Origin of the sequence: Methylobacter sp. BlB1 (genome assembly GCF_015476545.1) — a bacterium.
Lineage (GTDB): Bacteria > Pseudomonadota > Gammaproteobacteria > Methylococcales > Methylomonadaceae > Methylobacter.
The window spans coordinates 1-43,094 of record NZ_JADMKV010000037.1; the positions used below are offsets into that span (position 1 = coordinate 1).

At 57.0% G+C, this 43,094-nt stretch carries 39 protein-coding genes and 1 pseudogene; 33 read left to right on the forward strand and 7 right to left on the reverse strand.

Annotated features, from left to right (window positions below; genetic code table 11):
* Positions 1 to 175, reverse strand: a pseudogene (locus IT781_RS13985) (carbonic anhydrase); the annotation flags it as partial.
* A 180-nt stretch (positions 176 to 355) separates the two neighbouring features.
* On the opposite strand from IT781_RS13985, the gene IT781_RS13990 reads away from it, so the two are divergent.
* The 3 genes from IT781_RS13990 to IT781_RS14000 all read left to right on the forward strand — a co-directional run bounded on the left by IT781_RS13990 (position 356) and on the right by IT781_RS14000 (position 3,405).
* Positions 356 to 1,291 (forward strand): LysR family transcriptional regulator, encoded by a 936-nt coding sequence (locus IT781_RS13990; RefSeq protein ID WP_194970786.1) that lies wholly within the window; start codon positions 356 to 358, stop codon positions 1,289 to 1,291.
* 18 nt (positions 1,292 to 1,309) lie between these two features.
* Positions 1,310 to 1,912 carry a TetR/AcrR family transcriptional regulator gene (locus tag IT781_RS13995; protein ID WP_194970787.1) on the forward strand — a complete coding sequence of 201 codons (603 nt, stop codon included), beginning with the start codon at positions 1,310 to 1,312 and terminating at the stop codon, positions 1,910 to 1,912.
* A 164-nt stretch (positions 1,913 to 2,076) separates the two neighbouring features.
* Entirely contained in the window at positions 2,077 to 3,405 is a 1,329-nt protein-coding gene (locus IT781_RS14000) for an MFS transporter (protein WP_194970788.1), read from the forward strand.
* A 15-nt stretch (positions 3,406 to 3,420) separates the two neighbouring features.
* On the opposite strand, the gene lplT is transcribed toward IT781_RS14000, so the two are convergent.
* Both lplT and IT781_RS14010 read right to left on the reverse strand, forming a co-directional pair.
* Positions 3,421 to 4,593, reverse strand: a complete 1,173-nt coding sequence (gene lplT, locus IT781_RS14005; RefSeq protein WP_194970789.1) for a lysophospholipid transporter LplT — start codon at positions 4,591 to 4,593, stop codon at positions 3,421 to 3,423.
* On the reverse strand, positions 4,590 to 6,773 hold the full coding sequence (locus IT781_RS14010; RefSeq protein ID WP_194970790.1) for an AMP-binding protein: 2,184 nt from the start codon (positions 6,771 to 6,773) through the stop codon (positions 4,590 to 4,592). Before IT781_RS14010 ends, lplT begins: the two co-directional genes overlap by 4 nt.
* A gap of 232 nt (positions 6,774 to 7,005) precedes the next feature.
* Here IT781_RS14010 and IT781_RS14015 point away from each other — a divergent pair, with 232 nt between their 5' ends.
* From IT781_RS14015 to IT781_RS14030, 4 genes are all read left to right on the forward strand, one after another.
* Positions 7,006 to 7,521 (forward strand): RcnB family protein, encoded by a 516-nt coding sequence (locus tag IT781_RS14015; RefSeq protein ID WP_194970791.1) that lies wholly within the window; start codon positions 7,006 to 7,008, stop codon positions 7,519 to 7,521.
* 115 nt (positions 7,522 to 7,636) lie between these two features.
* On the forward strand, positions 7,637 to 8,719 hold the full coding sequence (locus IT781_RS14020) for a GGDEF domain-containing protein (protein ID WP_194970792.1): 1,083 nt from the start codon (positions 7,637 to 7,639) through the stop codon (positions 8,717 to 8,719).
* A gap of 145 nt (positions 8,720 to 8,864) precedes the next feature.
* On the forward strand, positions 8,865 to 12,317 hold the full coding sequence (locus tag IT781_RS14025; protein WP_194970793.1) for an SbcC/MukB-like Walker B domain-containing protein: 3,453 nt from the start codon (positions 8,865 to 8,867) through the stop codon (positions 12,315 to 12,317).
* A gap of 327 nt (positions 12,318 to 12,644) precedes the next feature.
* Positions 12,645 to 13,742, forward strand: coding sequence for a TIGR00266 family protein (locus IT781_RS14030; RefSeq protein ID WP_194970794.1), 1,098 nt, complete (start codon positions 12,645 to 12,647; stop codon positions 13,740 to 13,742).
* A 204-nt stretch (positions 13,743 to 13,946) separates the two neighbouring features.
* Here the strand turns inward: IT781_RS14030 and IT781_RS14035 are convergent, their stop codons facing one another.
* Entirely contained in the window at positions 13,947 to 14,903 is a 957-nt protein-coding gene (locus tag IT781_RS14035; protein ID WP_194970795.1) for a PQQ-dependent catabolism-associated beta-propeller protein, read from the reverse strand.
* 133 nt (positions 14,904 to 15,036) lie between these two features.
* Here IT781_RS14035 and IT781_RS14040 point away from each other — a divergent pair, with 133 nt between their 5' ends.
* The 11 genes from IT781_RS14040 (at position 15,037) to IT781_RS14090 (ending at position 27,067) form a co-directional block, all read left to right on the forward strand.
* Positions 15,037 to 16,362, forward strand: a complete 1,326-nt coding sequence (locus IT781_RS14040) for a histidine kinase (RefSeq protein ID WP_194970796.1) — start codon at positions 15,037 to 15,039, stop codon at positions 16,360 to 16,362.
* Positions 16,359 to 17,003, forward strand: a complete 645-nt coding sequence (locus IT781_RS14045; protein ID WP_194970797.1) for a response regulator transcription factor — start codon at positions 16,359 to 16,361, stop codon at positions 17,001 to 17,003. The genes IT781_RS14040 and IT781_RS14045 overlap by 4 nt, the downstream gene beginning before the upstream one ends.
* A gap of 141 nt (positions 17,004 to 17,144) precedes the next feature.
* The gene (locus IT781_RS14050; protein WP_194970798.1) at positions 17,145 to 18,500 is read left to right on the forward strand and encodes a (Fe-S)-binding protein; all 1,356 of its coding nucleotides are present in this window, start codon (positions 17,145 to 17,147) and stop codon (positions 18,498 to 18,500) included.
* A gap of 15 nt (positions 18,501 to 18,515) precedes the next feature.
* Positions 18,516 to 20,066, forward strand: a complete 1,551-nt coding sequence (locus tag IT781_RS14055) for a protein adenylyltransferase SelO (protein ID WP_194970799.1) — start codon at positions 18,516 to 18,518, stop codon at positions 20,064 to 20,066.
* Entirely contained in the window at positions 20,050 to 21,768 is a 1,719-nt protein-coding gene (locus IT781_RS14060) for an ATP-binding protein (RefSeq protein ID WP_194970800.1), read from the forward strand. Before IT781_RS14055 ends, IT781_RS14060 begins: the two co-directional genes overlap by 17 nt.
* Before the next feature lie 110 nt (positions 21,769 to 21,878).
* Positions 21,879 to 22,409 carry an SRPBCC family protein gene (locus IT781_RS14065; RefSeq protein ID WP_194970801.1) on the forward strand — a complete coding sequence of 177 codons (531 nt, stop codon included), beginning with the start codon at positions 21,879 to 21,881 and terminating at the stop codon, positions 22,407 to 22,409.
* A gap of 402 nt (positions 22,410 to 22,811) precedes the next feature.
* Positions 22,812 to 24,632: a DUF3450 family protein gene (locus IT781_RS14070; protein WP_194970802.1), complete on the forward strand. Its 1,821-nt coding sequence runs from the start codon at positions 22,812 to 22,814 to the stop codon at positions 24,630 to 24,632.
* A 6-nt stretch (positions 24,633 to 24,638) separates the two neighbouring features.
* The gene (locus tag IT781_RS14075) at positions 24,639 to 25,163 is read left to right on the forward strand and encodes a MotA/TolQ/ExbB proton channel family protein (protein ID WP_194970803.1); all 525 of its coding nucleotides are present in this window, start codon (positions 24,639 to 24,641) and stop codon (positions 25,161 to 25,163) included.
* Positions 25,160 to 25,594 (forward strand): biopolymer transporter ExbD, encoded by a 435-nt coding sequence (locus IT781_RS14080; RefSeq protein ID WP_194970804.1) that lies wholly within the window; start codon positions 25,160 to 25,162, stop codon positions 25,592 to 25,594. The genes IT781_RS14075 and IT781_RS14080 overlap by 4 nt, the downstream gene beginning before the upstream one ends.
* Entirely contained in the window at positions 25,591 to 26,421 is an 831-nt protein-coding gene (locus IT781_RS14085; RefSeq protein WP_194970805.1) for an energy transducer TonB, read from the forward strand. The genes IT781_RS14080 and IT781_RS14085 overlap by 4 nt, the downstream gene beginning before the upstream one ends.
* A 112-nt stretch (positions 26,422 to 26,533) precedes the next feature.
* On the forward strand, positions 26,534 to 27,067 hold the full coding sequence (locus IT781_RS14090; RefSeq protein WP_194970806.1) for a PepSY domain-containing protein: 534 nt from the start codon (positions 26,534 to 26,536) through the stop codon (positions 27,065 to 27,067).
* 217 nt (positions 27,068 to 27,284) lie between these two features.
* Here IT781_RS14090 and IT781_RS14095 read toward each other — a convergent pair whose 3' ends face one another.
* Together IT781_RS14095 and IT781_RS14100 are read right to left on the reverse strand one after the other, a co-directional pair.
* A complete protein-coding gene (locus IT781_RS14095) occupies positions 27,285 to 27,461 on the reverse strand; it encodes a hypothetical protein (protein ID WP_194970807.1) in 177 nt (58 codons plus the stop codon).
* A 248-nt stretch (positions 27,462 to 27,709) separates the two neighbouring features.
* The gene (locus IT781_RS14100) at positions 27,710 to 27,856 is read right to left on the reverse strand and encodes a hypothetical protein (RefSeq protein WP_194970808.1); all 147 of its coding nucleotides are present in this window, start codon (positions 27,854 to 27,856) and stop codon (positions 27,710 to 27,712) included.
* A gap of 301 nt (positions 27,857 to 28,157) precedes the next feature.
* On the opposite strand from IT781_RS14100, the gene IT781_RS14105 reads away from it, so the two are divergent.
* The 15 genes from IT781_RS14105 (at position 28,158) to IT781_RS14175 (ending at position 42,034) form a co-directional block, all read left to right on the forward strand.
* Positions 28,158 to 28,433: a hypothetical protein gene (locus IT781_RS14105; protein ID WP_194970809.1), complete on the forward strand. Its 276-nt coding sequence runs from the start codon at positions 28,158 to 28,160 to the stop codon at positions 28,431 to 28,433.
* Positions 28,434 to 28,495: 62 nt separating this feature from the next.
* Positions 28,496 to 30,259 carry a type II secretion system protein GspD gene (locus IT781_RS14110; protein WP_194970810.1) on the forward strand — a complete coding sequence of 588 codons (1,764 nt, stop codon included), beginning with the start codon at positions 28,496 to 28,498 and terminating at the stop codon, positions 30,257 to 30,259.
* Positions 30,256 to 30,699, forward strand: a complete 444-nt coding sequence (locus tag IT781_RS14115; protein ID WP_194970811.1) for a tetratricopeptide repeat protein — start codon at positions 30,256 to 30,258, stop codon at positions 30,697 to 30,699. Before IT781_RS14110 ends, IT781_RS14115 begins: the two co-directional genes overlap by 4 nt.
* Positions 30,700 to 30,843: 144 nt before the next feature.
* Positions 30,844 to 31,041, forward strand: coding sequence for a hypothetical protein (locus tag IT781_RS14120; RefSeq protein ID WP_194970812.1), 198 nt, complete (start codon positions 30,844 to 30,846; stop codon positions 31,039 to 31,041).
* A gap of 161 nt (positions 31,042 to 31,202) precedes the next feature.
* Complete coding sequence (locus IT781_RS14125; protein WP_194970813.1) at positions 31,203 to 32,279, forward strand: type II secretion system protein; 1,077 nt, start codon at positions 31,203 to 31,205, stop codon at positions 32,277 to 32,279.
* 379 nt (positions 32,280 to 32,658) lie between these two features.
* Positions 32,659 to 33,282, forward strand: a complete 624-nt coding sequence (locus IT781_RS14130) for a prepilin-type N-terminal cleavage/methylation domain-containing protein (RefSeq protein WP_194970814.1) — start codon at positions 32,659 to 32,661, stop codon at positions 33,280 to 33,282.
* A gap of 5 nt (positions 33,283 to 33,287) precedes the next feature.
* Positions 33,288 to 34,289, forward strand: a complete 1,002-nt coding sequence (locus tag IT781_RS14135; RefSeq protein WP_194970815.1) for a prepilin-type N-terminal cleavage/methylation domain-containing protein — start codon at positions 33,288 to 33,290, stop codon at positions 34,287 to 34,289.
* Complete coding sequence (locus tag IT781_RS14140) at positions 34,286 to 34,450, forward strand: hypothetical protein (protein WP_194970816.1); 165 nt, start codon at positions 34,286 to 34,288, stop codon at positions 34,448 to 34,450. Before IT781_RS14135 ends, IT781_RS14140 begins: the two co-directional genes overlap by 4 nt.
* Positions 34,447 to 36,237 carry a hypothetical protein gene (locus tag IT781_RS14145; protein ID WP_194970817.1) on the forward strand — a complete coding sequence of 597 codons (1,791 nt, stop codon included), beginning with the start codon at positions 34,447 to 34,449 and terminating at the stop codon, positions 36,235 to 36,237. The genes IT781_RS14140 and IT781_RS14145 overlap by 4 nt, the downstream gene beginning before the upstream one ends.
* On the forward strand, positions 36,234 to 36,956 hold the full coding sequence (locus IT781_RS14150) for a hypothetical protein (protein WP_194970818.1): 723 nt from the start codon (positions 36,234 to 36,236) through the stop codon (positions 36,954 to 36,956). Before IT781_RS14145 ends, IT781_RS14150 begins: the two co-directional genes overlap by 4 nt.
* A gap of 10 nt (positions 36,957 to 36,966) precedes the next feature.
* Complete coding sequence (locus tag IT781_RS14155) at positions 36,967 to 38,619, forward strand: GspE/PulE family protein (RefSeq protein WP_194970819.1); 1,653 nt, start codon at positions 36,967 to 36,969, stop codon at positions 38,617 to 38,619.
* 1 nt (position 38,620) lies between these two features.
* Positions 38,621 to 39,847 (forward strand): type II secretion system F family protein, encoded by a 1,227-nt coding sequence (locus tag IT781_RS14160; RefSeq protein WP_194970820.1) that lies wholly within the window; start codon positions 38,621 to 38,623, stop codon positions 39,845 to 39,847.
* 160 nt (positions 39,848 to 40,007) lie between these two features.
* Positions 40,008 to 40,463, forward strand: a complete 456-nt coding sequence (locus IT781_RS14165) for a hypothetical protein (protein ID WP_194970821.1) — start codon at positions 40,008 to 40,010, stop codon at positions 40,461 to 40,463.
* Between the two features lie 241 nt (positions 40,464 to 40,704).
* Complete coding sequence (locus tag IT781_RS14170; protein ID WP_194970822.1) at positions 40,705 to 41,616, forward strand: lipid kinase; 912 nt, start codon at positions 40,705 to 40,707, stop codon at positions 41,614 to 41,616.
* Positions 41,603 to 42,034 (forward strand): DUF2383 domain-containing protein, encoded by a 432-nt coding sequence (locus IT781_RS14175; protein WP_194970823.1) that lies wholly within the window; start codon positions 41,603 to 41,605, stop codon positions 42,032 to 42,034. The genes IT781_RS14170 and IT781_RS14175 overlap by 14 nt, the downstream gene beginning before the upstream one ends.
* Positions 42,035 to 42,100: 66 nt before the next feature.
* Here the strand turns inward: IT781_RS14175 and IT781_RS14180 are convergent, their stop codons facing one another.
* Positions 42,101 to 42,877, reverse strand: a complete 777-nt coding sequence (locus IT781_RS14180) for an ATP-binding protein (RefSeq protein WP_194970824.1) — start codon at positions 42,875 to 42,877, stop codon at positions 42,101 to 42,103.
* Positions 42,878 to 43,094: the final 217 nt, after the last annotated feature.

The window sequence follows — 43,094 nt, forward strand, 5'->3', positions numbered from 1 at the left end:
TGACATGCGCATCGCCTTCGGAAAGCCCGGCATATTTGGCCGGGTCCAGGCGTGCGTCCATGCAGGTCAGGATCGCGAAGTGACGGCCCGGCGGCATCGGCAGATCGCCTTTGTCGCCAAAATTATTCACATACTCTCTGTTCGCTGACAGCACTTCATTCAGAATTTTGCTCATGATTTCCTCTCATCATTATTATCGGCTATAAAAAAACCGTTGAGCCTTAACATGATGTTGCATGTATAAGACTCAACGGCTCTAAACTATCTCCGTTTTGAAGTCTATTCCAATAAACCCGTGTTTTAAATAGAGATAAAAATTTATACAATATAAACTCATAGTTTATAATTGAAATTCATGGATAAATTAAACAACATTCAAGTTTTCTGCCGCATCGTAGAATTGGGCACATTCGCCGCTGTCGCGCGCGAAATGAATCTCTCGGCCATGATGATCAGCAAATACATGGCTCAGTTGGAGGAGTCTTTAGGTGTGGCTTTGCTGAACAGGACCACGCGTCAGTTGAGCTTGACGGAAGCCGGCGAAATCTATTATTACCGCAGCAAGCAATTGCTCGAGGATTTCTCGGAACTGGACGATTACACCGCACAACTGGGGCGGCAGGTGAAAGGCACATTGAAGATCAGCGCGCCGATTGATTTTGGCGGCATTTATATGGTGCCTGCCATTGATGCCTATCAGCGCGAACATCCGGGCGTTAGAATTCAGATGACTTTGCATAATAGCCGCGTCAATTTGAGCGAAGGCAGTTTTGACCTGTCCATTTTGGTTACCGATAGCTTGGATCCGGGCGTCGTAGCCCGGAAAATAGCCGAAACGCGCCTGTGTACATATGCCTCGCCCGCCTATCTGGTTGAGCACGGCGAGCCTGAACAGATTGATGCGCTGCACTCACACTGTTGCCTGCATTATATCGACACGCCGCACAAAGATTATTGGGTGTTTAATATTGATGAGGATGAGGTTAAAATCAAAACCAACTGGCATTTCGCTTCCAACAACGGCAGGGCCTTATGCCAGGCGGCGGCTTTAGGTATGGGCATCACGCAGGCGCCGGAAATATCGGTCGCGAATTATTTGGCGCACGGCCAGCTGGTAGAGATCCTGCAAGCGTATCGCATGCCTTCACTGGCTGTCTATGCCACTTATTTGCAAAGGCGCTTTTTGCCGGCCAAGCTTACGACGTTTGTCGATTTTTTGATTAAATACTTTGCCGAAAATAACAACTACAACGACGACAAGCTTAATACAAGGGAAAAGACTACAACTTAATATAGGGAACAGTTAACTATGGCAAGACGAAGCGAACACAGTCTGGAAGAAATCAAGGAAATGGTTCTGAAGGCCGCCGAGAATATAGTGATCGAGGAAGGCTACGAGGCGTTGACCGTGCGCAAAATCGCGTTGGAGATAGGTTATACGGTAGGCAGTATTTACATGGTATTCGCCAATATGGCCGATCTGGGTTTGCACATTAAAGGGCGAACGCTTGACGACATTGCCGCGCATCTGGAAGTGGTTGATGATGACCCGGCGGAACAGTGCATAGAAGTGCTGGCCAAGGCTTATCTGCGCTATGCGAGCCAAAACTATAACCGCTGGCGCATGATTTTCCAGCAGCGCTTGCCGGAGCAGGCAGAGATTCCGGACTGGTACCAGGCAAAAATCGATCAGGTTTTCAGGGAGATGGAAGCACAGTTCGCCCGACTGACACCGCAATGCGACGAAGCGCAACGAAAGCGTGCGGCCCGTGCATTATGGGGCGGGATTCACGGCATTTGCGAGCTGTCGCTGACCGGCAGAATGGATCTGGTCGGCGTTCATGATGTGGAAGAGAGTGTCGTGTTGCTGGTCAGGAACTTTATCCGCGGCTGGGTGGCGCAGGCGCATTAACTGGCAACCCTGTAGGGGCGAATCCATTCGCCCCTACCCAATGCTGCTCGTCAAAATACAGAGAAGTTATTTCTCTTATCCTTAATTATTTCTTCGCGTTCTTCGTGACCTTCGTGGTAAAAATTCCTTGGTTTGCACAGCATTAACCTTATGGTCACACTTATATGAACAATAACCAAAAACAGCCCTCAACCGATCAGAACAATCATGCCATAGATTATGCAGGGCGCAGGGAATTGCTGGCCTGGGCGTTGTTTGACTTTGCCAATTCCGGCTATACCACGGTCGTGTTGACGACAATATTCAGCACTTATTTCGTCGGGGTAGTTGCCGGCGACCTGCCCGGTTCAGCCACATTGCTATGGTCTCTGTCTGTCGGCATCGCCAATTTTGTGGTTATGTTCAGCGGGCCGGTCATTGGCGCGATTGCCGATGACCGGGCCAGCAAGAAACGCTTTCTGCTGATTTCCACGTTGGGCTGCATCCTATCGACGGCCTTGCTGGCGCTAGTCGGGCCTGGCGATATTTTGCCGGCCATGCTGCTGGTCACCGTTTCGGCCATCATGTTTTCCAGCGGCGAGAATCTGATCGCGGCGTTCTTGCCGGAGATTGTGCCGGAGCCGAACATGGGCAGAATGTCCGGTTACGGCTGGAGCCTGGGGTATTTCGGCGGCTTGCTGACGCTGGGGATTTGCCTGGCCTACATCACCTGGGCCAAACAGCGAGGTATATCGGAAGCCCAGTCCGTGCCCGCAACGATGCTGATCACGGCCGGCATCTTCGCGTTGACGGCGATGCCCACTTTTCTATGGTTGCGAGAGCGCGCGGCGCCAGCGGCTCATGACCACAGCCTGTCCATGCTGGCTGTCGGCTTCAGACGCTTGGGGCATACGTTTAAAGAGGCGACCCGCTTTCGCGATTTGTTCCGTTTTCTGATCACGCTGGGCGTGTACCAGTCCGGCGTCAGTACGGTCGTGGTGCTGGCCGCCATTTATGCGCAGGAGGTCATGGGATTTGACACGCAGGCATTGATTATCCTGATCATGGTGGTCAATGTGACGGCGGCGGTCGGCGCGTTTATCTGCGGGCATCTGCAGGACCGCATAGGCTCGGTGCCGACCCTGGCCATAACGCTGCTGGTCTGGATCGCGGCCGTGGCCGCGGCGTTATTGGCACGCCAGCCCGCGCATATGTGGATAATCGGCAATATGATCGGCCTAGCCATGGGCGCAAGCCAGGCTGTCGGGCGGGCTTTGGTCAGCAAATTCTCGCCGAGCGGGCGCAGCGGCGAGTTCCTGGGCTTGTGGGGCGTCATGAACCGGCTGTCGGCTATCGCGGGGCCTTTGAGCTATGGCCTGATCAATTACTGGAGCGGCGGCGACCACCGGCTGTCGCTGGTATCGACCTTGCTGTTCTTTATTGCCGGCCTGCTGCTGCTCGCTAGAGTCAACGAGCAGCGCGGCAAAGCCGCCGCTCTTGATGCGAGCCGGTAGCACTCGCCGGATCGATCAGCCGGGCTGCTGTAGCGGCTGACGCTTGGGCAGGCGCAGCGATACCAGAAACGTGGCCATGAAAAACAGCGAGCCCAGCGTCAGCATGGAAGCCACCGGATCGGCGTTCAGAGAGGCCGCATAGGTATAGCCGCCCACCGCGGCCAGCATGGACAGGTTTTGAAAGAATCCCTGCAGGGCCACGGCGCTGCCGCTGCCGATGCTTTGCTGTCCCAGCTCCTGCAGGGCGGCGTTGATGGGCACGATGAACATGCCGCCCATGATGCCGATAGAAAGCAGTGCGAAACGCGCCGGCCAGAGGCTGTCGGCCAGGCTCAGATCGAAAATAAACAGCGCCATCAAATAAGCCGGGATTCTGACGCGGTGCAGGTGTTCCAGCGGAATCAATCTCGGCACCAAAGCAGAGCCCAGGACGATGCCGATGGCGAGGAACAAGGTCAGCTCGGCGATTTCGGTCGCATTCTTCGACATTAAAACCAGCGGCGCCCAAGCCACGAGAATGACTCTCAGCGTTGCCGCCGCGGCCCAGAACATGGACGCGCCGATAATGGCGAAGCGCGAGCGCGGCGTCGTGAAGAATTGGCCTATCTGGCGGCTGAATTCGACCATTCCGGAGCCGGCATCGGTTTTGTTGCTGACGCGGACCGGCAAAGACAGCGTGACCAAGGCGGACGCGATAAACAGCACAATAGTGCCCGCGAGCGCCCAGATGATCGAGTAATCGGCCACACGGGCGCCGATCACCATGCCCAGCAAAATCGCCAGAATCGTTGAGCCTTCGATCCAGCTATTGGCCTTGACCAGAAATTCATGGCCCGCCAGCTCGGGCAGAATGCCGTATTTGGCCGGGCTGTAAACGGCTGCGCCCATGCCGACCACGCAGTAAGCCAGCAGAGGTTCCACATGCAGCAGCAACAGGCCGGCGCCGGCCGCCTTGATCAGGTTGGCGATAATCAGCACCTTGGTTTTGGCGTGATTGTCGGCAAATCCGCCTGCCCAAGGCGCAAGCAGCACGAACGCGACCAGAAACACGCTTTGCAGGGCCGGCACATACCAGCTGGGCAGATGGGAAGATTGCATGACCATGGCGATGACTGTAAACAAAATGGCGTTATCGGCCAAAGCGGACAGAAACTGCGCAATCAGCAGCGGATAGATGTTTCGGTTCATGACACTTTGTTGGTTGCGGGATCAGGCTTGGCGACGGGCATGAGCTTTGCGGCGGCAAGCTCTGTCGCCGCCGGATAATTGATTTTGCCGGACGCCATGACCGGCACCGCATTGACCACGAGAATTTTCTTTGGCAGGGCAATGTGCGCGACGCCTTCCGCGACAGCAGCCAGATCATGGATATGGGCATTCTTATGCGTCGTCAGCAGGATGACCTGTTCGCCCTTTTTGGCATCGGGCAGGCTCACGGCGGCATGGTGCTCTTCGGGCCAGGCTTTGGACGCCAGTTGTTCCACCGCGGTCAAGGAAACCATTTCACCGCTGACTTTGGCAAACCGCTTGACACGGCCGCGGATGCTGATGAAGCCGTCCTCGTCGACCTGCACGATATCGCCGGTGTCGTACCAGCCTTGGCCGTAAATGGATTCAGGCGGCACCAGCCGGCCTGGATTGTCGGCCAGCAGATAGCCCAGCATGATGTTAGGTCCCTTGACATGCAATTGCCCTGCATCCTCGATGCCCGGTATCGGTTCCAGCCGGTACTCCATGTCGGGCATGAAGCGGCCGACCGTGCCGGCTTTGTAATCCATCGGCGTATTGACCGATGTGACCGGCGCCGTTTCGGTCGCGCCATAGCCTTCCAGAATGCGGATGCCGAATTTGTCGGCCCAGATCTGGCGCGTGCTTTCATGCAATTTTTCGGCGCCGGCTACGACATAGCGCATGTTGTAGAAGTCGTAGGGGTGGGCTTTTTTCGCGTAGGCCGCAAAAAACGTATTCGTGCCGAACATGATGGTCGCGTTGATCTCGTAAGCGATTTCAGGGATGACTGCGTAATGCAGCGGCGTCGGATAGAAGAACGCCTTCATGCCGCTCAGAATCGGCAGCAGCGTGCCGACGGTAAAGCCGAACGAGTGAAACATGGGCAGGAAATTGAGTACGACATCCTGCGCATTGAAGTTGATGCGTGCTTCCAGTTGTTTATGATTGCCCAGAATATTGACATGGGACAGCACGACCCCCTTGGGCGTGCCTTCCGAGCCGGATGTGAACAGCACCACGGCCGGGCTGTCAGGGCTGTAACGATTATGCTGATACCATAAGTTGGCCGTTTTGCTTTGCACCAAGGCCTTGAATTTGTCCAAAGACGTAATTTGCGCAGCCAGATCTTCCAGATAGACCAGCTTGACCACTTTCTGCAACTGCTCGGCTTCATCGCTTAAACGGGCCATCTCTATAAAGCGGCGCGACGTTAACACGGTCTTGACGAGCGCCGTCCGGCAGGCTGACACCATGCCGGCCGAGCCGGTGGAAAAATTCAGCATGGCGGGCACGCGGCCGTGCAATTGCAAACCTAGGATCACAAACAGCGTTTTAGTCGAATTGGGCAGGAAAACGCCGACATTTTCGCCGGCTTCGGTGATTTTTTGCAGTGCATCGCCGATCGCAATCGTGCGCGTGATCACGCTGTCATAGGATAACGGGATGCGCTCCAGGTCTTCGACAACCTTATGTTTGCCGCCGTGTATCTTGCGCGCCTCCAGCAAGGCGGCGAAAATGGTTTGCCGGTAATGGCTGGTGGCGAACATCATATCGGTCATCATGTCAGCCAAGGCATGTCCGCTGTGCTTGCGGCGGGTTTTGCCCCGCATGTCTTCGGGTGCGGAAATCTTGGTCGGCGGCAGAATCTGAATTGTGATCTTGGGAAACAGGCGCAAGCGCACGATATTGCGCAAGCGCGAGAAGTGCGTATATTCGGCGCCATCGATGCGGATCGGCAAAATGGTCGCGCCCGATTTGTCGGCGACCATGCCGGTGCCGTCGTAAATCTTCATCAGGGAACCGGTTACCGTAATGCGGCCTTCCGGGAATATGACGGTGCGGGTATCATGCTGCAGATGGTGAATGACATCCTTCAGCGACATGGGATGCGTCGGGTCCATCGGGAAAACGCGCGACAGGCTTAGAAAAGGCCTTAGCCACCAGCGCTGGGAAATATGCGTATTGATTGCAAAAGTGATGTCGTCGGGCAGGAAAACGCCCAGCAGCAGCGGGTCCAGAAAGGACGTATGGTTGGATATGATCAGGACGCGGTTCCCGGCCTGTTTATAGTTTTCCAGGCCTTTGACTTCAACCTTATAGATCAAAGTCAGCAGCCAGCGTAAAATTTTTTTCAGCATAATATTCCTCCTTGCACCATCTTAGCAGACATTGAGAGATGTCTTGATGACGTAATTCTAAATTGTAATTGAACAATGTTCAATTAAATATTTACACGCTTTTTACTGTCGCTTGACAATTCTCTTTTTAATCCTGCTCAAAGCATAAAAAAGCTCGGCAAGGAAAAAATAATGACAAGATGACAATTAACATCTAAGTTTAATACGTCATTGACTTTTGTAGAGATAAACCATGCAACGAAATACCTCACGAGTCGGTCATGCGCTGGCTCTCATCATCGCCGGCCTGTTTGCCTTCGGATCGGCGCACGCGGACAAGCCGACACGATTCAGCGATCACCCTGATGGTAAGAACAGGCAGAAAGACAAGCATGACCGTTATGTGAATCAGCGGCCGGATCATAACGCGAGGGCAGGGGGCAGCATGGGGAGAAACGATTATTTTCTCGACCGGCACAGAACCGCTATCCATGATTATTACATTCAACAGTCCCGTTCCGGGCATTGTCCGCCAGGGCTGGCCAACAAGCGGAACGGCTGCCTGCCGCCCGGCCAGGCCAAAAAGTGGCAGATCGGCCGGCAGCTTCCTAGGGACGTGATTTTTTATGATTTACCGCCTTCGCTCGTTCAGTCCTTGGGGCCTGCGCCGAGAGGCTACCGCTATGTGCGCGTGGCGTCCGACATTCTGCTGATAACGATAGGAACAGGCATGATCGTGGATGCCATACAGGATTTGGGCAGGATGTAACTGTAACCCTGCGCAAATCCGGGGCGGTTTTAATCGCCCGGCCAAGGCCGTCTGTCAGGTTTATCAACTTTAACAAGCAAATGTTGTCGCAGTAATTATTTATCCGTAAAGACGAATGAAGCAGGCCGACAAAACTCTGCTGGAGCAGATGGCGATCACTGAATCGGACGCCGAGCGCCGCAAGTCATTGTTATCGTTCAGCGCGGCCGATGCCGCATGGCTGGCCCGTTGCCGGCCGGTCATCGAGACGAAAATAGATGCCCTGGTAGACGAATTTTACGAAATTCAGATCCGCATACCTGAAGTTGCGCAGATGATCGACGGCGCCGATACCTTGGCGCGCCTGCGCGGTATGCAGCGCCGCTATGTCCTCGACCTGTTCGGCGGCTCGTACGGCCTGGATTATATAAGCGACCGGTTAGGCATAGGGCTGGCCCATAAACGCATCGGCGTCGAACCCAAATTCTATCTTTCGGCCATCCACACGCTTAAAGGCCTTTTGGCCAGACTGATAAACGAAGCGCTTCCGGACGCCGGCGCTCGCCAGGCCACGCTGGCGGCGCTCGATAAATTATTGCTATTCGATATAACGCTCGTGTTTGAAACTTACATCGGCAGCCTGGTTTCGGAAGTCAAAGCCGAAAAAGACAAATCCCTGACTTACGCGCGGACACTGGAGATCAAGGTCATGGAGCGAACGCAGCAACTGGAGAGGTTGGCGCGCACAGATCCGCTCACAGGGTTGTTGAATACGCGCTTTCTTACTGAAACGCTTGAGAAAACCCTCCATAGAGCCCAGCGCCATTCCGACCCCGTGACGTTCGTGTACTTTGATATTGACGATTTCAAGAAAATCAATGATATCGAAGGTCATCAGCGCGGTGATGACGTGCTGCGCATGATAGGCGATGTCTTCAGAAAAATATCGCGTGCCGAAGACTGTTGCTTCCGCTATGGCGGCGATGAATTCTGCATCATTCTGACTAACTGCACCGAATCGCAGGCCAGCGAAATCTATATGCAGCGCTTCAATGACGCTCTCAGGCAATACCGGCAGGATGTCACCTTAAGCATTGGCATCTTCCAGACAGGCCCCGATCATTATGATGATCCCGAAACCGTCATCCGCTGCGCCGACCATAGAATGTACGAGGCGAAAAGAGCCTTCAAGTCGGCCCGGCAGTCATCGGATGCCTGATTCGAAGCCTTGCCGCACGCGTTCGACTGACAGGCCTCAGCGCCGGTTATAAAAGACAAAGTCTGAACAGGAAAATATTGCCTGACAGCGCTATAATGCAGGGATTAAAAAAATCTTAATCCTTGCCGGGCAGAGTCGTCAGTGCATGAAAATACTCAATATCCATTTTAAAAATATCAAATCATTAGAAGGCGAGAACCGGATCGACTTTGATCAGGCGCCGTTTGATACCGGTGTTTTCGCCATTACCGGCCCTAATGGTTCAGGCAAATCCGCCATTCTCGACGCGATCACGCTGGCTTTATACGGTGAGACGTTCCGCTTTGAACGCCCGGCCCGGCATGTCATGACCAAGCATACGGCCGACTGTTTTTCCGTGATCGAATTTTCGCTGGGCGCTGACCGATACCGGTCAAGCTGGCATGTCGAGCGCGAAGGCGGCCGCCCCGATGCGGAACTGGCGCCGCCGGTCATGACGCTGACCCGCCTCGGCGAAAACGAGGAACGGCTGGCCGATACCCCGCATTCGGTCTGTGCCTTGATTACCGAAATCACCGGCATGAATTTCCGCAATTTCACGCGCTCGATCATGCTGGCGCAAGGCGATTTCGCCGCCTTCCTGAACGCACTCGATACCGAGCGCATGGATATCCTCGAGAAAATCATCAGCAGCGATATCTACGCCGATTACCGGAAAAATGTCATTGACAAGGCCGAGAGCGCGCAAAGACAACTGGACCTGTTAAGACAGGATCTGGCGATAGTGCAAATCATGCCGCCTGAAAAACGGGAAGCGTGCGAGCATGATTTGATCGACTTTAGCGAGCAGTACGCCGAATTGCGCGCCGATCACAACCAATTGAAGCAACAGCAGGCCGCGCAAAGACGCATAGCGGCGCTGAAAACCGAAATCGCCGATCAGGAAAAACAACTGCAGGATGCCCGAAAACAGGCCGAAAGCCAGCAGGAAAGCCTGGCCAAACTGGCCACCGCCCAGGACGCGCTGCTCTTTCAGGACGATGCCACGGCCATTGCCGACAAAAATCAGGCGGTTCAGCAGGACAAAGCCGCGCTGGCCGCCTACCGCAACGAACTGAAACAGCTGGAGGCCATGTTCGCTGCCTCGAATATCGACAGGAACGCCCCGGTCGATCTGGCCAATAAATCCGTTGCCGAGCAGAAGGAGGCCATCGACAGCACCAAGGCGCAGATCGAACTGCTCAATATGGATCGGCAGTCGGAAATGGGTTTGCGCCAGGCTTTGGGAGCCCAGATCGAGGAAAAGAAAGCCGTGCTGGAGACCGTCAATGCATGGCTGGACGAGCATGCCGCCGATGAAGCCTTGCTGTCCGACTTCCCTGAAACCGGGCGTCTGAAAAAGCTTAGGACAGAGCTGGTCGAGTTAAGGGAAAAACAGAAGTCCTTCGCCAAATGGACCAAGAACACGACCGCTTCGCTGAAAAACAACAAGTCTGCGATCGAACAGGGCACCAAAAAACAGGCCGAGCTAAAAGACCAGATAAATGAAGAAGAGCAGGAACTGGTATCGCTGGCGGAAGGCCACAATCCGGATGAAATTGAAGAGCTGCGCCTGGAACAGCAGGAGCGCGTCAAGGCATTCGATGAATTGAACAGCCTTGCGCGCGCGCATCAGAAACTGAATGATGCGGGCTTGGGTTTTTTCGGCAGCCTGTTGGGTAGAGCGGAGCCGGAATACGATATCGACGCCTTGAACCGCGATCTGGAACAGACCCAACAGGAAATAAGCCGCGAGGAAAATATCAAACGCGCATTGGAAGAGTCGGTCGTCCGCGAAGCCCTGCTGAAAAAAATGGAAGCGGACCGGCAGCATCTGGTGGAAGGCAAGCCCTGCCCGTTGTGCGGATCTTTGACGCACCCGTATGTCAGACGCCCCCCGGCCGTATCCAATTCCCAACAGGCGTTAACCGATCAGCGCGCAAAACTGCAGGTGCTGACGGCGAAGGTCGGCAGGCTGACGCAGCAAATCAAGGCCGCGCAACGGCAGGTCGAGAAGAGAGAGGCGACCGATAAGCAGTTGGCGCAGATCAAATCGCAATGGACGATGTTGTGCAATCGGCTCAATGTCGCCAGCAGCGAACTGGATATCGACAACACCAAGCTGATGAAGCAGCTGCTGCAGGCCGAAATCGATGAACTGAAAGAAATAGGCACGCTGGCCTCGCGATACCGAAGCAAGCAGGACAGTATCGAAAAGCTGAAATCATCGCTGGCCAAGAACGAAGCCGCGCTCGAACGGCTCAAGGACGGTACCGAGAAACTGGATGCCGAATGGCAGGGACGTCCGCAGGACCAGATCGACACGGAAGCGGCGCTGATCAAATATCAGCAGGAAGAAAAAGAGCTGGTCGCCAAAATGACCGAACAGCTGGCCCGGCTCGGAGAAAAACTGCCGGCCAGCGGCAAGGAGGACGCCCTGTTCGACCGGCTCAACAGCCGCCGCCAGGATTATCAGGGCTATGTCTTCCGTCGCAGATCCTTGACCGAGGAGATGGATTCGCTGGCCGAAAAAGAGGCTGCCGCCCGGGCCAAGATACAGGAAGACAATGACAAGCTCGAAGTATACGGCCGCCGCCTACAGCAGGAAGAAACCGTCGGCCTGCATCTGGCTTTGATCGAGAAGCAGAAGATGATTGCCGATAAGGAACGGCAAATCGCGCAACAGGAAGCCGAGCTTGCCGGTCTGCGGCAGGCGCTGCTGCAAAAACTGCAGGGCACGCAGTTCACGAGCCTGCAGGCGCTTGAGTCCACGCTTGACCTGATGCAGCATCAGCCGGAGCTGGAGCGGCAATTGGCCGCGCTGGAGAAGGACATCGAAACCATGGCGGTACAGCTGGAGCAGCAGAAAGCCCTGCTGCAGGCCGAGCTGGCCCAGGCAGACATGGCGTTAAGCAGGGAAGAAATAGAGGTTCAATTAAGAAGCCTGGCCGAAAAAATGGACATTGCGCAGATGGAAGTACAGCGTCTGGAAAGAACGCTGAAAGAGCAGGCTCAGCAGAAGCAACGGCATGATGCGATTCTGGCTCAGCTCCAGGATCAGGAAGCGATCGCCAGCCAATGCCTGGCGGAAGCCCAGCAGATTGCGGCCGAAAGCGGCGTGGAGTTCCGCCGCCGCGTGCAAAGGCAGGTCGCTGAAAAGCTGTTGGCGCAAACCAATGAAATACTCGAAAAAATCAGCGGCCGCTATTACATCCGGCAGGTGCCCAGCGAACAGGGGCTGGCGCTGGAAATCGAGGATACTTATCAGGCCAACGTCCGCCGCCTGCCCCGGACCTTGTCCGGCGGCGAGAGCTTCATCGTGAGCCTGGCGCTGGCCCTGGGACTTTCGGAACTGGCCAACAACGGCAGAGCCGTGGATTCGCTGTTCCTGGACGAAGGCTTCGGCAACCTCGATGCGGAAAACCTGTACACGGTCATCAGCACGCTGGAAAGCTTGCATACGCACGGAAAAGTCGTCGGCGTCATTTCCCATGTCGAAAGTGTGCAGAAACGCTTCAAGGCGCAGCTGCAAGTGGTCAGGAAGCCGAACGGCATGGGCGAACTGAGGAAAGCATCTTGATAACAGCCTGCTACGGACTTAAGCCGTAAAAGCCCGGCAGGCATCCATCATGCCGGGCCGACTCCCATGCCCCGCAGGCAACGAAAGCATTGCATCGATTAAAAGATGCAGTTAACGCGACGGTTATCTGAATCGGGTTTATCGCACCCGAAGGTGAGTTACTCTCTTTTGCGCCCTGTAGGCTATTTTCGCCGGAAGCGGCGCTGCTCGTCGCTTCACTCGCCGCCGGCACCCTGCCTGAACAGGAATGCCCGGCTGTATCAAAAAACCGGTTAGTCTATACTCATAGACTGTTTCTACATTTCATAATTAAGCTAGGCTCCCACAATGAATGAATGGTTTTTTTCTTTTAACAATACAGTCAGCGGCCCCTATACATTGGATTATGCAAAAGTTTTCGCCCGTGAACACCAAGGCGCTTATTGCTGGTGTTCGCGTTTTCCCGACTGGATTCCCATTTTCGAAGCGGCTGAAATCAGGCCGATGAAGAAAGACGGCGTCACGCCTTTTCCGCCGCCGCCTGCGCATATGATGTCGCCCAAACCGAAGGCATTGCCTGCCGGCGCTCAGCCGGTCAATGCGGCTAATACGCAACCGGATGTCCAATCTTCCGGCGGTTTTGGCCAACAGGCGGTCACGGACGGTATCGATTATAAAATCTACGGCCATGAAATGCAGTTTGTGGAAATCGAACTGGACCCGCAAGAGAGCGCAGTCGCCGAGGCCGGTGCGATGATGTACAAAAGCGCGGGAGTAAAAATGGAAACCATTTTCGGTGACGGTTCGGCCAATCAGCAATCCGGTATTATGGGGCTATTGCTGGGCGCGGGTAAGCGCCTGCTGACTAACGAAAGCCTGTTTGTTACCGTGTTCACGCAAAACGCACACGACAAAGGTAAGGTAGCGTTCGCAGCGCCTTTTCCAGGCACTATTCTTGCCTTGAATTTGAACGACTACGGCCAAAAACTGATTTGCCAGAAAGACAGTTTTTTGGCGGCCGCCAAAGGCGTGCAGATCGGCATTCATTTCCAGCGTCGTATTTTAACTGGCCTGTTTGGCGGTGAAGGTTTTGTCATGCAAAAACTGGAAGGTAATGGCTGGGTGTTTGTACATGCCGGCGGCTGCCTGCAAAAAATAGAACTGGCCGCCGGAGAAATGCTGCATGTCGATACCGGGTGTCTGGCGGCGATGACGGGCAGCATTGATTTTGACATTCAACAGGCCGGCGGCATTAAAACCATGCTGTTTGGCGGCGAAGGCTTGTTTTTTGCCAAGTTAACCGGTCCCGGCACCGTCTGGCTGCAAAGTCTGCCGTTCTCGCGCCTGGCGGGCAGGATGATGTCATCGGCGCCGCAAGGGGGCGGCAGACAACAAGGCGAAGGCTCCATTCTGGGAGGACTGGGGAATTTACTCGATGGGGACTGATGCGGCCACGTAGAGAGACCGGTCTTTAGCAACGCGCATGCGCAACCTCTTTAACCGTGCGGATGGGTTTCCGATGCAGGCGCGCGAACGGATTCGCACCGGCATCGAAAAACCCGATTCCAATAACTGTCGCGCTGGCGACGTTTTAACTCAGTCGATCTGAATTCAGCTTGCCGGGCAACCTGCATTAAGCGGATACAGCGTCTAAGGCTTGACCGCAACGCCCCACGGGTAAAGCCCGACCCCTACGGATTTGGTGACCTTATGGGCTTCCAGATCGATCAGGGAGATGTCATTGCTGACGCCGTTGGTCGTATAAAGCCGTTTCTGGTCCGGCGAGAACGCCAGATTCCAGACCCGCTGCCCCACCAGCAGATATTTCTCCGGTTCAAGGGTTTGGGCATTAACCACGGCGACCCGGTTGGCCGGTCCCAGGGCCACATAAGCCCACTGCCGCTTGCTGTCGATCACTACGCCGACCGGCTGAATCTTGTCGTCTGTGACGCCCGTGACGGCGAATTTGATTTGCTTGATGATTTTGCGCGACGCCGCATCGATCACTGTGACCGTGCCCGCCATTTCGGAAGTGACCCAGAGCTGCTGGCTGTCGGCGGTAAAGCTCAGCGCGCGGGGCCGGGGATCGACCAGCGTGTTGTCGACGACTTGAAGACTTTTCCTGTCGATCCAGTGCACCATGTTGGTGGCTTCCGAAGCGCTGGCGACCCACTTGCCGTCCGGGCTGACGGTAATGCCTTCCGGTTCGACGCCGACCGGAATTTCCTTGACGGCCTTGCGCTGCCCAATGTCGATGGCCGTCACCCGGCTGTCGTCTTCGTTGGAAACGTAGGCGAACTGGCTGTCGGGATCGAGCGCAAACGTTTCCGGGTCCTTGCCGGAGGGCAACTGCCCTTCCTCGGCAAAGGTTTCGCTGTTAATGATGCGGATCGTATTGTCATCGCTGGTGGCAATGTAAAGATGCCGATAATCCTTGCTGATGGCGATGCCGCGCGGACGCTGACCGACACTGACCGTTTTCAGCAGCTTGCCTTCAACCGGATCGACGACCGCAAGGGCGTTGTCTTTTTCCAGCGTCACAAAAACCGTTTCGGCATGAGCCATGCCGCCTGCTATCAGCAGGACAGCCGTTATAATATGTTTCATAAATACCCGTACGAAAAAACAGGCAACATATCATTGTTGTCAAGAAGATAAATAACGGCTGCAAAAAAAAGAATTTTTCCTATAGGAGGAGAGGAATCTGGATACCATAATTGAAAATTTAGGCGAGCCGAAGATGAGTTTACGCTACCAGATCAACATTAGAATTCTGCTTACCAGTATCGCAATCCTGATTTTAGGGGGAACCGTGACTGTCTGGCAGGCGCGTGCAGCTGTCAGCAGGGAAATCGATTCGTCGCTCAATCTGGCCGCCCAGCTTATCCAGCTCAATTTCCCGCAATCACAAAAGGCGGCGTTTGATGTCGATGCCTGGCTGCCCCGGTTCGTCTCGCTTAAGCAGACCCGCCATCTAAACATTCAATTGAAAAAGCCTGTCGGCGAGGTGGTCAGCTATACAGCCAAACAGAAAGGCGATGCCGATGCTTATACGCCGCCCCAATGGTTTATCCATCTGGTTTCGGCAGACTACCCGCAACTGGAGCAACAGCTGACTGCCGCTGACGGCGAACGGATCACGCTGATCATTCAGGCCGACCCGCTGGACGAAATCGTCGAAGTATGGGAGGAAAGCTGCTCATTTTTCATTTCCCTGCTGGTGATGACATTGATCACGTTTCTGGCCGTCAATCTGGCTTTCAACAAGGCCTTCAAGGCGATAGCCGTCATTGTCGATGCACTGAAAGCCATCGAACTGGGCCAGTACCAGCAGAAACTGCCTGATTTTTCCATTAAGGAATACGACCGCATTGCCAAGGCCATCAATCACATGACCCACGTGCTGGACGACACCCAAAAGGAAAACAGAGCCCTGACGCTGCACTCGCTGGAAATCCAGGAAGAGGAGCGCCAGCGTCTGTCGCAGGAATTGCATGACGAACTGGGGCAATCATTGACAGCGATTAAAGTCATGGCGGTCACGGCGAAAAGCAACAAAGCCGAAACCGAGCGGATTACCGATGCCATTACCGGTATTTGCGATCATCTGATCACGGTCGTGCGCTCCATGATGCGCAATCTGCATCCGTTGAGCCTGACCGAACTAGGCTTGAAGGCGACTCTGGAGGACCTGATCAATCAATGGGCAACCCGAAATCCCGAATTAAAGCTGAACCTGAGCTGTTCCGATGAAGTTGACGGACTGGAGCAGAAAATTACCATTCAGGCCTTCAGAATCGTGCAGGAGTGCATCACCAACATCGTCCGTCATGCGCAGGCCGAACAGGCTGTCATATGCCTTGAAATCGTGCCTCAGGCCGCTTCCGGCAGAGAACTGCGCCTGCAGGTGACCGATAACGGCAAGGGCTACGCGCCGGAACAGGTCAAAATGGGTTTCGGGCTGCTGGGCATGAGAGAAAGAATAAAAAGCCTGGGCGGTGAATTCCGCCTGCAAACCCGGCCTCAACAAGGTATGAACATCATCGCAACCATTCCCCTGAAATGAAAGAAAAAATAAAAGTTATTCTGGTGGACGACCACGCCGTCGTCAGGGCGGGCTTCCGCCTGCTGTTATCATCCGTGGACCACATAGACGTGGTAGCCGAGGCTGAGCGGGGCGAACAGGCCTGCCAGCTTTACCTGGACAAAAAGCCGGACGTCATCGTGCTGGATCTGTCGATGCCCGGCATCGGCGGGCTGGAGAGCATAAGGCGCATTCTGCTGCGCGATAGTGCGGCCAAAATACTGGTGTTCAGCGTTCATGACGAGGCGGTTTACGTCAACCGGGCGCTTGCCGCCGGAGCGAAAGGCTATATCACCAAGAACACCGCGCCGGCGATTCTGGTGGAAGCGATAGAGAAAATAGCCGCCGGTGAAACTTATATAGAACAGGGCTTAAGGGAAAGCCTGCCTGAGCGCAATAAGGATTCCGACTACCGGGCGCTGATCGATTCATTGTCCGCGCGGGAATTCGACGTCTTCCGGTTGCTGGCTAAAGGCCTGACCATGCATAAAATTTCCGATGAGCTATGCCTGGGCTATAAAACCGTGGCCAATTACGGCACGCAGATCAAAAGCAAACTCAAGGTGTCGACGACGGCCGAACTGGCGCATATCGCCATGGTGCTGGGCATCATGAAAAACTGAATCGTCCCGAAGGCTTGGCCGCTTGTAGGATTTCCTACATTGCCCTCCAGAGCCAATCCCCTATAAAACAAGCGTTTAGCTTAATTAAGGCGCTGGCATCCATTTTGCTCGTAGTCTGTTGTCATCAACTTCAGCGTCATCATGAAACTCTTTCTCGATTGGTCAGCTTATCAGGACGCCGGCATGGGGGACGCCTATGCCGACATTCCCAGGACCGGCGGCGACTTCGCCAAGGCAGTTGCCGTATGCATCGGCAGTCGCGCCTGCGAGCAAGCCGGCAAGGGCGTTATGTGTCCCAGCTTTCGCATCAGCGGCAGCCCCGGCCTATCAACCGGCGGCCGGGTCAAATTGCTGAAAGCGGCGCTTAACGGCGAGTTCGGCAGCGCACCGTTCGAGCATGATGAACTGGCCGAAGCGATGGACCTGTGCGTCAGCTGCAAAGGCTGCAAGCGCGAATGCGAGAACGAAGTGGATATGGCGCTGATTAAAGCCGAATTTCTGGCCCAGCGATTCAGTACCGCCGGCATACCGCTGCGCAACCGCCTGTTTGCGGCCGTGCCAAAACTGCTGGCCCGGTTTCCCCGGCTGGGCCGGCTGATGATCAGATGGCGCAACCGCCATAGGATGCTGGCGCAGTGCGGGGATCGATTACTGGGCATCAGCGCCGAAGTGAAACTGCCGGAACCCGTCGGACAGCCGTTTAACGCGGCATCCGTGCGGGACAAACTGAAAAATGACACCGGCATGCCGGAAGTCGTGCTGTTCGTCGATACCTTCAACCGCCATTTCAATCCGACCGTTGCCGAGGCGGCCGTCTCGGTGCTCACGGCTGCGGGCTACCGGGTTCATTTGCTGGATGAAGATGAGCATGCCGGTGCGGCAAAGCGGCCTTTATGCTGCGGGCGAACCTATTTCGCCAACGGCATGATCGACGAGGCCCGTCAGGAAGCGCATCGCTTGCTGCAGGCGCTGACGCCGCATCTTGAAGCGGATCGCTGGATCATCGGCCTGGAGCCATCCTGCATGCTCAGTCTGCGGGATGAATATCTGTGCATGGGCCTAGGCGAGCAGGCCAGGCAATTGGCAGCGAAAGTGTTATTGCTCGAAGAGTTTATCGCCAGGGAACAGACGGCCAAACGCTGGACCCTGGCGTTCAATGCGCTGGGCAAACAAAAATTGCTGATACATGGACACTGCCATCAGAAGGCGGTCGGCGCGACCAAGGCGATGCGCAAAGTGCTGAAGCTGATCCCTGAACTGGATAGCCGACAGATTGAATCATCGTGCTGCGGCATGGCGGGACAATTCGGCCTGGAGTCCGAACATGCCGGTTTCTCGCGCGAAATGGCAGAGCAGGGGCTTTATCCGGCCTTGCGGGCGGAGCCCGATGCGGCGGTTGTCGCCAACGGCTTTTCCTGCCGGCAGCAAATCCTGAACGGCGGCCATGCCAAGCCGCTGCATATTGCCGAGATCTTGTATGCTGCGCTCGGCCGATGACCGCGGGCTATGGCAGTGAACACGCTACAATGGGCCAGCCCCTGGCTGCACCGGCCGCCGTCATTCTGCCAGCGGGTTGAACCGACGCCAGTGGCCTCGCCTTATTTCGTGCATTGCAATGCACAGGCCGCGCGGCTGTTGGGGTTGAAGGCCGAACAATTAAGCAATGATGCGGCACTGCGCTGTTTTAGCGGCGACGAATTGTTGCCCGGCATGCATCCCGTTGCCACGGTTTACGCCGGGCATCAGTTCGGCATTTTTACCTCGCGGCTGGGCGACGGCCGCGCCATTACCCTGGGCGAGACGCGGGGCGCAAACCGGGAGACTTACGAAATCCAGCTGAAAGGCGCGGGTTTGACGCCTTATTCGCGGACACTGGACGGCCGCTACCCGCTTGGCGCCGCGATCCGGGAATACCTGGCCGGCGAGGCGCTGGCGGCGCTTGGCATTCCCAGCACGCGAGCGCTCTGCCTGCTGGGCAGCCGCACGGAAATACGGCGGGAACGCAGCGAGACCGCCGCCATTCTGGTCAGAATGGCCAGATCGCATATTCGTTTCGGTCATTTCGAATACTTTCATCACCGCGATGATGTCGATGACCTGCAGGAATTGTTTCTATTTGTTATCGAACACTATTTTCCCGAATTGCTCGATGAAGCGGCGGAAAAAAGGCCGCTGCGGTTCCTGGAAACGGTCATCGGGCGAACGGCCCGCTTGATTGCCGGCTGGCAAAGTGTGGGGTTCGTTCACGGGGTTATGAATACCGACAACATGGCCCTGAGCGGCGAAACGCTGGATCTGGGCCCGTTCGGTTTCATGGAAGCGTATGATCCCGGCTTTTCGCCGAATCCGGCCGACGACCAGAATCGCTATCAGTATGATCAGCAGCCCGACATCGGACGCTGGAACTGCCTGGCGCTGGCCCAGGCGTTTTCCTCGCTGTTGCCCTCGCCGACCATACCGGCCGGCTTGCTGCGCTTGTACCGACAAACCTACCAGCAGCATTATCTGCAAGCCATGCGGGCGAAACTGGGACTGCAGACGCAGCATCCCGGCGATGCCGGTCTGGTAAGCGGCCTGTTGTCGGCACTGGCCCGTTCCGGCGCCGACTATGCCTGCTTTTTCCGCAGCCTTGCCGGCTTTGAGCCAGGTCGAGGCTCATTCGATTTCCCGACATTTGCCGCCCCGCTGCAAAACTGGCTGGACAGCTATCAGGATCGGCTGAGACTGGAAAAAGCATCTGCGGACCAGCGCTTGGCACGCATGAACCGGGTCAATCCCTGCTATATCCCGCGCAGGCATTTTCTGGATCAAGCCGTACAAAAAGCCGAAAAAGGCGACTTCACTGAATTGGACAGACTATTGACGCTGCTGCAAAACCCGTATGAGGAGCAGACGGGCATGGATTTTTACAGCCAGCCACAGCAGAAGGCATCGGTCGTAGGCTGGGTTGTTAAACCCAGCATTGGAGCCGCCCATGCCGGGTTTCCGCTAAAGCTCCAACCCAGCCTACCAATTACAAACTCTCTATTAAAAGAGGCATCAGAAAATGAAATTGCAGATTGAAAGAAATTATGTTGATGCGATGGTGGCGGAATTTCCGGAACTGATGCCGCTTAAGGACCAACTGCGCTTCGGCAACAAGGCGGAAGTGCCTTTTAACCGGCTATCCAGTTCCGAGCTCGGCTATCTTAAGAATCTCTACCAGCAGGCCGGCTCTGACATGCGCAGCCAGGCGGCGATGATCGCCACACTGCAAAAAGCGCTCAATGACGACGGGCAGAAGTATTCGGCCGACGACCTGGAAAGGCTGGTGCCGGCGATTGCCGGTTATCTGGTTGAGGATGCGCTGCGCGGCTGGCTGTTCCGCGTCAGCGCATCCGGCAGAACCACGGCCTATCTGATCACCCGGCTTGACTATACGCCGCCTGGCGAAGAAGAGGCCGGCAGAATACTGATCGAGCTGAAAGCCAACTCGCGCGGCAAAATCGCCATCGAAAACCTGATCATTCGGCAAAAAGATATCGACGGTCAGTCGATCAGCGAGATCCTGGCCATGAAGGGCTATCTGAAGGAAACACAGGAGCTGATCGCGGCCTACGACGAATCCGCGGCGCGTTATTTCGACTGGCGGGCGCGCTACGGCGAACAATTCTCGGGCAAGGGCACGGGCATCTATGCCGAAGACCCGACCTCCAATCATCGAAGCAACGACTGGACCCGCAAGAATGTCGTCGTGCTGTCTTCCGGCGGCGGCAGCACCCGGCTGGTCAACGATGAAAATATTCTCGGCGATCGCGTGTTAACACTGGATGCGTCCGGGGATATTCTGGGCGGCTTTCTGCGCCGGGCCGGCAAAAGCGCGCGATACGACAGCAAGGTGGAACAGCAGGCGGAAGCCTCCAGGGCATCCATTCCCAAAGGACTGTTTACCGAACTGCCGGTGCACGGCTACATGCTGATGTTCCATCTGGAACTGCATCACCATGTCTGGGTGCATGTCGACAAACTGCAACCCTACCGCTACCAGCCCGAATTGAAGCAAAAGCTGATTCTGCCGCCCGAGCAGACCGATCTGATCGACATCCTGACCGCCGAGATGGACGTGCTGATGGATGACATCGTGGAAGGCAAATCCGGCGGCACGACGGTACTTTGCGCGGGCCCTGCCGGAGTCGGCAAGACGCTGACCGCCGAGGTTTACTCGGAAATCATTCAGCGCCCGCTGTACCGCGTGCATTCCGGCCAATTGGGCTTGAACGTCGCGGAAATGGAGAAGGCGCTCAAGGACACCCTGATCCGCGCGCAACGCTGGGGCGCCGTGATGCTGATTGACGAAGCCGATGTCTACATCCGCCGCCGCAACGACGATTTGTCTTCGAATGCCGTGGTCGGCGTATTTCTGCGCGTGCTGGAATATTTCAACGGCCTGCTGTTTCTGACCACCAACCGCATCGATGACATCGATGAAGCCATCATTTCCCGCTGCATCGCCCTGATCCGCTATTATCCGCCGCAACGGGCGGACCGGGTTAAAATCTGGCAAGTCATGACCGAGCAGTTCAACTTGCCCGTAGCCCCGGAACTGATCGAAGAACTGGCGGATGCTTTCCCTGATGCGACCGGCCGGGAAATCAAAGGACTGACCAAACTGGCCGCCAAGTTCTGCCAGCAAAAACGGGTGGCGGCGACCCTGGACGTGTTCAACCGCTGTTCGGTGTTCAGGGGCATGGACAAGCCGGCCAGGCGGGAAGATGTGCGTACCTGAGCGGTAGAGTCAAAAAAGGAATTGTCCCTGCCGGCATCGGGAAATTTGCACGATGCCTTTAAGGCGGATTCATCGATACTGTGCCCTTTTAAATAAGGCATAGTATTGATATGAAGTTCACACCCGCAGCATTAATCGCTTTTCTGTTATTTCCCGTAGCGTCCCTGGCCCACGGGCCGACGCCGCAAAAAGCCAAGGAGAGCGTGGTCATCAATGCCCCGGTCGATGCGGTCTGGGCCGCCATCAAGCAATTCGACGGCATTTCGAGCTGGCATCCCGACGTCAAGGAAAGTACCGGCGACGGCAAGCATGAATCCGGCGGCACGCGCACGATCACGCTGCAAAACGGCGGCCAGCTCGTGGAAGAGCTGGATTTCTACAGCGACAAGGATCACGAATACAGCTATCGCCTGAAAACCGAAAACGTGCAGGCGCTCCCGACCAGTTCCTACTCCATCGCGATGCAGTTGACTGCCGGCGAGACGGCCGACAGCAGCGTGGTCACGCTGAAAAGCCGTTTTTACCGCGGCGACACCAGCAACACGCCGCCCGAAAATCTCAGTGACGAAGCAGCCGTCAAGGCCATGGACGCGTTTTTCAAAAACGGCCTGAGCGGCCTTAAGCAAAAGCTGGAAAAGTAAGCCTTCCGGATTCTCCGGCAAGCGCCGGCCGACAGCCAGGCTTTATGCCGCGGCATAAAGCCCTGCCGATTATCGGGAAGTTTTAGCCGGAATTGATCCTTCCTAAGGCTTTGGCAATCAACGATTGCCTCGTGGGAGCGATGCCTACATCGCGACTTGCCGCGGTTTTTAGTCGCGATGTAGGCATCGCTCCCACAAAGTTTCAATTATGGATATCGAGAGGTGATTTCGAATCCAATCCTGAGTGCGATACGATGGGCCCGCCGCGCGGAATAACCGTTTGACGGCGCACGCAAGGAAACATCGCGTTCAGGAGCTTTTCCCATTGCTTTACCTGGGCGCCAATGCGATAGTTCGCATTAATTCAACATTCAAGCCGAGTTGCCTATTCCAATGCTTGTTATGTTTCATCTCCGCCAGATTCGACCAATTCTTGCCGCCTTTCTGCTGGTCTTTGCGCCGCTGCTGGCGCATGCAGTGCAGTCCCCGCACGCCGATGCCCAGGGAACAAGCCGGCCGGCACCGCCGCCTGCGGATGCCGCAGACAAGACACGTTTGCTCGAAACGCTCTCCCGGCTTGATCCGCAGCTTCACAGCCTCCTCGATGGCGCCGTCTCGGCCTTGCGGCAGAGCGTCGAAAACGGCCCGCCGTTCCTGATCGGGGAGCGGCGCGCGCGCATCGAGCGGCTGGAAAAACTGCTGAAAGACACTGAAGCGGATCTGGCGGAAAAATTCCGGCGCGTCATGGAAGCCTATCGGGTTGAGCTCAACTACACGAAGACTGTCGATGCGCAGCGGGATACGCTTAGGACAGGCGAAGAGGAGCGCCTGGTGGATTTTCTTAGCATCGGCCGTCTTGCGCTTTACTACCAGACCCTGGATGGCCACGAATCGGGCATCTGGCGCAGCGATCGATGGCAGCGACTTTCGGGCGAGGAAAACGAAGCCATCACGCAGGGGCTGCGCACGGCCCGCAAAATAGACCCGCCGCAGCTGGTCGTCCTGCCGCTGCCGGGAGGTAAACCCGGATCGGCTGCCCGAGCCGGTCAGGCCGCGCTCCCCGCACCGGCAGAGGCTGAAACTGCAAAACCGGCGCCGGACTCGCCAGCGGAGGCGGACGCTCAATTGACAGCAGCGCTGGCGGCCAAGGAAGGATTATTCATGAATATCAGGGAAAGCGCGGCGCAGCTCAAACCCTATTACCAGCAATCGCTGCTGGCGGGCGATGCCGGCAACCAGCGGAAACTGATCAGCCGGCTCGCCGATGACCGCCACATGCCTGCTGCAGACGAGCTGGCGCAGTTGTTCGCCAGCTTGCAGGCACAGCTCGATGCCTCGGGACGCATCTCGACTTTTCGGGCGCCGGTTTACGCTCCCGATGGACAGGCGTTCGAGAAAGAGGTGCTGCGGCTCGGCGGCTTCAGCTTCATCGCCGATGGGCGCTATCTGGTGTATGCGCCGGAAGTGGACAGGCTGGTCGAACTGCCGCGCCAGCCGGTCTCGCGCCTGCTCGAGCTGGCGCGGGATTTTCCGAAGGCCGATCCGAAATCGCTGGCGCCGGTGGCCCTCGACCCTTCCGGCGGCCAGATCCTGCAGTTGGTGGTGCAGGTCCCCAATTTGCGCGAACGCATCGACCAGGGCGGCATGGTCGGCTATTCGATTCTGGCGCTGGCCGCTCTTGCCTGTGCGCTCAGCGTTTACCGCTTCATTGAACTCACCCTGGTCGAAAACCGCATCCAGCGGCAGTTGCAGTCATCCGAACGCCGGCTGGACAACCCGTTGGGACGGGTGCTCGCCCGGCTCGACCAGGCCACAATGAACGACGAGGAGGCGCTCTACCTGACCGTGGAGGAAGCCTTGACCGGCGAGCAGGCTAAGCTGGGGCGGGCCCTGGCCTTCCTGAAACTGGTGGCCGCCATCGCGCCGATGCTGGGTCTGCTCGGGACGGTGACCGGCATGATCAAGACCTTCCAGGCCATTGCGCTGCACGGCTCGGCCGATCCGAAACTGATGTCGGGCGGCATTTCGGAAGCGCTGGTCACGACCGTCGAGGGACTGGTCACCGCCATCCCGATCCTGCTGTTGCACAGTTTGTTGACCAGCAAGCGCCAGGCGCTCGGCAGTCTGCTGGAGGCTCATGCGGCCGCCGCGCTGGCGCAGCGGTTCGAGCGCCGGCATGCCGTTACGGCGGCGGAGCGTCTTCCACATCACAAGGAGGGCTGACGGCGGATGAAAGAACGGGTCTTCGAGGCTTTCGTAATCTTCCTGCAGCAGTCCGAGCAGCACATCGAGGAACTGATGGCGCTGGGGGGGCCGGTGATGTGGCCGCTGGTGGCTGTCTCGGTATGGCTGTGGACGCTGATCCTGGAGCGCTACTGGTTCCTGCTTTACATTTTTCCCCCGTTCATTGAGCGTTGCCTGTCGGTCCGGCGTTCGTCTACTGAAGCGGAGATCAAGCTGGCTGAAGTCGGTCTGGCATTGCGCCGCCATCTGCGCCTGATCAAGACCCTCTCCGGCATTTTGCCGATGCTGGGCTTGTTGGGCACGGTGACCGGCATCGTCGAAACCTTCGACTTGATCCGCGTGTTCGGGAGCGCCGAGACGCATATCGTCGCGCGCGGTGTCTCGCAGGCCCTAATCACCACCCTGGCCGGCCTGGTGATGGGGCTGTTCGGCGTAGGGGTCGGGTACGATCTGAACCGGCGTGCCCGGGCCGGCCAGCGGCATTTTGCCGAGCGCCTGAGGCAGTCATGAAAAGGCGGAGCCTGTTCAACCGCCGCGTTGACGGCGAAGAGGAAAGTTCCGATGCGATCAACATGACGCCGCTCATCGACATGATGTTCATCCTGCTGATCTTTTTTGTGGTCACGACCTCCTTCGTCCGCGAATCCGCCGTTGCCGTGCAGCGCCCCAAGGCTGCAACGGCGACCCCGGCCAAGCATGCCGAAGTGATCGTCACGATTACTGCGGACGAGCAGATCTGGCTGAACAATGCTACCGTGGACATTCGTCTGCTGCACGCCCGCCTTGAACAGCTTGGTCTGGCAGGCCCCACCCGGTCCGCTATCATCCTGGCGGACACCCAGGCCAGCACCGGCCTGCTGGTCAAGGTTATGGACCAGCTCCGCCTTGCCGGTTTCGTGAACATCTCGGTAGCGGCCAGCGCGGCCCCGGACCAGCCATGAATCCGGAGGACGCCAGCCGGCCAAACCATTCGTTTCGTATTCTTGCCGGCGCCCTGGCCGTAGCTGCGATCATCAATCTGGCCCTGCTGTTGCTGATCGGCGCCTTGATCAGCCGGCGGGAGACCCTGCAGGCTTGCGCGCCGGACCCGCAGCCGATCGACTTCATCCGCATCGCGCCCCAGGCCGAAGAACCCAAATCTCCTGCACCCGAAAAGATAGTCGAGGCTGCGCCTGAACAGCTGCCTGGCCCTGAACGCCCGGTGCCGGACCCTGTCAAACCCTCTGTCCGGAAACCGCCGGAGCGGCCGCAACAGCCGAACCGTCCCGGCGCGGCAAAAAAGTCCGGCAGCGCCAAGTCGACAGGGCCCGGCGTAGCCGCACCTCGAATTGATATCCCTGAACAGGGTACGGGGGCACCGTTCGCCCCCGTGCCCGGTGCGGATTCTCGCTTGACCGCGCCGCCATCCCAGTGGAACCTGAAAAAGACACCCGAGACCGGTGAGGGTCAGGGTGGCCAAGGCGGGACAGGCGGCGGAGGCGGCTTGGGCGGACGGAATCTGGTCGTATTGCACCGCGTACCGCCGCGTTACCCGTCCAGAGCCGAGGCTCGAGGCATCGAAGGCTGGGTGCGGCTCGAAATTACCGTGTCCCCCACAGGCACCGTCCGCGATGCCAGAGTCGTGGACGCCAGCCCCAAGGGCGTATTCGACCGGGCCGCGCTCGAAGCGATCCGACAATGGCGCTTCAAACCCGCCTTCAGGGAAGGCCGCGCCGTCGAGCAGCAGGCAGAGCAGACAGTCAGGTTCCGGCTCAAAAGGCAGCGGTGAACCGGCTGCAACGATGGTACAGGTTGACCTTCAGTCAGTCTAAGCCTATATAATGGTCATCCCGCGCTTACATATCGGGATTATTTATCCTCAATCAATCAGGAGAAGCACCATGAACACTATCCAACGCATCCTCTGGGCCAACATCGCGCTTGCAGCCTGCGCGCCGGCCATGGCCGGCACCGAAGAACTGCCGAAAACCAAGGTCAGCATGGAAGTCTGCATGAAGGCGGCCCAGGCGAAACACGAGGGCGAGGTCATCAAGCTCGAACTCAAGGACGAACGCGGTGTTCCGACCTATGAATTCGAAATCCTGGCTAAAGACGGCAAGAGCTGGGAACTGGAATGCGACGCCAACACGGGCAAGATCACCGAGGAAGAGCAGGAAGTCGATAATGCCGAAGCGCAGTTGTTCAAGCAAAAGGCCAAGATCAGTCTGGAGCAGGCCAAGGACATCGCCCTGAAAGCGCATCCGGGCCAGGTAGCGGAAGTCGAGTACGAAATCGAGTCCAACGGCGATGCCTCCTACGAGTTCGACATCATGACGGACAAGGGCGAAGTGAAGCTGGAAGTGGACGCCGCCACCGGCAAAATCGTCGAGGATAATCAGAAAGAGTATTACCAGATCGGCAAGGAAAAGGAATAAGCCGTGCGACTCTCTTGATCGCTGATTAAGAAATATCGCTGTGGTGCGAACCTGGATCGGTTTTCATTCGGTCCGGGTTCCGTATGCGCCAAAACCACAAAACCGGCCGTCATTTCCTGTCTCATTCACCCTGCTTCTGCAGTCGGTTTGGATTAAAGCCGCCAGGGCTGGCCGGCATCACAAGGGCATCACCGTTATCGGATGATTTGCTGCTGGGCTAATCCGGCCTGCCAGGCTGATCATCCTCCTTATAGAGATCCAATATCATGTTTTTAAACCAGCGAGGTTTTCTCAAGATGATATAAACGACTACCATTGTAGTGGTCGGCAGCGGCATAAAATCGATGATTTCAAGCAGCACGAAACCTATTATCAGCTTCATTTTGACACTCATCAGTCCTATCTCCTGCAATCATATTTAATAAACCAGTGATTAAAGACCGCAAGCCGGCTTCTATCTCTTGCACTACGCATAGTTAAGGCGGGCAATTCATTACGAACTGCCGGCAGTGGGCGGCGCCATACTGCGATCAGCATTTCTGCCGGATTCTCAAGCCTTTTGATACGGTTATCCCCCGGAATCGTGCGGGGCGATCTTTTCTCGTGTGAGCTTCCGCTAAAATACACTATCCGGGCATTGGATCAAGCCGGATTGATAGAGTGCGAGAAGTTCTTTGTCAGTATTTTCTGATAGCTATAAGCTATGGCTTGCTTTATTCTGCTGAGCTTTTCTGTCCTTGCCAAACGGCTGCTTTCAGCTTTTTCCCGCACGCGGACTTCAAAACCCATCGCCACCCCCTCCTGAAAATTCAATAACGACAAGCTACTCAAGCGTGACAGTTTGTGCTTGACTCAATAGCGCATCAAAAAATACCACAGTAAAGACAGGAATTTTTCCTATAGGAGAAACGAACAATACTGGGAATAATGTGCGTAATTGCTTACATACGCGTAAGCCATTCGGCATTCTTTTAAAGTGCAAGCCGAAAGAAATGATCATCCATTGCGGCAAGCGGTATCGCTCTGCCGTGGATGTGCCGGAACAACAGGGTTACGATGAAATATCGGGCGATGAGGGTTCGCTGAAACAATGATAAATATCAGGATCAACCGGAAACGCGGATCTTCTGAAGCGATGCGGCCAATGCAGGCGCTGCGGAATGTGGCCAGCCAGTTCCAGGTTAGGAGAAGAAGGTTTCCGGACAGCCGGGAATCAATGCCGTGCACTGGCGCGGCAACGGCAGCTGATTTTGCGGGTGCGGCGGTCCGTCCGGCTGATGCCTGCGATCAGGATAATAAACTGCTTAGCGCGGCTTTGGGCGCAATCCGGCCTGCAAGTGTCAACTCAACCGTATTGGACCATTGAATGCATCGGTCATTTTACGACGGGCGTACAAAAAATGGATTGCCGGGTTGCTGAAGGTGTTATTGAAGATTGCAAGAAAAAAGCGCATCAAGGCTTTATGCATGATGATGCCGCTGCTGCTGATGCTGTTTGCGGCGCCGATTGGCGCCAAGCCTTTTGAAATCCAGGAACTGGAATTCAAAAAATCCCGGATTACGGACATTATCCGGGTGCTGTCCGAAGATGCGCAGATTAATATTATCGCGACGCCGGAAGCGGGCGAGAAGGAAGTAACAATTTTTCTGAAACACGTGACGCTGGAGGAGGCGATCAAGGCGGTCTGCCGCATCAGCGATCTGTGGTATCGGCGCGACGACGGCGTCAACGGCACCTTCCGGCTGATGACCAAGGAACAATACAGCAAGGATTTAGTGGTGGGGCAGGACGATACCGTGCGCGTGTTTCAGTTGCGCAATCCCAATGTCATCGCCATTGCGACGGCGATCGAGGAATTGTACGGCTACAGGGTTCAGGTGTCCTACGGCAACAGCAATATGGGCGGCGGCTTCGGCACTGTGGGCAATCGCCGCGGAGTAGCCGGCGGTTATGGCAATAACCGCGGCGCAAACCGTATCGGCGGCCGCATGAACGGGCTCGGCGGCCGCGGCTATTCGGGGAGTTCGCGCGGAATGGGAATGAGCGGTGTCGGCGGCAATATGGGGCAGCGTGAAAAACTGCCCGAGGATCTGACCGTGGAGCAGCTCGAGGCGTTGTCCGAGGATGGCAAGCAGGTTGAAGCCGAGCGGTTGACGTCGGTGTCCGGCGTGAACAAGGTGATCTATGTCACCATCAATACCGAGCACAATTTGCTGATCGTCAAGACCAGCGATGCTTCCATATTGAAATCCATCGCCAGCCTGGTGGAACAGCTGGACCGTCCGCAGACCCAGGTGATGCTGGAAATGAAGATTATTGACATCAAGGTCGGCGAGGATTTTTCGTCCCTGTTCAACTTCGAGTTCAAGGACACCACGCTCAGCGGCGACAGCGTCAATCCGATCGTGCTCGGCGGCGCGGCGGCGCTGTCGGGCGGCGGCAGCCTGGTGTACGAGTTCGTCAGCCAGAACATCAGGGCGAATATCGAATTGCTGGAGAAGAACAACCGCCTCAATGTCGTTTCCAACCCGATGCTGGTGGCGTCCAACCACCGGCCGGCGACGCTGTTTATCGGCGAGGAGCGGGTCATGGTGCGCGGCTATTCGATCGATGCGATCGACAACCTGAACACCACGCGCACGATCACGACGCCGGAAACCGAACTGGAGGATATCGGTACGACGCTGGAGATCACGCCGCACATCAACAATGACGGCACGATCCATATCCAGCTGAAGCAGGAGAACTCCACGCTGAACGAGGGCGCGGCTTTCATTCCGGTGACCGACGGCACCGGCGGCGTCGTGGACCTGCCGATCGACACCGTCAGCACGGCCAAGCTGGAAGGGGAGATTTTCGCCAGGCATGGCTACACGGTTGCGGTCGGCGGCCTGATCCGCGACAGTTTCTCCAGAAACCGGCGCAAGGTGCCGTTTCTGGCCGACATACCGGTGGTCGGCAATGTGTTCCGCTCGACGGTCGATGAAGACAGCAAGTCGGAGATGGTGCTGCTGATCACGCCGTATGTCCTCAACCAGGGCGAAACGCAGGCACAGTACGACCCGACCGAGAAATACCATAAATACGCGCCGGACGCGGCGATGCAGTCGCTGCCGGTGCCGGAAAAGCAGCAGCCCGCGTTGTGCGGCGAGTACTGCGCGCCGGACAATTTAAGGGATTCGGATTTATGACGGGGCTGATCAAAAGCTGGCTGCCGCGCGTCACGGTTTGCTGGGGGCTATTGAATATCGCCGGCTGCGCCCATTTCGGCCTGGATTCGGAAGCCGACGTGGCGGCGGAGAACTGTTACGCCTATCGCTACGGCGACAAGATACGCCGTGTCAATTTCGCCAAGGCGTTTGACTGGTGCCACCGGTCGGCGCGCTGGGGCGACGCCAACAGCCAGGCCCTGATCGGCGAACTCTACTTTCTGGGGCTGGGGGGCGAACAGGACATGGACCTGGCCGCGCAGTGGTTTGAGAAAGCGGCGAAACAAGGCCATGCCCACGGGCAATACATGCTGTACCTGGTCTATTCGGCCAGCCCCGACCCGCTGATGCGGGAGAAAGCGGGCTACTGGCTGAAGCAGTCCAGGCAAAGCGGCTACAGGCTGGCGCTGCAGGTGCCGTGATATGAAATACATGGCTGGGATGTCGGGTTGCTGCGCGAACCCGACCTACCCGACTGAATAAAAAACGGAGTAGGTCGGGTTAGGCTTTAGCCGTAACCCGACGTTTGTCCTCGGTTGAATTTGAACTGGAGCGAAATAATAAAAATGAAGACGACACACACCGACTCTCACTCTGAACCCGTCAGGAGCAAGCTGCTGGAACTGCTGGATGAAGTGCTGCTGCATGACGGTTTCGGCGACATTCGGGTCGAGGTCAAAATCCTCAAGCGCAGGCAGAAGGAAGTCATCCTGCATTGCGGCAAGCAGTACCGCTTTGTGGTCGACGCTCCCGGGGAGCAATAAAAGAATCGGGACTTAAGGCGCAGGGCCGCGCACCGGAAGGGGAAAGCCCCGACGATAATAAAAATAACGAGTGTGATGGGGTCACATCGGCTAAAACTATAAGACAAGATGACCAAGAGGCTGCGTGAGGCGGTTGCGGCATTGAATTTAGAGAAACTGTAATGAACATCAATCAAATGAAAGAAGCGATCAAAAAGTTCCGCGCCGCCGATTTTTCCGCCGTTAAAGACGAAGAACTGCGCGCTAAGGCGCAAAAACTGCAAGCCAAACAGGGCGGTTTTACCTTGCTGGAATTGCTGGTGGTCATCACCTTGCTGGCGACCTTGGCGACAGCGGCGCTGGTTGCTTATGAAGGCATCGGTGAAAATGCGCAGGATTCTGCCGCCTCCAGCAATCTGCTCGCCGCTGAAAGCTCGGTCCGTAACTTCCGTGCGGTAACTGGCAATTATCCTAACCAATGGGATAACCTGGCAAATCTGGCTGGAGAAACGGCTGGCGGTGCTTTCGGTCTGCTGGCAGACAGGACTAGGGCATTCTTTGGTCAGTGGGCAATACCTAATACTGCAGATGCAACTGTAGCACCGGTATGGAATGCTGTCGCTGCGTCATTGAATGCAGTTGGTATCAATGAATTGCAAACGCTGCAAACTACCAGTACTTTCCTCCCTGGCAATGTACCTAATCTGGCGTTCAATGAAAGTAACCCACAGGCCGATGCTAACCCGGCTGATGAACTGGAATTTGACGAAACCGGTGCTGCTTTATACGGCGGTGTCGCAGCAACAGATATAGCTTTCTCCATCGTGCCTTCAGATACCGGTGATGGAACGGCTTCTGGCGGCTGTTCTGCAGGCGGTATTGCTATTAATACAACTTTTGGCGGTACTACCTTAACTAGCAACCGGGCCCTGAACCTGATCAACGACCATTTAGATGACGATGGCTGCCATCTGGTACTGGCGCTGGGCTTCGGTAAGGACGTGCCGGGTACCACGCTCGAAAGCACAGTCGCTATCGCACAGGCACCGACAGCAGGTACAGCGAACGTTAACCCGGCTCAAAACTATGCGCGCTTAATCGCTTTATTCCAGGTTGGTGAAGATGGTAGTGACGGTACTGTAGCCGATGGAAATATTACAGCTGCAGAAATCTTTCCAAAAGCGCGCCTGATCGGCTTTGTAGATCCGGAAGGCCGTATCGTTGACCAGACGCTTGCCGGAGCGAATACGGGCGCATAAGCACTGAGTAAGTAGGCTGGGTTGCCAAACCCAGCATTTCGGAGCCGGCCATGCCGGGTTTCCGCTAAAGCTCCAACCCAGCCTACGAATCTTCCGTGTTCTGGTTCCCACGGTCCTCCGTGGGAACCCATATCGGTGCTTAAATCAGGCTCGGTCTGCATTCCCATGCAGGAGTGTGGGAACGAGATACCGGCCTGCGCATTCATCCTGACCAAGTCGGAACGATGCCTGCGCTAAGCACAGTGCCGCCACTGTGTTTATCCCAGTCATTGCAAGCAAGTAAATGAGGTGTTTATTGTTTGTCCTTTCCTTTGTTCCGGTGCCCACGGTCCTCCGTGGGAACCCCTGCCCGCGCCTGAAATCCCGGCGGCATGCGGGAATGAAACATGAATCCGGCTTCACCCTGCTCGAACTGCTGCTCGTGATCGCCTTGCTGTCGGTGACCGCCGGAGTCGTGGTGCAAGGCTACGAAGGCGTGCAGGATCAGGGACGCGACGACGCCACCCGTTTTGAAATGGCCGAACTGCGCAAAGCCCTGCTCCAGTTTCGCCGCGACAGCGGCACGAACGATTTTCCGGGGCAGGGGATTTATGACTGCACGGATGCCGCCAATGACAATCCTGCCAGTGTCAACCCGGACATGGATTTTCCCACGGAAGCGGGCAGCATGGATGCCGAAAAAATCGCCTGGTGCAGCTCGCCGGCCAATTTCTGGATGCTGTTTGTCGACCCATTAGGCAGCGGCTGGAACCCCGATACCCACCGGGGCTGGAATGGCCCGTACCTGCAACGCAAAAGCGGTTTGATTTCCTATGGGGGCATTGACGATGTCTGGGGCATTGCCGATCCGTATCAATCCCCCTTTATTCTGGTGGATCTGGACGATGACGACAAGGCGCGCATCGTCAGCATCGGCCCTGACAAAACCCATGATGGTGAAGACGCGAACCCGTGCGATCCGCCCGCCGGCTCCGACGATACCGTGCTGTGCCTGCTGCGATGAAAAGCGTGCAGATCTTACCGCGGCGCACTCATGCGCACGGCTTCAGTCTGCTGGAAATGCTGCTGGTGCTGTTTCTGATCGGGCTGATGGCATCGGCCGGACTGATGCTGACCGAAGGCGTCGAGGACCAGACCAAATACGACGAAACCAAGCGCCGGATGGAACTGATGCGCAGGGCGATCGTCGGCGACCCGACCCGTACCGTCAACGGCGGGCCGGAAATCAGCGGCTTTGTCGCCGATATGGGGCGCCTGCCGGGATGCGTGGCGGAATTATTGCAGTTAGGCGCTGAGAAAACGCCGGCTACAGACCCAAGAACATTCGAATCGCCCTGTGACAATACGGTAACCCTCACCGAATGGCATATCGATGCCGATACCGGCATCGCTTCCGGCTGGCGCGGGCCTTATATTCAGGTCTTGCCTGAACGGAGTGGCGCGCTGCGTTTTCGGGATGGTTATGGCAATTCGGATGCGTCCGATGCGCAGAATTCGGGCTGGGCTTATGCTGTATCCGGCGCAACCGTCAGTTTGGCCAGTGAAGCCTTCGATCCCGTTGATAGTGACGATGACACGGCAGCCGATCAACTGGTAGTCGGTTCAGATTGGCGGATCAATAGTATTTCAGTCAATTTCATCAATCAAAATGCCAGCAATGCCATGCCCGATTCGGATGTCGATCTCAATCTGAGAGTTTACTTGTCAACACTGGCTGAGTATGTAACCGGGGATGATGGCTTAACGTCGTCATTGACTATTTCGGCAGGCGACATTCCTGTCAGCGATGAAAGAAGCCATACCTTTTCCTTCGATGATTCAAACGCGATACCCATGGGGCGGCGTGGGTATGCCGTGGTTTGTCATGAAGTCCCGGCAGGTGATCCTGACAATTATGTGATCTTTGATGGGGATTGCGATACGGCCAATCCAACGCCGATGTCAGCGAATATCCGTGGTTTTTCCGCGGTTCCCCGCCATAACCTCACGCTGGATTGGATCATTAAATGACTCTGAGTAATAGCCCGCCTTTAGGCGCGTCTAGCCAGCTTCTGGCCCGCGAAACCGGCGGTTTTTCACTGCATGGCACGGCGCGGACCTGCGGCGGGAAGCCCTCCACTGTAGGGTACGCATTGCGTACCTTGTATTCATTTGCCGGGTTCATCCAATGAGGCTTAAAAAACTCCTGCCCTTCGGCAAACCCTCCCGGCTGCTGGTCTGCGAAACCGACGGTTTTTCCTTGCGCGGAGCGGTGCTGGCGCGCTCCGGCAGCCGGATCGTATTGCTGCACCAGGCGAAAACCGAACAGGTGGACATGGCCGAAGCCGTGGCGGATGTGGTCGGCGCGCTGAAAACCGACGGCTGGAAGGGCGATGATCCGGCGGTTTTGCTGACGCCGGCGGTGCTGTCGGCGCTGGCGGAACTGCCGGTCAACCCCAAAAAGCCAAGGCCGGTGGCGCAGATGATGGAATTGGTGCGCTGGGAAGCGGAGCCGCTGCTGATGCAGCACATGGCGCGCTGGTCGGTCGGGCAGTTGCTGGCCGGCCGGGGCTATATGGCCGAGGAGCAGGTTCAGGCGGTGATGGACTTGCAGCAGGGCAAGCCCAATCCGGCCGGGGGGCTCGCGCTGTCGGACAAGTTTTCGTCCCGTCGATTCGGTGAGCTGGCGGAGGAGCTGGGCTACATCAAGCGCAGCCAGCTGAACGCCTGTCTGGCCGCGCAGGCATGGCTGAAAGCGGATGACGAACTGATCGAGTGCAACTGGACGCCGCAGGGGGCGGTGGAGGATATACCGGGCACGTTCCACTGGCTGGTCAGCTGCGTCAATAAATCATTGCTGCAGCGCTGGACGGAGGTGTTCGCCCGTCAGGGGGTGAAGCTGAAGTCGATGTATCCGCAGGCCGGCTGCGGCATAAACCTGCTGCCGAAAAGCCAGACGGCAGGACTGATACTGGAGCCGCGCCGGGGGCAGGCATTGGCGACGCGCCTGCGGGCGGGAAAAATTGCCGCCCAGCACCAGCACCTCGGTCTGACCCAATCGCCGCTGGAAATCTGCCTGGAAAGCTACCACGCGATGCAGGCGGCGCCCAACGAGCCGTTGTGGCTGGCGTGCGGCCACGACGCGCCGCTTCTGGCCGCCGATTTGCGACAGATGCTGGCGGTCGAGGTCAATGAACTGGATGATCCGGCGATCGGCGAGATAGTCACGCCGGGCATGGCCGGGGCAGCACGCCATGCCTTGGGCATCAGCGGCGAGGGCCGTTGCGTCGGCGTGCGCGAGGGCGGGCCGTTGCCGCCGTTGCCGCAGCGCCTGGAAGTGCGCGTCGCCGCGCTGGCGGCGTTGCTGCTGATGTCCGGCGCGGCGGCGGAAATATCGCTGATGATCCGGAAAGATGCGGTAGAAGCCCACAAACAGGAAGTGGATGCGCGCTGGAAATCCATCGATGAGGCGACCAGGCGCATCAAGGCCCAGACCGAACAGATCGAGCAGCGCAAAAAGGCGCTGGCGCAGCAAAGGGCCGATCAGGCGCGGCTGGAGGCCATGCTGAATTTTTACAGTCATGCCGTTCCGGAGCGCGTGGCGCTGGTGCAGGGCGTGCTGGGCGTGTTGCAGGATACGGTGACCGATGAAGTCATCATCGTCAGCATCGATGAGACGGCGAAAAGCGCGAAGGCGATGCCGGTCGCGCCCGCCATGCCGGCCATGGCGAAGGATAAGCGCGCCGAGGTGGAGAATTTTAACATCGAGGCCTGGGCGGTTTCCGAGGCCGCGGCCCAGGCCTTCATTCAGAAAATGAAAGAGAAGGTGGCGCCGTGGCATCTGGAAGCGCGCGACGCGCAGGTATCGAGCCGCAAGGGACCGCTGAATCTGGACGGCTTCGCGGTGCTGATGCGGCTGGTCAGGCTGGTTGAGTCCGACAGCGCTGCGCCGGTTCAGCAGAAGGCGGGTGCGAAGTGAAGCGGCCTGATCTGAATAACCGGGAGCAACTGCTGGCGGCGCTGGCGATCGCGGCGGTCGTGGCGGGCGGTTATGGCTTTTTGCGCTTTCTGCCGGCCAACAGGGTCATTGCCGATCTGGCCCAAAGCGCGGAAGCGACGCAGAACCGCCTGCTGAAGACGGAGATCCCTGAAGAGCCGATCGAGGATATCGACAGGCTGATGGCGCAACTGGATGACCAGGAGCGGGCGATGGCGTTGATCCGCAGCCAGGCGGAAGCGCTGGAGCAGCAGCTGGCGCCGTTTGATTCCCAGGAAATGATCGTGAGCATTTCGCAGCTCGCCCGCGAGTCGCAGGTGCGCATCCGCGTCAATGAAGCGCTGAAGGTTCAGGCCCAGGGCAATGCGCCGGTCGCGGCGGCGAATAACAAGAAAAGCAAGAAACGAACAAAAAATACAAAAAACAAACCCAAGGCCGCCGACGAGAGCCAGGATCAGCCTGTGATTCTGCCGGAAACGGCGGGCTGGATCGCCCGGATGTCGCCGGGCACGGTGTTTCACCGGCCCTTGCAGCGCATCGAGCTGGAAGGCTCTTACATGGCGATACGGCAATTTATTCACGGATTGGATGAGTTGCCTTATCGGGTCACGGTGCTGCGGTTGAAAATCGGCAAAGCGCCGACGCTGGCGCCGGCCGGGTATCCGCAGGCCCTGGTGTCGGAACTGGTGCTGGCTTTATAGGGCGGGAGTCATGGCGTTAACCGATGAACAGTTGATCGACGCGGGCGTGCGCGGCGGCCTGATAGAGCCGCCGGTGCTGGAGAACCTGCGCCTGGAGTCCCGCCGCCAGCGCCAGCAGCTGCTGGCCATGGTGCTGGCCCGCTACCGGTTTCCGGTGTCGACGCTGTACCGGGCGGTGGCCGAACAGCGCGGCTTCGCCTATGTCGATCTGAACGCGCTGGCCGTGGATACGGCGCTGTTGAAAAAAATGCCCGCCAGCCTGGTGCGGCGCAAGCACTTGCTGCCGGTGGTCGACGGCGAGCGGACGCTGCTGGTCGTCGCCGACCCTGGCGACCGCGCCACGATCGATTCGGTACAAAGGCTGCTGGGCAGGGCGTTGACGCCGGCGATGGCGGACCTGCAGCTGCTGCAACTGAAAGTTGCCCAGGCGCTGGCGGGCAAGGGCGGCCCTGCCGACAGCGAAGCGGGTCCGGCCGGGAACGAGGCCGATCCGGTGGCGCTGCTGGATACGATCATCCGCGAGGCCTATCTTAACCGCGCCTCCGATATTCATTTGTTGACGGAAGCTTCAGGTTTGCGCGTGCGCCTGCGCGTGGACGGCAAGCTGCGGGATTATCCGGCCGAGGCGGGCGCCCCGGTGGCGGCGTCGGTGGTGTCGCGCGTGAAGGTGCTGTCCGGCCTCGATATCGCCGAACAGCGCCAGCCCCAGGACGGCGGCTTTTCCTATCATCTGTCGCCGCCCATCGACCGGGAATTCAATATCCGCGTCGCGACGGCGCCCACCCGGCTGGGCGAGCGGATCACCATGCGTCTGCTGGGGCAGGAGACCGGCGGGCTGACCCTGACCGATCTGGGCATGCTGGACGACGATCTGCGGCGTTTCAGAAAGGCGATCCACAAGCCTTACGGCATGATTCTGCTGACCGGCCCGACCGGCAGCGGCAAATCGACGACCCTGTTCGCGGCGCTGCAGGAAATCAATCACCCGGATATCAATATCATGACCGTGGAAAACCCGATCGAATATGTCATGGACGGCGTCTCGCAAATCCAGACGGGGCCGAAGATCAGCTTCGCCGACGCGCTGCGTTCGTTTCTGCGCCACGACCCCGACGTGCTGATGGTCGGCGAGATCCGCGATCATGAAACGGCCGATGTGGCGGTCAAGGCGGCGATGACCGGGCACATGGTGTTTTCCACGCTGCATACCAACAACGCCGTGAGTGCCGTCACGCGCCTGATCGACATCGGCTGCGAGCCGTTCCTGATCGGTTCGACGATGACGGCCGTGATTGCGCAGCGTCTGGTGCGCCGTTTGTGCGGGCATTGCCGCCGATCCCGGTTCGCCAGTCAGGATGAACTGCTGGAACTGGGCGCGGCGGATGAAAGCGTCGAGATTTACGAGCCGGTCGGCTGCGCGGCGTGTCAGGGCACGGGATTCCGGGGGCGTTTAGGTTTGTTCGAAACCCTGTGGTTTGATGAGAAGCTGGCCCGTCTGGTGGCGCGCGGCGCCGATGAGGAAGCGCTGGAAGCCAGCGCCGGCGACCGCTTGCGGTTCATGTGGGAGGACGGCTGCCGCAAAGTGCGCTTAGGGTTGACGACACTGGATGAAGTGCGCGATGTGGCGGTTAACAAGACGCGCGAAATGCCGGAGCTGAGCTGATATGCCGCGGTTTTCCTACACGGCCCTGGATGCGGGCGGCAGCGAGATTGCCGGCAAGCTGCAGGCCGACGATATGAGCGCGGCGGCGCTGATTCTGCGCCAGCGCGGCCTGCGCGTGATGGAACTGAAGCAGGGCGGCGGACCGTCGGGTTTCCTGGGGCAGGACAATTTTTCCGACTGGCTGGCTTCGCAGCGCTCGGTCAGCAATTCGGCGCTGATTTTCTTCTTCCGGCAGATGTCGTTCATGCTGCGGACCGGGCTGCCGGTCGCTCATGCGCTGGAGCTTGCCAAGGCGCAGCTTTCGGGCAGCCGACTCAACCTGACCCTCCGCCTGATGCTGAAGGATATCGAAGCGGGGCAGTCGCTGTCGTCGGCCATGCGCAAACACAAGGCGGTGTTTCCGGACATGGCGGTGAATCTGGTGGTCGCCGGGGAAAGCAGCGGCGACTTGCATGCCATCATGGAGCGGCTGGCCGTCCATTTCGATAAAAAGGCGGCGCTGCGCGCGCAGATGATCAACGCCATGATTTACCCGGCCGTGGTGGTGCTGGCGGCGATTGGCGTGGGCACGTTTATGGTGGTCAAGATCATCCCCAAGTTCGCTCAGTTTCTGCTGGGGCAGGGTAAGGCGCTGCCGCCGTCGACCCAGATGCTGATCGACATTTCGGCCGTCGTGCGGGCCAACGGCCTGTTCATCGTCGGCGGCCTGATCGCTTTTATCACCCTGGTGCTGCTGCTTTATCAGACCCGCATGGGCCGTTTATGGATCGACCATCTGCTGCTGCGGATACCCGTGATAGGCAGCCTGCTGGTGACCAGCTCGATGGCGCAGATGTCCTGGGCCCTGTCGATCCTGCTGCGCAGCGGCGTGACGGTGTTTGACGCGATGAAAATCACGGCCAGCCTGATCGGCAACCGGGTGTATTCGGATAAACTGCAGGCAGCCTCGGTAAAAATTCTGGAAGGCAGGGAGGTTTCCCGCAGCCTCGGTCATCCGAAAATACCGCCGCTGGTGCTGCAGATGATTGCGGTGGGCGAGAGCACCGGCAATCTCGACCATGTGCTGCAGGAACTGGGCGTTTATTACGAAAAATTGCTGGAGGTAGCGATAAAGCGGCTGTCGGCACTGATCGAGCCGGCGATGATTCTGGTGATCGGCAGTATGGTCGGTTTTGTTTATTACGCGTTTTTTCAGGCGTTGTTTTCGCTGGTGTCGGGCGGGCGTTAGGCAAACGTCGGATTACGCTGCGCTCGGTAATTGCTCCTGCATTACCCTACCTCCTGCATCCATGCAGTCGTAACCCGACCTACGTTTTACGCGAGCATGTAGGTCGGGTTAGGCTTTAGCCGTAACCCGACATTTGTGGTTTGGAATCAGGATAAAGTAAGTGCAAAAAGTAAATTTTATTGTTAGCGCGTCATTGGGAGCCTTGTTGCTTTTCTTTGCAAACGGCGCGGCGGGAGCCCAGCCGTCCGCCGCCCATCCGAATCAGCCCGCTTATCCGGCGCAGCAGTGGGTTCGCGATCCGTTCACGCCCAGCGCGCTGATGTACAAAACGGTCGGCGCGCAATCCGGGATGGCGGGCGGTGCGTATGGTTTCGTGCCTTCCGCCGACAGCGTCAAAATTCCTCAAATGAAACTGAAGGGTCTGATGAATCAGGACGAAGACAATTTTATCGCTCTGCTTGAGGTGGCGGGCGTCGGCACTTTTATGGTGCGGGAAGGGGATGAGTTCAATATCGATCCGTCACAGCCCCAGAACGCGATCCGCGTCGACAAAATCACGCGCCTGAGCGTGACGGTCGAAACCGGCATGCTCGGCTCGATCCGGGTTTTGAGGTGATTCCTGAACAGGCGGAGGATTTTCCGGCGCACAGTGCGAATCAATTCGCACTTACACTTTGCTGATTTATTTCATGCTCATTACTTACTTAAACAACTCGGGAAAAGAACTGTCTATTAGTACATGCACCGAATTAACCTGATCAATGATTGCACCGTGAGGTTAAGTTCGATTTGACACTGTTGCTGATTCCCGGAGCGATCACATTGCAATGCATATTTATCCTGTCGGAATGGCTTTCATGACTAGACGAAACGCGCTCTTTATTTCAAATAAGAAAAGCGGCAAAGCAGACAATGAGCTTAATGGCGCCATCGAGGTGCTTAAAGATTCGGGCATCAGCCTGATCGAACAGGAATCCGAGGACCCTGCCCGGATTAACGACCTGATTCGGCAATACTGCGGCAAAGTCGATACCGTTATCCTTGCCGGCGGTGACGGCACCATGGGTTCCGCGTCGGGGGCGCTCTCGGAATGCGGTCTTGCTCTGGGCATTTTACCGATGGGCACCGCCAATGACCTGGCGCGTACCTTGAAGATTCCGGAATCTGCCGAGTCAGCCGCCGCGGTCATCGCCAGCGGCCGTCTGCATGCCATAGATCTGGGCAAGGTGAACGGTCGCTGGTTTGTCAACGCCGCGCATATCGGGCTGGGCGTCAAAGTAAACCGCGCCCTGACCAAAGACCTTAAATCCCGCTGGGGACGGTTCAGCTATGCAAGGAGCCTGATTGAAACCTTTAACTCGATGCGGCCCTATCGCGCCGATATCGTCTGCGACGGAGAGGGCTTCAGCGTGCGCTCGATTCACATCACCGTTGCCAACGGCCGGTTTTACGGAGGCGGTATGGCTTTATCGAAGGAAGCTTCGGTCGATGACCATAAACTGAGGATTTTCAGCCTGGAACCGCAAAGCTTCTGGCGTTTCCTGAGCCACTCAGTAGTCATTCTGGGCGGCCAGTTGAAAGGCCGCGAGGGTGTCTGGCTGCGCAGCGGCGAAAGCATCAGGATAAATACTTCGAGAAAGATGGATATATGGGCGGACGGGGAATATGTTTCCAAAACGCCCGCTTGTTTCGAGCTGAATCCGAACCGTTTACAGGTGTACGTGCCGGATGAATATTTTACCTGGGAGGGGCGCAATGCTGAGAACTGAAAAACAGGTTGCCCTTGATACTGTCATCAACTCAGGCCTCAGATCGATCGATCATTACTGTCGGGTCGGGGAGTCCATTCAGGATGAACAGACCGGAACGTTGCTTGATAAGCTGGCCAGGGAGCGCAAAAAGCTTATCGATAAGCTGGCGCCAAAGATGTATAAGCTCGGCGATATGCCTTCATCGCCTGACCCCGAAAAACTGGCGGTCGAGGAGATTTTTACCCGGATAAAAGCCGCCTTTTCAGAGGATGAAAAGAATGAACTGTTGGCCAGTCTGGACGAGATCGACTCACAGCTTATGCAGGACATTGACGAGGCTTTCCGTCTGGATTTTGACGAAGAGACGATGGCCATATTGCGGGAACTGCAAGCCTCGGCAGCCGGCGCAAGGAAAAAGCGGGAAAGGATCTATTGATAATGGCGGGTTCAATGCGCCGCGGCCTTTGGCTTTAGATCTGCCTTATGCAATAAGGCGCGCGGGTCAGCAATTATCTATAGCGGCGGTTTCGCTGTAGGCATTGAAAAATTGTCTGGCGGTACGGCCGCTTTTAGACGCGTTTTGATGGGCAAAATCCAGCGCCGCCTTGTGCAGAGTCTCGCGGTCGCCCATGAAATCGGTAAAATGGCTGTCGACAATCTCAAGATAGGTCGAGGTCTGCTGCGGGTAAAAGGCCAGCCGCAAGCCGAACCGGTCGGCGAGCGAGATTTTTTCTTCGACGGCGTCGGAATAATGCACTTCGCCATTCACCAATTGCGTCTCCAGATTGTCGCGCATATGTTCAGGCAGCAGATGCCGGCGATTCGAAGTCGCGTAAAACAGCACATTGTCCGGCGGCAGTTCGATGGAGCCTTCCAGCACGCTTTTCAGCGGCTTGTAGAGACTGTCGCCGCTTTCGAAAGACAGGTCGTCGCAGTAGATGATGAAACGGTAACCGTGTTCACGGATGTCATCGACGATTTCCGGCAGGTACAAAAGATCCTCCTTGTCCACCTCGATGACGCGCAAGCCTTTGTCTTTATAGTTATTCAGCAAGGCTTTGACCAAGGACGATTTGCCGGTGCCGCGCGCGCCCCAGAGCAGGGCATTATTGGCAGGCTTCCCCGCCAGAAAGCGTTCGGTATTGGCTACCAATTGCTGTTTTTGCGAATCAACCCCCAATAGCTGATCCAGGCGAATCGGGTCTGTCTGCCGGACCGGGCGCAAATAGGCCTGACGCTGGCGCCAGATGGCCGCATAAGTGCTGTTCCAATCGATCATCGGTTTTTTAAAAGTTGCTGAAGGTGGAGAGGATTGTATGTGATTCAACTCCTCGAACGCAATCCGAAAGCGGAACCGGGCTGGCAGAGAAGTAGGATACGAGATTACGGGACTGCCGACATCAAGAAGCGCATTGGCCGCGATTGATGCGCTTCACTGCGTTCAGCACATATATGGACTCCTCCGTTTTGCAAGCTTTTTCTCTTCGATCGCAACG

What these genes read in the sequence shown, in the direction of transcription:
- IT781_RS14105 (WP_194970809.1), top strand. Translation starts at nt 28,158, where the DNA reads ATGATAAATATCAGGATCAACCGGAAACGCGGATCTTCTGAAGCGATG.
- IT781_RS14050 (WP_194970798.1), top strand. Translation starts at nt 17,145, where the DNA reads ATGAAACTCTTTCTCGATTGGTCAGCTTATCAGGACGCCGGCATGGGG.
- IT781_RS14080 (WP_194970804.1), top strand. Translation starts at nt 25,160, where the DNA reads ATGAAAAGGCGGAGCCTGTTCAACCGCCGCGTTGACGGCGAAGAGGAA.
- IT781_RS14115 (WP_194970811.1), top strand. Translation starts at nt 30,256, where the DNA reads ATGACGGGGCTGATCAAAAGCTGGCTGCCGCGCGTCACGGTTTGCTGG.
- IT781_RS14030 (WP_194970794.1), top strand. Translation starts at nt 12,645, where the DNA reads ATGAATGAATGGTTTTTTTCTTTTAACAATACAGTCAGCGGCCCCTAT.
- IT781_RS14175 (WP_194970823.1), top strand. Translation starts at nt 41,603, where the DNA reads ATGCTGAGAACTGAAAAACAGGTTGCCCTTGATACTGTCATCAACTCA.
- IT781_RS14145 (WP_194970817.1), top strand. Translation starts at nt 34,447, where the DNA reads ATGAGGCTTAAAAAACTCCTGCCCTTCGGCAAACCCTCCCGGCTGCTG.
- IT781_RS14095 (WP_194970807.1), bottom strand. Translation starts at nt 27,461, where the DNA reads ATGAGTGTCAAAATGAAGCTGATAATAGGTTTCGTGCTGCTTGAAATC.
- IT781_RS14070 (WP_194970802.1), top strand. Translation starts at nt 22,812, where the DNA reads ATGTTTCATCTCCGCCAGATTCGACCAATTCTTGCCGCCTTTCTGCTG.
- IT781_RS13995 (WP_194970787.1), top strand. Translation starts at nt 1,310, where the DNA reads ATGGCAAGACGAAGCGAACACAGTCTGGAAGAAATCAAGGAAATGGTT.
- IT781_RS14155 (WP_194970819.1), top strand. Translation starts at nt 36,967, where the DNA reads ATGGCGTTAACCGATGAACAGTTGATCGACGCGGGCGTGCGCGGCGGC.
- IT781_RS13990 (WP_194970786.1), top strand. Translation starts at nt 356, where the DNA reads ATGGATAAATTAAACAACATTCAAGTTTTCTGCCGCATCGTAGAATTG.
- IT781_RS14085 (WP_194970805.1), top strand. Translation starts at nt 25,591, where the DNA reads ATGAATCCGGAGGACGCCAGCCGGCCAAACCATTCGTTTCGTATTCTT.
- IT781_RS14000 (WP_194970788.1), top strand. Translation starts at nt 2,077, where the DNA reads ATGAACAATAACCAAAAACAGCCCTCAACCGATCAGAACAATCATGCC.
- IT781_RS14065 (WP_194970801.1), top strand. Translation starts at nt 21,879, where the DNA reads ATGAAGTTCACACCCGCAGCATTAATCGCTTTTCTGTTATTTCCCGTA.
- IT781_RS14090 (WP_194970806.1), top strand. Translation starts at nt 26,534, where the DNA reads ATGAACACTATCCAACGCATCCTCTGGGCCAACATCGCGCTTGCAGCC.
- IT781_RS14160 (WP_194970820.1), top strand. Translation starts at nt 38,621, where the DNA reads ATGCCGCGGTTTTCCTACACGGCCCTGGATGCGGGCGGCAGCGAGATT.
- IT781_RS14130 (WP_194970814.1), top strand. Translation starts at nt 32,659, where the DNA reads ATGAAACATGAATCCGGCTTCACCCTGCTCGAACTGCTGCTCGTGATC.
- IT781_RS14025 (WP_194970793.1), top strand. Translation starts at nt 8,865, where the DNA reads ATGAAAATACTCAATATCCATTTTAAAAATATCAAATCATTAGAAGGC.
- IT781_RS14075 (WP_194970803.1), top strand. Translation starts at nt 24,639, where the DNA reads ATGAAAGAACGGGTCTTCGAGGCTTTCGTAATCTTCCTGCAGCAGTCC.
- lplT (WP_194970789.1), bottom strand. Translation starts at nt 4,593, where the DNA reads ATGAACCGAAACATCTATCCGCTGCTGATTGCGCAGTTTCTGTCCGCT.
- IT781_RS14060 (WP_194970800.1), top strand. Translation starts at nt 20,050, where the DNA reads ATGAAATTGCAGATTGAAAGAAATTATGTTGATGCGATGGTGGCGGAA.
- IT781_RS14125 (WP_194970813.1), top strand. Translation starts at nt 31,203, where the DNA reads ATGAACATCAATCAAATGAAAGAAGCGATCAAAAAGTTCCGCGCCGCC.
- IT781_RS14040 (WP_194970796.1), top strand. Translation starts at nt 15,037, where the DNA reads ATGAGTTTACGCTACCAGATCAACATTAGAATTCTGCTTACCAGTATC.
- IT781_RS14120 (WP_194970812.1), top strand. Translation starts at nt 30,844, where the DNA reads ATGAAGACGACACACACCGACTCTCACTCTGAACCCGTCAGGAGCAAG.
- IT781_RS14045 (WP_194970797.1), top strand. Translation starts at nt 16,359, where the DNA reads ATGAAAGAAAAAATAAAAGTTATTCTGGTGGACGACCACGCCGTCGTC.
- IT781_RS14100 (WP_194970808.1), bottom strand. Translation starts at nt 27,856, where the DNA reads ATGGGTTTTGAAGTCCGCGTGCGGGAAAAAGCTGAAAGCAGCCGTTTG.
- IT781_RS14010 (WP_194970790.1), bottom strand. Translation starts at nt 6,773, where the DNA reads ATGCTGAAAAAAATTTTACGCTGGCTGCTGACTTTGATCTATAAGGTT.
- IT781_RS14015 (WP_194970791.1), top strand. Translation starts at nt 7,006, where the DNA reads ATGCAACGAAATACCTCACGAGTCGGTCATGCGCTGGCTCTCATCATC.
- IT781_RS14020 (WP_194970792.1), top strand. Translation starts at nt 7,637, where the DNA reads ATGAAGCAGGCCGACAAAACTCTGCTGGAGCAGATGGCGATCACTGAA.
- IT781_RS14180 (WP_194970824.1), bottom strand. Translation starts at nt 42,877, where the DNA reads ATGATCGATTGGAACAGCACTTATGCGGCCATCTGGCGCCAGCGTCAG.
- IT781_RS14035 (WP_194970795.1), bottom strand. Translation starts at nt 14,903, where the DNA reads ATGAAACATATTATAACGGCTGTCCTGCTGATAGCAGGCGGCATGGCT.
- IT781_RS14170 (WP_194970822.1), top strand. Translation starts at nt 40,705, where the DNA reads ATGACTAGACGAAACGCGCTCTTTATTTCAAATAAGAAAAGCGGCAAA.
- IT781_RS14140 (WP_194970816.1), top strand. Translation starts at nt 34,286, where the DNA reads ATGACTCTGAGTAATAGCCCGCCTTTAGGCGCGTCTAGCCAGCTTCTG.